Source organism: Rhodococcus gordoniae (assembly GCF_001646655.1).
Classification (GTDB): Bacteria; Actinomycetota; Actinomycetes; order Mycobacteriales; family Mycobacteriaceae; genus Rhodococcus; species Rhodococcus gordoniae.
On the sequence record NZ_LPZN01000017.1, the window covers coordinates 115,343 to 171,809 of the forward strand.

Below are 56,467 nucleotides of genomic sequence, written 5' to 3' on the forward strand. Positions count from 1 at the left end.
TGTGACTGCAGTTCTATATGAAAGAAACCCTCAAACATTTGATGTCACTGTGACGAAATGGGGGAGGGGGAGGGAGTGCATTTCGTCTCCTGCGGAAAGTGTCGCTTCATCCCGCGACGTCCCGGGGCATTCACGACACGCTGAAGCGGTCACAGATTCTCTGGCGTCGAACCCAGCCGGACGTAGGTCGGGGGAGTGCCCGCGTGTGTTCGTCGGCCTCGACCCGGCCGGGTTTCCATCCATGCGTCGACAGTCTCAGGGAGCCAACCGAATCGGGGACCGATAGACGCATCGGCTTGCGGCAGAACACCTTTCCGTAGATAACCTTTGGCGGTGTTGTAGGTGATACCGACACGGTCGGCAACCTCGTGCAAAGTCAGGTAGCGGAGCACATCTGAGATGATACGGCGAAAGGTTGTTCCGTAGACCTGTAAGGGTCTATTGTACGAGTTGCGCGCCTCATCGAACTGCATCAGCACCGATGCGGCGATGCGGGCGCAACCGTCATCTCCGCCAGAAGATGGCGAAGCGTAGTCCGAAGTAGCCCCACCGTGGGGTGAAGCATACGGAGGTAACCTATGGCTGTTCATGTCATGCTCAACCAAAAGGGTGGCGTCGGAAAATCCACCCTTACAATGAATCTCGCCGCAGTCAAAGCGGACGTTCTCACCGCCGGCGACGATGACGACGTCCAGTCCCCGGTAGCAGCGATCTCGGTGGACCCCCAGGGATCCGCCGTCTGGTGGGCCTCCCGCGTCCAGGAATTGCCGTTCCTGATCGACCAGGTTCACGACAATCTCGACGTGCTCCGCAATCTCGACAAACTTCCCGGTATCAAGCACGTCTATGTCGATACCCCGGGCTGGATCGATCTGTCCGGCGCCGACGACGGCACCGATGTGCTCGGGACCGGCAGCTCCGCCGACGCCCTACGCGCCGTCCTCGAAGTCGCCGATCTGGTCATCGTTCCCATCGAGCCCGAACCGCTCTGCTTCGACCCCACGGCTCGGACCATCAAGCAGGTCATCGAACCCCTCGGTAAGAAATTCATTGTCGTTGTGAACAACTGGGACCCCCGGGACGGCAAGGTCGACCTCGAACAGACACGAGAATTCGTCCAGGCCAACGGGTGGCCACTTGCGCGAACCGTCGTGCGGCACTACAAGGTTCACACTCGAGCCGCCGCGGAGGGCAGGGTCGTCACCGAGTACGAAGCCAACCGCGTCTCTCTGCAGGCCCGGGAGGATTTCTACAAGCTCAGTCTCGAGCTCGCGGACGGTGGTCGCTGATGGCGCCCAAGGGTGGGCGCGCAAACTTCGCCTCTTTGGTCGGAGCAGTAGGCGACAACTCTCCGGTAGACCGTAAGCGCACTCCCACACCGTACAAGGTTGTTGCCCGGCCCGTCGAAGGTCAACTGCTCGCTGATGTTCCCGTCGGCCGGCTCGTTGCCAACCCCAGAAACCCACGCGACGAACTCGGGGACCTGTCCGACCTGGCTACGATCGTCGACCGGCAACTGCAACCGGGAACCGTCGTCAGCCGCGCAGCCTGGCTGAAACTGTGGCCCGAAGACGAAGACGATATCGGCACTGCCGAGTACATCGTCGTCAACGGCAACCGTCGTCTCGCTGCCGCCCAGAAGTACGGGCGCCCCGGACTCGATGTCGTCCTGCGCGACAGCATCGCCACCGATAGAGGAGAGATTCTCTGGGCTGCAACAAGTGAGAACATCGACCGCCGTGACTTCGACGTCCTCGAAGAAGCCAAGGCCGTCGAGCTGATGGTCTCCGAGTTCGGCAGCGCCGACGCAGCAGCGAAGAAACTCGGCCGCTCCAAAGGCTGGGTGTCCCAGCGCCGCGCCCTGCTCAAACTCGCACCCGAACTTCAAGCAGCCCTGCGCGCAGGCGATCTCGCCGTTCGTCAAGCCCGGTCTCTGGCCCGAGTTCCGCTCGAGGAACAGGTCGCGGCATGGCAAGCGGCACAAAATTCTGAGCCGGAACCCGAAGTCGAGCCTGAGGCTTCGGATTCGGAGGAGCCACAGCCGAAAGAGCCTGCGAGCAAGCTCGAGCCGGTGGACAAGGTGGCTCAGGCACTCAAACGACTCGGCGCAGATCCGGATGTGCTTGCCGCGGCAGTGCGTAAGCACTTCACCGATGACGAGCGCCGCAAGCTCATCGATGCGCTCGAGCTCCGGTAGGCACGACTCGGAGACGGCGCCGGTGGATCGCAGAAGGACTGCAGTGGTGAGCCGATGAGCGGAATCGACGACCAGATCGCCCTTTTCGATCTCGATCCCGAATCCGAAGAGCCGACGGTCGAGGCACCTGTCTCCGAAGAACCGACGTCCGACACGCCCGATACGCCGCCGGAAGATCTGTCGGCCACCGACGCTGACACCGCCGCATCCGACGAGGATGTTGCCGCCGGCACCGACCAGGTGCCGGATCTTCCGGCCGAGTCTCGACCATGGGAGTCGCTACCTGTCACCGAGGATGCGGACGGTCACGCCATCATCGTCACCGCCGAAGCCACCTACACACCGTCGGGTGCCCGTCTGACCGGACCGGTCGACTCGATCGAGAAGCTGGACAAGCTGCTGCACTGGGCAGCATTGACTCCGCACGGACTCACTGCACAGGTGTGGTTCGTCGGGATCGACTCGTGCGCCCAGCTCGGTTGGACGATCGACCCCGGCAGTGAAGACGACGTCGACGACCTCGAACAACTCCGCCAACGCGCTGCGACCGAGCTGACCCACGCTATCGCTGCCACTCTGCCGCCTCTGATCGCTGCAGGTTGGGAACTGCGCGGCGATCCCGGCTACGTCATCCATCTCCTCCGCAAGGTCGGTAAAGCCACTCAGATGGTCGATCTCGTCCTCGAGCCCTACGTGTGGACCTACTGGAACAAGGACTTCGGCTGGGGTAACCGCGTCGGAGACATGGGCATCCTAGGCAACCCCGCTGCCGGTACCTACCTGCCCGACGACGACCGTCCCGCCGCCCGCGAACTCGGCCGCCGCCTGGCCTGGTCCGTCAAGCACCTCGACACCCTGCCGGGCCCGACCCCCGCCCGCACCGGTGCCGCCGTACTGGACAAGATCCGTCGCGAACGCCTCCGCACCGGCAAAGGCATCGTCGTCACGGCCGGCGGGCCCCTCCCACCGATCGCCGACGCCCCACGCGGGGACCTCGAACCGGCCGCCGGCTGGTCCCGTATCCCCGACGCCGACGACCTCGATGGTGCCTCCGCGCTGGTCACCATCGACCAGCGCGCCGCGTATCTGGCTTCGGCGGGCATGCTGTCGTTCGGCTACGGCCGGATCCGCAATCTCGTCGGTGACGATGCCGCAGCCGCCGCAGCAGTCGACAAGCCGGCTTTCGGCCTCTGGCGCGTGACTCTGCCCGCCGCAGCGCAATTCGGTCTACCGGAGAAGCTGCCGCTACCGCATCCGGCGATGCTCGACGACCGGCCGGTACAGACATGGATCACTACCGTCAGTCTCGACGGACTGTGCGCGCCCATCGCCGACGGGGGAATGGGGCTCGATGCCGACGACCTCGACGTCACCGAGGCCTGGGTCTACGAGGAACAAGGTCGCGCCCTGGACAAGTGGGCGAAAGTGTTGCGCGAGGCCCGCACGGTCGCCGTCGGCACCGGCGACGTTGCCATGAAACGTTTTCTCGGCGCCTGCTACAAGGGCTATGTCGGTCGGATGGTCAATCCGGACATGTGGACCGCGACTCGCATGCACCACCACCACCAGCCGTTGTGGCGAGCGGCGATCATGGCGCACTGCCGCTGGCGTGGCCGTCGCGTCGCGATGCGCATCGCCCGTGAGACCGGGCGCTGGCCGATCCGCACCATGACCGACTCCTGGGTGTATCTGGTGGGGGAGGGGCAGACCCTTGCCGACGACAGCGACGCGCTGGGCAAGATGACCCTGGAAAAGCACATCGATCTCACCGATGAGATGCTGCTGGCCTTCGCAGGAGCCGAGACCACCCACGAGGTTCGTCTGGCGATCGCCGCTGCCTACGGCACCGACACCGACAAGGGGGAGTAGATGGCGCTGCACCTCCCGAAACCCCGGTCGAAAGCGGTGCCGCAGAAAACTGTCGGTCTCGACGGCATGAAGGTCACCGTCGCCGCCGCGGCAGCCGCCGGTGTCGCCAAGGCACAGGAAACCAGCACAGGCCTGGCCGGCTTGACCTCGCGAGTCTCGGTCAGACAGATCCGCACCGAGATCGGCAACGAGGGACTGCGGCAGGCATCCATCGACGCCGGTCGCACTCCACCATCGGACCGAACGCTGCGCCGTTGGGTTCAGCAAGGCCGCATCCCCCATGCCGAGGTGGCCGAGTTGGCCCAGCGTCGCGCTGCCATCGCACGGCTCGGTGGAGTGAACAAGGTAGCGAGGAAGATCGGCCGCAGCCCCTCCTCGGTGCGTAAGTACATCTCCGGCAAGACCAACGAACTGCGCAACGACGCACGGTCGAAACTTAAGGACGTCAAGGCCAAGGACGTCATGGGTAAGGCCGGGGTCTTCAACCCCGACGGCACACCGAAGATTGCCACCATTCGCGTCACCGGCCGTGTCCATGTACGCAACGGTGATGAGGCCGGATACGACTACCGCACCCGCACACTGGACTTCGGCAACTCGGACGTCCCGTTCAGCGCCGTCGAATCGGAAGCGTTGGCGGCGGCGCTTGCCAACGACGACCAAGCCCGAGTCGTCGCCATCCTCGAACGCCACGCGACGATCGACTATCCCGAGAACAAAGGGTTCGACGTCTACAGTGACCAGTTCGGTTTCCACTTCGACGCAATCGACAGCATCGACGTCACCTGGCACTGACCGACGCTCTCGTTCCTGTTGCGGAATGAATGCAGGCGCGCAACCCGCTGACTCAGCGCTGGGGCTGTCCATATCGTCCAGCGGGTGTGATCCTGCTCGGCAGGCCGAATGTCAGCTCAGACGTTCGAGCACCATCACCATGCCCTGATCGCCACCGACGCACATCGTCTCGACACCGAACTGCTTGTCGTGGGTGCGCAGGTTGTTGATGGGCGTCGCCCTTGCGTGCTCGTCCGATCGGCGACCGTATGGCGGACACGATGACAGCTTCGGGCATGGTGTACTCCTGACAATAGCGGGGTCACAGGCCGAGGTCGCGGCCGATGAGTTCTTTCATGATCTCGTTGGATCCGGCCCAGATCTTGGTGACCCGGGCGTCTTTCCAGGCTCGGGCGACACGGTATTCGTTCATGAACCCGTAGCCGCCGTGCAACTGGACGCAGTGATCGAGCACGTCGTTCTGTATCTCGGCGGACCACCATTTGGTCTTGGCGGCGTCGACGGCAGTGAGGGTGCCGTCGACGTGCGCCACAATGGCCTGGTCGACGAAGGCCTGGGCGGCTTCGACCTTGGTGACCAGTTCGGCGAGCAGGAACTTGTTGTGCTGGAACGAGCCGATCGGCCGGCCGAAGGCGTTGCGGTCCTTGGTATAAGCGATCGTTTCACGCAGGATCTGGTCGACGTGGGCGATGTTGGAGACCGCGCAGCCCAGGCGTTCCTGGGGGAGGCGATCCATCATGTGTGTGAAACCGCGGTCCACCTCGCCGATCACAGCGCTCTCGTCGAGGCGCACGTTGTCGAAGAACAGTTCGGCAGTGTCGGATTCGGGTTGGCCCACCTTGTCGAGCTTGCGGCCGCGGGTGAAACCGGGGGTGCCGGTTTCGACTCCGAACAGAGTGATGCCGCGGGCGCCGGCGCCAGGGGTGGTGCGGGCGGCGACGACAACCAGATCGGCGGAACAACCATTGGTGATGAAAGCTTTCGATCCGTTGAGCACCCAGCCGTTACCATCTCGGACCGCGGTGGTCTTCAGATTCGCCAGGTCGGTGCCGCCGGAAGGTTCGGTCATGGCGATGGCCGTGAGGATTTCGCCGCTGCAGAAACCCGGCAGCCAACGGCGGCGTTGGTTCTCGGTGGTCAGTTCGGTCAGATACGGGGCGACGACGTCGATGTGGATACCCAGACACGACGACAGGGAGGCCGAGATCCGGGCGAACTCCTCGGTGATCACTGCGGTATATCGGTAGTCGGAAGCCTCCGATCCACCATATGTTTCGGGGATCCGCAGACCGAGGAAGCCGTGCTTGCCGGCTTCGATCCACACATCCCGAGGCACCGCCCGATCCTCGACGAAGTGTTCGGTGCGGGGCGAGACCTGGCGGTGCAGGAACTCACGGACCGACGACCGAAAAAGTTCGTGGTCGTGGTCGTAGAGGGTCCGATCCATGAGAAATCCTCCTTGCGGGAACCCCGTCGTGAAGTGAACAGAAGCGATGTGATGGCTGGGTCGACATGGGGCCGAGGGAGAGCCCGACGATCTCTCGCCGTACGACGCGCCATGCACCCGAGATTCGGTAGGACTGCTCAGGCCACGATCGCCACACCGAGAAGCGCAACAAGCAGCACCCACCCGGTGGCGGCGGCGGCGAGGATGAACGGCCGCGGACCGACCGAGCGCAGCAGACTCAGCCGGACTCCGATTCCGAGCCCGAACATCGCCGTGGTCAACAAGGCCGATTGAACGAGCGCGGCCTGGTCGACGACGACGTCGGGGAGCAGCCCCGACGACCGGACTGCCACCAATGCGAGGAACCCGAGGACGAAGACCGGGACCAGCGGCGGTCGCGTGCCGACCGTCGCGCCGTTCGTTCCCTTCTCGCGGCAACGGCGTCGCTGCACGAGCCCGAAATAAGCCATGGCCGGGGCCAGCATCAGCACACGCGCAAGCTTGACCACAGTGGCCACGGCAAGTGCACTGCCGCCGATCACACCGCCGGCGGCGACCACCTGCGCGACCTCATGGATCGAACCGCCGGCGAGGATTCCGGCCTGTAGATCGTTCATCCCCATGATGTGTGCCAGCAGCGGGATACCGGGGATCATCGCAGTGCCGAAGACGACGACGAGCGCGATGGACGTGAGGGTCTCCTCGTCCTTCGCGTCGACCACACCGTCGGCGGCGGCCACAGCAGCCGCACCGCAGATCGAGAATCCGCACGCGATGAGGACTCGTTGAGTCCACGACAAGCCGAGGAGCCTGCCCAGGTACATCGTTCCCGTGATGCCGAGCGTGACGATCGCGATGACGACACCGATGACACCCCACCCCAGTTCGATGATGTCGCTGAACATCAATTGGAGTCCGAGGACAGCGATGCCGAGACGGAGCAATCGTTTGGTCGAGAATTCCACCCCGGGCCGGATCCACGCGGGCAACGAGACCAGATTGGCTGCCAGCGCCCCGAGGACGATGGCGATCAGCATCGGGTTCACGGCCGGTATCAGACCACCGAGCAACAGCGCGGTCCCGGCGCCGGCGACGCACAGCGCGATCCCAGCGGTCAGAGCGATAGCTCGGGAATGCGCGCGCGGCGTAGTCTCGGGCGTCGTGTCGGACTGTGCGGCGACGGGCAATTCCGGTGTCACGTGCAGATCGCCGATCATCCCCGAACACCTTGCAGTTGGGGTTCTGCTGCGGCGAGTTCGCGCTTGAGGATCTTGCCTGTGGCGGTCGTCGGCAGGATAGTGGTGAATTCGATTGCTCGCGGATATTTGTAGGCCGCCATCTGGTCTCGGCACCAGACGATCAATTCTTCTTCGGTGATCTGCGCACCGGGTTCGAGGATGACGAAGGCCTTGACCTCTTCACCGTGGGTGGGGTGGGGGACCCCGACCACCGCAGCGAGCGAGACCGCATCGTGGGTGATCAGTACTTCTTCGATCTCGCGGGGGTAGACGTTGAAGCCGCCACGGATGATCAGGTCCTTCGCTCGGTCGACGATGTAGTAGAAGCCGTCGGCGTCCCGCCGCGCGAGGTCGCCGGTGCGCAGCCAACCGTCCCGCATCACCTCGTCGGTGGCCTCGGGTCGCCCGAGATATCCGGACATGACGTTGTGGCCGCGCACCGCGAGTTCTCCAATGACGCCGGGATCGGTAAGGGTGTTCCAGCTCGCGTCGACGAGCCGAGCTTCCACACCCCACACCGGTACCCCGATCGATCCCGGTCGTGGATCCCGTTCCGGGTCACTGAACAGCGCCAACGGTGAGGTCTCGGACAACCCGTAACCTTCGAGGATCTGTACGCCGAATCGTTCGGAGAATCGGGTCAGAATCTCCACCGGAAGCGCTGCGCCGCCGGAGATCGCCCGGCGCATCGTCGCGGCGATCCGTTCGACGTCGACGTTCTCGTCCACCGCATTGAGCAGGCCCCAGTACATCGTCGGGACGCCGGCGAAGACGGTGACACCCTCAGCGGTCATCACGTCCAGCACAGCACGGGCGTCGAAGCGAGGCAGGAGCACCAAGGTGGCGCCGACCGACAATCCCGCATTCATCATCACGGTCTGTCCGAACGAATGGAACAGCGGAAGCGTGACCAGATAGGTGTCGTGGCGTACCGGGTTGCTGTCGAACAGTCGGTTGGCGGTGATCGCGTTCATCACCATGTTCGAGTGAGAGAGCTCGGCCCCCTTGGCTTTTCCAGTGGTTCCGCTGGTGTAGAGGATCACTGCGGTGTCCTGCGGCTCACGCACCGCCGACACGAACTCTGCCGGCAGGCCCGCCAGAGCTGCGTCGAGTCGTTGCACGCCGCCGGTTCCGGCATCACCGCCCTCGCCGACCACGAACAGCTCCCGGCACATCGGCGCCGATGCGAACGCGGTTCGCCCGCCCTCGCCGATCTGCAGGTCCGGTCCGCCTTCGAAGCAGAAGTAGGCCAGAGCGCCGGAATCGTCGAGATGGTAGGCGATCTCACGGCTCTTGAGCATGATGTTCAGCGGCACTACGACGGCCCCGGCTTTGAGGATGCCGTAGTAGACGATCGCGAATTCCGGCACGTTGGGAAACGACATGGCCACGGTGTCACCGGGCGTGATACCTCGCTCGACCAGCAGGTTCGCTACCTGGTTCGCGCGGGCGTCGAGTTCGCCGTAACTGATCCGGGTGTTTCCGATCACCACGGCATCGCGGTGCGGGTACCGGCGGGCGGAATCCTCCAGAAGAACGGACAGGTTGAGCATGATGGGGTCGCTTTCAGGATTCGGACAAGGCAGTGGATTCGGCGATCGAGGACAGCGGTGCTCCGGTGGCGGCGCGCACCTGATCCTCGGTGACGCCCGGGGCGCACTCGGTCAGGACGAGGCCGTCGGCGGTCACGTCGATCACCGCGAGGTTGGTGACGATGCGCTGGACCACGCCCTCACCGGTGAGCGGCAGCGAGCACTGCGAGACGATCTTCGGGTTGCCCTGCTTGTCGGTGTGCTCCATGAGCACGATGACCGTGCGGGCCCCGTGGACGAGATCCATCGCCCCACCCATGCCCTTGACCATCTTGCCGGGCACCATCCAGTTCGCCAGATCACCGGTGGCCGAGACCTCCATGCCGCCGAGCACCGCGGTGTCGATGTGGCCGCCGCGGATCATGCCGAAGCTCAGCGCCGAGTCGAAGAAGGCCGCGCCGGGATCGACCGTCACGGTCTCCTTGCCGGCGTTGATCAGATCCGGGTCGACGGCGTCCTCGGTCGGATACGGCCCGGTGCCCAGGATGCCGTTCTCGCTGTGCAAGGTCACGTGCACACCCTCGGGCAGGTAGTTGGGGATCAGTGTCGGCAACCCGATGCCGAGGTTGACGTACTCCCCCGGAGCGAGTTCGCGTGCGGCTCGCTCGGCCATCTGCGTGCGCGTCCAGCCCAGTGTCTCGACAGCTGTGGTCATGTCTCTACGCTCCCTTCCCGGCGCTGACGGTGCGCTTTTCGATCTGCTTGTCCTGGACGCCGGTGTGCACGACCCGGTTCACGAAGATGCCCGGCAGGTGCACCTCGCCGGGATCGATCTCGCCCGGCTCGACGAGTTCTTCGACCTGGGCGATGCACACACGGCCGGCCATGGCGGCGAGCGGGTTGAAGTTCATCGCGGCCTTGTTGAACACGAGGTTGCCCTCGGTGTCGCCCTTGAGGGCGTGGACGAGCGAGAAGTCGGCGGTGATGGACTCCTCGAGCACGTACCGCTTGCCGCGGAACTCGCGGATCTCCTTCGCCGGCGACGCCACGGCGACCGATCCGTCGGCGTGGTACTTCCAGGGCAGTCCGCCCTGCGAGATGGGGGTGCCGACCCCGGCGGGGGTGAAGAAGGCGGGGATGCCGGCGCCACCGGCGCGGAGCTTCTCGGCGAGGGTGCCCTGCGGGGTCAGCTCGACCTCGAGCTCACCCGAGAGGTACTGCCGGGCGAATTCCTTGTTCTCCCCGACGTACGACGCGGTGACCCGGCGGATACGCTTGTCTGCCAGCAGGATTCCGAGACCGTGCCCGTCGACGCCACAGTTGTTGGAGAACACCTCGAGGTCGGTGGTGCCGGTGTCGGCGATGGCCTGGATCAGGACGTCGGGGATGCCGCACAATCCGAATCCGCCCACCGCGAGAGTCGCACCGTCACGGATATCGGCGACGGCCTCCGCGGCAGTGGCGTAGAGGCCGGTCATGTCGTGACCCCTGACGGTCGCCGAAGCAGTTCCTGCAGGAGAACGTCGACCTCGGGCCAATCACCGTAACCGGACGCCGGATTGAGGTGTCCGACCTCGCCGAGGTCGACGAATCGACTGCCCCATACTTCCGCCATCCCTGCGACCCGACGCTTCTCTGCGAGCGGATCGTTGCTACTGGCTGCGACAATGCTGGGGAACGGAAGGCGGCGACGCGGTATCGGAAGCCAGCCACCCTGATCCAGATCATCCAGGCCGGGATACCCCTCGGGCAGGGGGTTTTCCAGATCGGCCGGGGTCGCGAGCAGCGCGCCTCGGACCGGCCGGGTGGTCTGCAGAGCCCAGTGCACGCTGATGAGAACGCCGGCGCTGTGCGCCACCAGCACCACCGGTCCGCCGATATCGGCCACGACCGCGTCGAGGGCGGCGACCCGTGCGGCCAGGCTCAGGCGGTCACGCTCCAATGGAGGTACGGTGCGCACCCGGTCGAGCCGATCGGCGAGCAGGGTCTGCCAGTGCTCGGCGACGTGATCGCGCAAGCCGGGCACGATGACCACGGTCGGTTCGATGTCGTCGTTCATCATTCTCCGAAATCATTTCTTTCGCAACGGATTACCGTTCACTCCGACCACCCGGGCGGTCAGCTCGCCCGGGAGGGTGGGAGACGGGGTTCGATCGGTCCCCGTCGCCGGCGACGGGGACCGATCGAGGCAGTGTCAGGCGTGCTGGGTGAAGCCGACCTGGCCGGGACGGCGATTGGGGGCGTAGCCGAGCTTGGCGAGGGTTTCGTCGGCGTCGCGGTAGGTTTCGCCGATCCGGTAGATCTCGCGGGCCTCCTTGCCGGTGGCGACCTCACGACCGAGTTCGCCCGCGATGCGGACCAGCTGCCGGATCTGCTGCACCGAGGTCATCTTCTCACCCTTGCGGCCCCAGATCGTGTCCTCGTTGCCGCACCGGGTGTGCAGCCCCATCGCGATGGCCATGGCATTGACCGGCAGCACCGAACGCATGAGGGTTTCCAGGGTCAGGCATGCCCCGTCGGGCACACGCTGGATGAAGTTCATGATGTTGTACGGGTTCGGGCCGTCGAAGCCGCCGCCGATACCGACCCAGGTCAGGTTCAGCGGGCCGGTGTAGATGCCGCGCCGGATCAGCCGTTCGACGGTCTCGAGCTGCGGGATGGACGAGAGCTGGAAGTGTGGCTGGATGCCGGCGGCCTGCAGTCGACGCAAATGCTCCTCGACCCATTCCGGCCCGGCGGGCACCGTCATCTCCCGGTAGGTCGTCGCGAGCTCCGGGCGTTCCATCGAAGTGCCGGCGATGTCGTCCGCGGTCATCAGTTCCATGATGTTCATCTGGCTGGTGTTGATGGCGATGGTCACCTGATCCGGCTTCGGATCCAGTTCGGCGAGCATGTGCCGAACATCGTCCGAAAGCCACTTCGCTTCGGCGCCTTCACCTTCCGGTGCGAACGAGATCGAACCGCCGACCTGCAGAATCATGTCCGGGACTGCTTCGCGCAGACGGGAGAGCAGTTCGTTGAACTTCGACAGTCGCTTGCTGCCCTTGCCGTCGAGCTCGCGAACGTGGATGTGCAGCACCGTGGCACCGGCCTCGTAACAGTCCACCGCCTGCTGGACATGCTCGTCCATCGTCAGCGGCAGGTCCTCCGGGAAATCGTCCGGTTCCCATTCCGGTCCGTACGGGGCCGCGGTGATGACCAGCTTCTCCTGGCATTCGGGGAACAAGGCATCGTCGTGGAAATGCATGACAGTCTCCTGTGATCGGTTCGTGAAGTACTGGGGGAAAGAGATTTCGGTGGTCAGAAGGGGCGGTCGCCGATGATGCCGGCGCGCTCCATCTTTCGGACGGCCGGCCAGTAGTCCTGGACCGCGTAGTGCTGAGTGGAGCGGTTGTCCCAGATCGCCACGCTGTTCGGGGTCCACCGCCAACGGACCTGGTATTCGGGGATCGTTGCCTGGCTCTGCAGGTAACGGAGCAGCTCACCTGCTCCGGGGGCGTAGTCGATCCCGCAGCGGACGTTGTCCGCATTGTGGAAGTTCGTGAAATGTGTGGTGAAACTGTTGACGAACAGGACCTTTTCACCCGTGTCGGGATGAGTGCGGACGACGGGATGCTCCGCGTCCGGGAATCGGTCCTTCAACTCGAGGCGCTTGTCGATCGGCAGGCGCGCACCGAAGGACGCTTCGATGCTGTGGCGTGCGCGCAGCTCGGAGATCTGTTCCTTCACGTGTTCGGGGAGCCGCTCGTAGGCGAGGGCCATGTTCACCCAGATCGTGTCGCCGCCGACGGCCGGGCCTTCGACGCAGCGAAGGACCGAGCCCATGGGCGGGTTCTGCCGCCAGGTGGCGTCGCAGTGGTAGGAATTCTCGAACGCCTCGGGTGGGCTGTCGAGCCCCTTGTAGATGCGGACCAGGCCGGGATGGTCCGGATCGCTGCCGAGGACCGGATGGTCCTCGAGCGGGCCGAACCGCTCGGCGAGGGCGACATGGTCGGCCCGGCTCATCTCTTGATCCCGGAAGAACAGCACCTTGTGTTCGAGCAGCAGCGCTTTCAGTTCGGCGAACCGTTCGTCGTCGTGGGTCACGTCGGCGAGGTCCACGCCGTGCAGTTCCGCACCGATGCTGGCGGTCAGCGGTTGTGCATTCATGGTGATGTGCGACTGTGTCTCGTCCCGAGTGCGGTCGGCGGTGGTGGTCATGACGGTCCTCCTGGGCATGACGGGAATGAATGGGCGTCCGGGGAAGGTCAGAGTGCGAACACCGACGAGCCGACGCTGATGCCGGCTTCGAGGTCGCGGTGTGCTTGTTCGGCCTCGGCGAGCGTGTACCTCTGGTTGATGCCGATCTTGATGCGTCCGGTCGCGACATGGCCGAACAGTTCGTTCGCCAGGTCGGCCCGCTCGGCCGGATCGGCGATGTAGTCCGCCAATGCAGGCCGGGTGACGAACAATGAACCCTTGACCGCGAGCTGCATGGCGTCGATCGGGGGGATCGGACCCGACGCGGTGCCGAAGCAGACCAGCAGGCCCCGGCGGGCCAGGGAGTTCAGCGACGTCTCGTAGGTGGTGGCGCCGATGCTGTCGAACACCACCGGCACGCCGACACCGTCGGTCAGTTCGCGGACGCGGGTGGCGACATCCTCCCGGGTGTAGACGATGACTTCGCTGCAGCCGTGGGCCCGTGCCACTTCCGCTTTCGCGTCGCTGGACGTGGTGCCGATGACGTTGATGCCCAGGATCTTCGCCCACTGACAGAAGATCAGACCGACGCCGCCGGCTGCGGCGTGGAGCAGGACGGTGTCACCTGCCTTCAGCGTGGGGGCGATCCGGCGCAGCAGGTACGAGGTGGTGAGTCCGCGCATGGTCATCGCGGCTGCGGTATCGAACTCGATGCCGTCGGGGAGCGCGATCAGGTGGTCGGCCGGCATGATCCGTTCGGTGCTGTATGCGCCGAGGGGGCTGCCGGTGTAGGTGACACGGTCGCCCTCGCGGAAGTCGGTGACATCCGGACCGACGGCCTCGATCACGCCTGCCGCCTCGACGCCCATTCCTGCCGGGAGCGGAGCCGGGTACATCCCGGTGCGGAAGTAGGTGTCCGCGAAGTTCAGGCCGACGGCTTCGTGCCGGATCCGCACCTCGCCGGGGCCGGGCTCGCCGACCTCCACGGTCTCCCATTTCAAGACCTCGGGGCCGCCCGTCTCGTAGAAGCGGATCGCATGCGCCATTTGTATTCTCCTCGAATGTGGGGGAGCTCTACTTCCCTCGCACGATGTGATGTCGATAACACGACAGTAGGCGTATACTCGAGGAAATGCTTATCCCTGCGGGACATATTTATTATCATTTGGGGACCAGGCGTTATCCGGGCAAAGCTGAATTCGAAGAAGGAGAACCAGCCATGGTCTCGCCGAAACCACTGGCGCGATACGCCTCCCTCACCGGCTTCGTCGACCTGGGGCGGTCCCTGTCGATCGATCCGGTTTCCCTGATGCGCAGCGTGGATCTCGACCCGAGCGGGCTCGAATTACAGGATCGATGGGTGCCCGCTGCCTCCATCGCCCGATTGCTGGAGCTCTCCGCCACGGCCACCAACCGGCAGGACGTCGGACTCAGGCTCGCCGAACGGCGGCGCCTGTCCAGTCTCGGCCCCTTGAGTGTGGCAATCCGCGAGGAACCGAACGCCCGCAGTGCGGTGCACATGCTGATCCGCTACCAGCACACCTACAACGAAGCCCTGTTCATCGACGTCACCGAACGCGACGGATTGTCGAGGATCGCTCTGCGCGTCGAACCGGGGGAACCTATGCCCGTCCGCCAATCCACCGAGCTCGCCGTCGCCGTGATCCACCAATTGCTGCAGCATCTGCTCGGTGATCGTTGGCGGCCGGTGTCGGTGTCTTTCGAACACAGCCGACCCGAGGACGACAGCTCCCACCGTCGCATCTTCGATGCGCCACTGACGTTCGGCGGTGACTACTCGGGGATTGTCCTGTACACAAGTGATCTGGATCAGCCCAACCGCTTGTCCGACCCTCTGCTCCGCAACTACGCGCTGCAGTTCCTCGACGAACATGCTGCACCCGAGACTCCGACGCTCGATCGACGCGTGAAAGAACTCGTCGAACTTCTGCTCCCGACCGGGCGTTGCTCGATCGATCAGGTGGCCTCGAGCATCGGCGTCGATCGGCGCACCATTCACCGCCACCTGGCCCGCTCGGGGCAAACCTTCACCGGCGTCGTCGACGCCACCCGCGCCGAGCTGGCCCAACGGTTGGTCGCGGGTCGACGACATACTTTCGCCGAGATATCTCAGATGCTGGCGTTCTCGGCACCGAGTGGGTTCTCACGATGGTTCACCCGCCGCTTCGGCATGACCCCCCGGGAATGGCGCGCACGCTCGGAAGAGTAACTGTCCCGAAATGTATGGATTGACGTCCCCACGGGATAATTCATTCGGCCTCACGGCGGATAAAGTGATATGCACCACCATCCGCCACGGAAGACGTGTGCGACACACCCACGTCCCTCTGCGTGAAACGAGTGCCGCGTGACAAGACCCGAGCCCATCCCCACTCCGACACTGGATGCCATGCACCAAGACGGAAAATGGAACCCGTTGTGGGACAAACTGTCCGAATGGGATCCGGAGTGGACCGAGCAGTTCATGGCGATGAACGCCATCCCCATCCAACGCAAAGTTTTCACCCCGCAGTTCGTCGAACTGCTCAGCATCGCCATCGACGCCGCCGCAACCCATTTGTATGCGCCCGGCGTACGTCGCCACATCCGGGCCGCCCTCGACCTCGGTGTCTCCCGTGACGAGATCCTCGCCGTCCTGCAGATGGTCAGTGTTCTCGGCATCCACGCCTGCAATCTCGGCGTCCCCATCCTCGCCGAAGAACTCGACGCCCACCAGGCACGCCGCGCCGCATCCTGACCACTCATCTGCCTCACCCGAGGAGCATCCATGGCCAATCGACTCCCCTCGATCGACATTTCCGTCGACATCGTTCCCGACTCACCACAGGGCGACGTCGACACTCACCACACCGATGTAGACGGTCGGGTACGCCGTCGTTCCGTCTATCCCTGGCTGGTCTTCGCGCTGACGTTCGCGCTGCTGCTGTCGGACTACATGTCCCGCCAGGTACTCAGCGCCGTCTTCCCGTTCCTGAAAGCGGACTGGGCCCTGTCGGACTCTCAACTCGCCTCGCTCACCAGCATCGTCGCCCTCATGGTCGGTCTGCTGACCTTCCCACTCTCGCTCCTCGCCGACCGCTGGGGTCGGGTACGCAGCCTGATCCTGATGGCAGTGCTCTGGAGCATCGCGACCCTGTTCTGCGCCATCGCAGCCAACTACGAACAGCTGCTGGCTGCACGCTTTCTGGTCGGAGTGGGCGAAGCCGCCTACGGCAGCGTCGGAATCGCCGTGGTCCTGAGCGTCTTCGCGCCCCGGGTGCACTCCGCCCTCAGCGGCGCATTCATGGCCGGCGGCTCGTTCGGCTCGGTCATCGGTGTCTCACTCGGTGGCGTCATCGCGGTGCACCTGAGCTGGCGGTGGTCGTTCGCAGCCATGGCAGTGCTCGGTCTGATTCTCGTCGCGCTGTTCCGGGCCGTGGTCACCGAGCGGCGCTTGGCGGCGCACGCCGCAGACCAGGGCCCCGCGATGCCTGCCCGGCCGGATGCACTGCGGATCCGTGTACCCGTCTCGACCCTGTTCACCAGTCCCGCCGTGTGGTGCGCCTATCTCGGGGGCGGCCTCCAGATGTTCACCGCCGCCGTGTTGCTGGCGTGGACTCCCAGCTTCTTCAACCGCGAATACGGCATGGCCCCGGACAAGGCCGGCGTGATCGCATCGGTCTTCGTGCTGCTGGTCGGCACGGGCATGGTGGTGTGCGGGATGATCACCGACCGGGTCGGCCGCGACAATCCGTCCCGGAAATGGTCCAGCGCCATCGTGTTCTGCGCCATCTCCTTGACCTCCCTCGGGACTGCATTCCAACTGGAACCGGGAACGGCGCAACTGATCCTCATCGCGCTCGGGGCCTTCTTCTCCGCCGGCTCCTCCGGTCCGACCGCAGCGATGGTGGCCGGCTTGACCCACCCATCGGTACGGGCTTCGGCACTCGGCAGCCTCACCGTCGCCAACAACCTCCTCGGACTGGCGACCGGGCCCTTCATCGTCGGCATTCTCGCCGATCGCCTGGGTCTGCTCGGGGCGCTGCAAATCACACCACTGGTGTACGTCTTGGCGATCATCGCTCTACTCTTCGGCCGACGGCTCTACCCTGCCGGTTTGAGGAAGCTCTCGGCTCACAGCGACGCCGCGACCGACCGTTGTAGCCGACAGCCGTAACGATCCCCGGTACTACCGTTCTCGTGAAGACCCTCGACCGGCAACCGAACAGCCGGGTAGCCATCGCAATACGCCGAGAACTGCGTGCCTGGTCATCCCGCCGGTTGTCGCTCGGGGGCACATTCTTCTCGGGCATTCATGCGTTATCTGCAAATTCCGGGAGAACGCACGATGACCGACTTTGCGCAGCCCGTCGTCGTTCTGCTCGTCGAGGACGACCCCGCGGACGAACTGTTGACCGCCGAAGCCCTGGGCGAGTACAAGATCACCAACCGGGTGCATGTCGTGCGGGATGGGTACCAGGCTCTGCGTTTTCTGCACCGGCACGGCCCGTACAGTGAGGCGCCCCGCCCGGATCTGATCCTCCTCGATGTGCACCTGCCCCGATGTAGCGGAGTCGAGGTCCTGGATCGGATCCGGGTCGATCCGGATCTGCGGGCCATTCCCGTGGTGATGCTCACCGCCTCGGTCGCCGAGGAAGATCTCCTGCGCAGCCGCCGGCTGCCGGCCGATGCCTACATCGTCAAACCGGTCGATCTTGCGCAGCTCGCTGTGGTGGTCCGCCGCATCGACGACTTCTTCTTCCAGGTCGTCCACGCCCCCACCCCCGCTGATCCCCGCTGAGACAGCGGAATCGAGCAGAGCGGCGCTTCGGGTCGTCACTCACAGCCGACGTACCCGGCGGGCGTGGCGCCCTTTCGGGCCCACACCCACGTCGAATTCCACCTCTTGGTCGTCCTGGAAGACGGGGACGTTGCTGCAGTCGATGTCGGTGTGCTCGACGAACAGGTCGCCGCCGGCGTCGTCGGGAGCGATGAAGCCGAATCCTTTGTCACCGTTGAACCACCTGATCACCCCGCGTGCCACCGCCACCTGCCCTTCCTCGATACCGCCGAGGTCGATGCCTGATTGTGTCATCGCTTGGTTCGATGAGCGGTGGCATTCGACGAGGACGCGAGGACCTTCAGCACGGCAGGGCCGCCGCGAGGGCGGGGCAGGACCGATTCTCCGGGTCAGTCGCAGGGTGGTCCCTGGATGTAACGCTAGAGGCGAAAGTCCATATGTGTTTGTCGGCAGTCCCCGCTTTTTCTCCCTCCTCGGAGTGACGGGGCCGCTCGGTCCGCGCATTCCTCCCCCGGTGTGCGTGGATCGGCGGGAAGCCCGGTGGGTGCACACCCGGGTTTTCCGCGCCGCTGTCGGCGGTACTGCGGACCGCCGGGCGGTCGCTTTCGTCGGAACGATCAGGGATTGTGGGCGCGGCCGTGCCGCTCGAGCATGGCGCGGGCCAGGTCGGCGACTTTGAGGTTCATCTGCTGGGAGGTGCGGCGCAGTGCGTCGAAGGCCTCGTCGGCGGTCATCTTCTCCAGTCCCATCAGCAGGCCGACGGCGGTGCCGATCTCGCGGTTGCTGAGCAGCCCGGCCCGCAAAGACGCGATGTCCTGATCGCGGCTGACCGCGGTCGCGGTCACCGACGCGAAGGCAGCAAGCACACCGGCCTGGGCGGCGGCCTGGGTGGTGAACGCGCCCGGAGTGGTGGAGAACAGGTTCAGGGCACCGATCTTGTGCTGGTCGATGGTCAACCGGAAGCCCATCACTGCGCGCACCGGGGTGGTCTCGACCACCGCGCGGGCGAGTTCGGGCCACTGGGAGGCGGTGCGCAGATCGGCGTCGATCTGCGGGATGTTCTCGGTGATCGCATCGACGCACGGGCCTTGTCCGAGGCGTCGCTCCAATGCGTCGATGCGGGCAGCGATGTCATCGGTGGCGGCGACGGTGACGTGCTGTCCGCGCTGCTGCAACATCACGCTGGCGTGGTCGCAACCCGGTACCAGCAGGGTGGCGGCGACGCAGATCGCCGCGTACACCTCGCTCGCGTCGGAGCCGCTGTACAAGATCTCGGCCAGCGCGGAGAACACCGTGGCCGGATCCGCCCGGGTCGGCTCGGGGATCAGCGGGGACTCGGCCACCGCGTCCTTGTCGGTCATCACATAAGGATTTCACGCCCCCGATGGCAGCCGGCACCGGGGATGACCCGCACGGTAACCACCACCAGGTGGCCACCCGCGGTGAAGGCGAGCCCACCGACCGTGCCCATCCGCAGTGCGGACGGTGCCATCACTGTCCTACCGCAGAGGCGGCACGGACCCGGGATCTGTCGCAGGGGCACGCTCCTTCGGCATCGCGCCCCTGCTCGCGATCGTCGTCGAGCGGTGGCGGGACCTCACGTAGGTCGCGGTCGGATGATGCGACCGAGGTGGAGAACCGAGCACCGATCTACGCGATGACCAGCCAGGGAACCCAGTTCACGGGGGCAATGAGCCGAACCGAAGCAGGCTTACCGGATGGTACGTAAATCCGGTAGTTTCACTCGGGTCGAGAGCACACCCGAGGATAGTGGCACCGTCAGCTGCGCTACTGAACCGACGGCACCTCTACCGTGCCGACCCGAAAGCCGACGACCGCTCCCACGCTACGCCTCTGCCCGGGTGTTCTATTCTCAGCGTCGCCGAGTCGCAATGCGATCAGTGCCCCCGACGGGTACGGACGGCCCCACGTCCCCTGCGGGAATCGGCCCCCGCACGATGCTCGCGCATCACTTCAGGGCGGAGCCGGTGCGAACCCGAAGTTTGTTTACTCAGGCAAATCCGAACGTATACTCGAATAACCCCTTCCCCCAGGGTGGTCGGCACCGTCGAATCCTACAAAAAGTCCACTTCTGCGGGGTTCGCCCGGCTCGACTCCCGGACGCGGCCCCGTCTGGCTGTGCCCACTTCTGAGCTGGGGGAACGCTGGGGGAGGGTCCTACCGGCACGAAGGCCAGGATCCGACACGTCCCCGAGGAAGCGGTGTCCTGCGTCATTCGACCTGAGGCACGAAGAGGCCACTGACCAGCAGTGCCTCAACCATGTGGCAAAGCGGCGCCGTGGCGTTTCTGCCACCTTGGTGAGGCAAGCCCTTGGCCGGCTATCGGGACATACGTTGCTCGACGGGTAGAGGCGCTCGCGTGACGAGCGATCCCTGGCGCTCGTGAGGCGTTGCGCAACGGTTATGACGAAGACGCACTGCTGCATGCCAAGACCAACCCCGGCGACCGGCACGACACATTCTTTGAGGACCAGAACGCGCAACACTGCATCGACAATTGCACACGTACGCAGCATCGCGGGCACTACGGTGCTCATCACGCCGCGGCGGAACGATGCCGCTGTCCCAGTCGTTCCTATCGATGTACTGCAGATCCGATCTTTTCTTGTCTGCGCGTAGCCCGATAAACTGATCGGCACCACCGGCACCCCCTGCGCGGTGGTCGAGACCCCGCCGACGTGGCTTCCGCCCCGCCGACGGGGTTTCTCGTCGATGTGAACACACAGCTATCGCTGGGGTCGGAATGATGGGACGCTGGGCGAGGCCGGATCGGCTGTGCCCTGCAGGGGGCTGCGCAGCCGTTCCGGCCGCCACCGGCGCATTTCTGCCACCACTGGCACGTTCGCTCGATGACAGAGGAACACGCATGTTTCCGATCCACGGTGAGGGGGCACACGGTCGGTACCCAGGCCGGTCTATCCGGAGAGCTCAGCTCGGGGAGGCATCGCCAGTTCAACCCAGCAGCTGGCGATGCCGTCTTCGCACTCGTGCACCCGCACCAGCCTCCTCGAAACCTGATAAACAAACGTGAACTGCTGCGTCCATTCCGACCAGGACGATGAGCAACAGCAGCATGTGAGCTTTCAGCGAATTCAGGAGTTCATTGCTCACTGCTGCACCTGGTCTCGGCTGATCGGCGAGGCTTCCACGACAGATGATTCGCTCGTACCACTCCCCTTGGTGGTGGGCACCGATGCAGTTCGGAGTCGGAGCCCCGTTCCACGGAAGTCCCGCTTGATCCGGAGATGTTCCACCGACGAGGAGAGACCATGAGTTTGGTGTACTACATCCTTCCCGATGGTCGTGAAGCCGGCTACGGAGTCGCCGCCGAATGCGACGATCCTCAGTGCCATCAGCTGATCGACCGGGGACGCGGGTATCTGTGCGGGGACAATCCCCTCGGGCGTAAGGAGGACGACGAAGCGGGGTGCGGCAACTACTTCTGCCTCGTGCATCTGCCCGACCACCGGTGCCCGGTGCCGGGATGCGATGTGCCCTGCGATGACGCGTTGCCGTGTTCGCTGGTGCGTGGTCACGATCGGCCGCACCGGAACACCACCGCCCGGCCACGCACGCGTACGCGTCGACGCTCACCCCCGAGACACCCGTGACCACCTCACACACCCGCGCTTGTCCCACCTCGATACCTGAGGGCGGTGCCCACACACCGGATCGGAGAATTCGCCGGGCCGCATCCAGCGCCGAGACGGCCGTCGCAGGCGTGGGCCGTCGCTACGGCGCGGGCCGTCGCTACGGTCCTTCCGCCGGTGGTGTCGTCCCGGGGACAGACAGGTCCCACCGAGGGATGCGACCTGACCGGCTCTCCCGCAGGCCAACGCTGCGCCTTGGCGGTCTGTGCGCTGGCCGCCACGTGGGCTCTCTCGCGGTGTACCGGGCCACGGTGTGCCGATTGCCGACCACGTGACCGTGGTGACGGTAGGCTGAAGGTGCCGGGGCCTGAAGTGCGAGACCATGCCCGGTCTCGTCGGCGCCGTCGATATGAGCAGGCCGCTCTGCGGCCCAGTCAGGAGCGTCGCGATGACGCTGCACCACGCCCGGATCCGCTCGGATCGCTCTTTCTCTCGTTACCCCGCCGGACCTCGGCGACTGCGCGGTGATTGTCGCGAGTACCGGGTCCGGTGGACAGCCGCCACGGACCTCGGATGCCGGCACCGGCCTCCATCCGGACCCGACACGGGAGTATGACATGAGCAGACTTCCGCGGCGCCTGTTCACCAATCGTGACCTGGGGCGTTTCCGCGCTGCCGCCGACGGTGGACAGCCCTTCGACGCCCCGACCCGCACGGTGCGGCTGCTTCTGCGCGACCCCGACGAGCACTCCGCCGGCGTCGACGGCGCCTGGTGGCCGCGGGGCGACAATGTCACCGCCGAACTCCACAACCTGGTCTCCGCACTGACCTCCCGCCTGGGACGAACCGAACGGATCGCCTTCGACTGGAATGCCCTGAGCATCTCCCAGCGAGGTATCGATCCTCCGGACGGTCTCGACTTCGTCGGACCGGCACCGGATCAGCCACGCAACCAGATGTACGTTTTCGGCCGGAACGGAACCTGCCTCCGGTTGTTGATCATCGAGCCCATGCTCGATGCCGACCGAGCGTACGAAGACATGCAGAAGACCGTGGCACCGAATACCGAACAAGCCTGAGCAACCTAGGTGTTCGGTCATCGACAGACCCTCGCGGTGCTGCCGTGTCACCACGACAGGCCTGAATGTGCGTAGCGTTCATCCGGTCCTACCAGCTCCCAGCCGAGGATCACACCCGCACACCGAAGACCACCGGGGATTCGGACCCGCGACGAACCCATCCGCCTCCAGGTGAGGATCTGCACAGCTGAACGAAAGGCGCCGGACGATGCCCATGCTCCCCATGATCGAGGCAGTGCTGCGGACCCATTACCGCCTCCTCCGAGTCCCGCTGGCGGTATTCGAGCAACACCTATCTCGTCCTGCCGGGCAGGGCTCTGCCGTGCATTCGGCCTGCCGACAAGTACTGATCACGTGTGACCGCACGGCCGCGCACGTTCTGCGTGACGGGACGGCCGGCCATGCCGCCGACCGGACCGAGCAGCGCCACACCGCCGACCGCCACGCTCACGCCCGGAAACAACACGACCGAGACCTGCGGGACGCAGCAGTACTCGACGAGCACCGCCGTCGATTCCTCGACAGCCACTACCGGGCTGGACACACCTCGCCACCGGCCCATTCATCGGAGACACCACCGAAAGCCGCCAACGGTAGCGTTGAACAACGATGATCCCCGATATTCGGATGTGCGCTCCGGGGGCCTCCCGCACCGAGAACCGCCAAACGATCTGAAGGAATGCGCAGACGAGGGGATCTCCCGTCACGAGATACGGGCAGTGCACCTCATCCTAAAATCCACAAATAGGCTGTAGGTTCTCGCCCAACTTGTCAGTCGGGCAGCGCGTGGACCTGCGGCGTTCCAATTTCGTGTCCGTCAGTGATTCTCGCGAACTTGTCGGAGGCCTCAGAAATTCCGACCCCGTCTCGCTGCGCGCCTGCCCTGAACTGGGGAAACGCGGAGATGAGGGCGCCCTACCGACACGAAATCTGGAAAATGACACGTTCCAGCGGAACCTACACCGCTGATGTAGGTTCCCGCCGGAGGTGTCAGTAGTGCGGCGCACGGGCCTGCGGCTTTCCAATTTCGTGTCAGTCAGGGATTCTCACGATCTTGTCGGAATCCTCAGGCATCCCGGACGATGTTTCGGTCCTGTGCCCAAGCCGCGAGAACCGAATCGAAGAGTCTGCTGCCTCGAAGCCTGAGTTCTGACTCAATGCGGACGATCGAGAGTGAGCTGTCGTTCGTGGAAATCGAAATGTCTGACGGGATATCGGTACAGCTCACCAATGGTCATGTAATCGGTGAAGAACGGGTCCCAGCGCACCGGGAAGAACATTCCCCGTCCCAACGCCTGCTCCGATTCGCGTTGCAGTCGGCGGCTCAGCGCACCGATGACCCGGTCGGCTTTCGTGCCCATCCGGTTCCGGTCAAACACCAGGGCTGCAGCGCATGAACCGTAGTAATTCACCACGTCAAAAGGCCGCGTACCGGCATCGAGGACCTGGGCGAATCGACGCTCCACTCCGGCGGGCAGCCGGCTGACCATCCGCACCAAGGGCAGCAGCGCCGCCACCACCATGTACCCGAAGACCATGTGGAACAACAGTTGCTCGTTGGTCCACCGCGTCCCCGCCGATCGACTCCGCAACGAGGTGTCGGAAGCGTCGGCGAGGAGCCGGTGCAGATGCACACGGGTGCGTTCGAGCTCGCCGGCGATAGCGGCCCTGTCCACCCGCTCGGAATGGCCCATGATCCACCACCTGTCCAGGGAGCCGACGGCACTCGATGGCCGTCGATACCAGACTTCCCCCTCCCGGGCGGCCTCCACAACTGCCGGCCGAATTCAGTCTCATGTCGCGAATCGATATAGCGCCCCCGTCGACCCTCGGATGCCACGTCGGACGTACCTGCCGCAGTGGCGCGGCGCGGATCGCCGTGTCGTGACCGCCGGACGGCTGGCGTAACAGCAGCAGCGCGGGATGACGTGCGCCGCTCAGAGATCGAACAGCGAGAATTGGTCCTTCTGTGCTCGAGTCTCGGAGTCGGCGAGGTATCGGTCGGCCATGGCCCGGGCGACGGTTTCGTCGCAGCCGAGCTCGGCGGCGACTTCACTCCAGTCGTGTCCGTTGTGCTGGAGTTGCCACGCCAGCTGGTGCAACTGTTCGTCCATGTCCATCAGCGCCGCTCCCGCGGTCGTGTCGGCCGGAACCCGTTCGACGACGCGGGTTCTCATTGAGACAGATGGTAAACGCGGATGCGGGCATGCGGCGGCAGACATGCCGCCCACCGTCTCGAATCGGCGACGGATCGCACGAGAGATAGGTAAACCCGCCCCCGAGGGGACGGGCGGTGTGCCGTCCATGGTGTCACCGTTTCCGTGAACATCTATGGACGCAGCGCCGGTCAGGGACCGGTGGGCAATGCGCGTCGGGACCGGGCGGCGACCACCCGATCGGCGACCCGGCCCGCGTCGCGACCGACACCGCGCAACGACGCCGACGACAGACTGCGCTGCCATTCGAGACCGACATACCCCAGCCCCGGGGGAGTGGTGGAGAGGCCCTGCCGGCGCCGGGGCCGGCCCGTCTCGTCGAGGGCGCCGAGACCCGTCAAATAGGGCAGGTGCGGGCGATAACCGGTGCCCAACAGCACCGTGTCGGCGGTGGTGCTCGTGCCGTCGGGCCAGAACACCCGGCGATCGTCGAGCCCGGTGAACAGCGGCCGCGGCCGCGGGTTGCCGCTGGCCAGGGCGCGGCGGTAGCGGCCGGTGTCGAGGACCTGCTGGGTCGGCGGCGCAGGCAGCCACGGCCCGACCGGGGCGCGGTCGACTCCGGTGATCGTGAGCCAGAAATGCACATCACGGCCGAACGGTCGCTGCGGCAAGAACTTCGGAGGTCGGCGGCTGGCGAGGGTGACGGAGGCGACCTCGGTGAGCTCGGTGGCGATCTGCACCGCGGAGTTACCGGCACCGACCACGATGATGTTCTGACCGGCCAGCGCAGCAGGCTCGCGGTAGTCGCTGGTGTGCAGCACCGTGCCGCCGAACGTCTCCAGGCCCGGCAGCGGCGGGATATTCGGGGACCCGAAGTAGCCGGTGGCCGCGATCAGGACCGGCGCGGTGGCACTGGCACCGGCGGCGGTCTGGGCGGTGTAGACGCCCGTGTCGTAGGTAACGGTCTCGACGCGGGAGCCGGTCACGATGTCGACGTCGAGTCCGGCGGCGTAGCGACGCAGATAGTCGACCACCTCGTCGCGCCGCGGATAGCGCTGCGGGTCGCCTGGAAACGCCAGGCCCGGTAGTGCGCTGTATTTCGCCGGGGAAAACAGGGTGAGGCTGTCGTAGTAGTGCGGCCAGGCCCCGACGGGCTCGTCGCCGGCTTCGAGCAGTCCGGTGCGCAGGCCTCGGGTGGATAGGGCGTGGGCGGCGGCGAGGCCGGACTGGCCACCACCGATGACGAGGGCGTCGTAGTCGGTCATGAGGTTCCTTCAGTGGACGGAGGGGCGGTCAGGCGCGGCACGGACGCGACCGCGAGGAGCGCGGCGATCACGGCGACGACTGCGAGGACGAGGTAAGCGGTGGCGTAGCTGCCGGTCGCCGACGCCAGGGCGGTTCCCGCCCACGGCGCCAACGCCATCACCACCACGATCGGGGCGGACATCAGCCCCCCGAGCCGGCCGTAGTGGGTCGAGCCCCACCGGTCGGTGATGGCGGTGGCCTGGATCAAGGTGAACAATCCGCGTACCAGTCCCGCGCCGATCGCCGCGCCGATCAACGCCGCGGCCGTGGTCACCGCCCCGAGCAGCGCGGTGGTTGCCGCGGTGCCGGCCAGGATCACCACGATGCGGCTGCGGACGCTGGTACGGGCGACCAGGGTCAGATAGCCGAGGCGGCCGAGGACCTGTCCGGCGCCGCCGAGCCCGAGCGTCACCGCCGCCACCGACGGGGAGAAGCCCTGTTCGAGCAGCAACGGCACCAGATTGAAGACCCCGGCGAAGGCGGTGAACGCACCGAGAGCCAACGCGGCCACCAGTGCGAGGAACGCGGGGCTGCGGGCGATCTCCCGGTGCCCCAGGGCCGCGCCGTTCGCCGGTGGGGCCGCGGTGGGCCAGGATCCGCGTAGTCCCCACCAGTGTCCGGGGATGGTGATCGCGGCGAGGATCGCCGCGAGGATCAGGTAGGTGGTGCGCCAGTCCGACTGCTGATCCACTGCGGAGGTCAAGGGGGCGAAGATGGTGCTGGCCAGGCCCGCGGCGAGGGTCAGGATCATCAGGGCGTGCACGGAGCGGTCGCCGTACCAGCGGGTCAGCGCGGCGAACGCCGGTGGGTAGAGCACCGCGCCCATCGCGGTGCCGGCCAGCAGCCATCCGGCGTAGAACACCGGCAGCGTGGGGGCGAGCGCGATCAGGACCAGCGCGGGGACGGCGAGGACCGAGCCGGCGGTCATGATCGTGCGCGGTCCGACCCGGTCGAGGATGCGCCCGACCGGGATACCCGCGAGCGCGGTGGCGAGCTGACCGAGCGAGAACGCCGCGGTGATCGACGTGGGCGACCAGCCGGTATCGGCGGAGATCGAGACCGACAGGACCGGGAACGCGTAGTACAGGATGCCCCAGCTGGTGATCTCGGTCAGGCACAGCACCGCCAGCACCCGCCGCAGCCCGGCGCCGGTGAGAGCGCCGGGCTGCGGGCGGGTCGACGTGTCGGTCACCGGCGTTATCCGCCGGTGCGGGAGAGGGTGACCAACTGCGGCTCGGGCGCACCGCAGCACCCACCGGCCGCGGCCTCGGTGGCGGTGTCGGCGGCGGGGTCGTCGAACACTCCGGCGCCGCCGCACACCCCGGTCTCGGGCAGGGTCAGCTCGACGCGGGCGGCGGCATCGTGGTCGCCGGCCAGGGCGGCGGCGATGCTGCGGACCTGCTCGTAGCCGGTCATCGCCAGGAACGTCGGGGCCCGCCCGTAGCTCTTCATCCCGACCACATAGAAGCCGGGTTCGGGGTGGGTGAGCTCGGCGACGCCGTGCGGGTAGACGGTCCCGCACGAGTGCACGTTCGGGTCGATCAGCGGGGCGAGCGCGGTCGGGGCCTGCAGCACCGGGTCGAGGTCGAGACGGATTTCCGAGAGCCACGACAGGTCCGGCCGGAAGCCGGTCGAGGCGATGACCTCGTCCACCGCCTCGAGGCGGGCGCCGGTATCGGACACCATGACGACCTGACCGTCGGTGGCGGGTTCGACGGCGGCGGTGCGGAACCCGGTGACCACGGTGAGCAGCCCGTCGTCGACGGCCTTTTTCGCGCGCAGTCCCAGGGCGCCGCGGGCAGGCAGTTGGTCGTCCTGGCCGCCGCCGAACGCGGCGCCGACCTCGCCGCGGCGCACCGCCCAGGTCAGCCGGGTGCCGGGGTCGGTGCGGGCGAGCTCGGCCAGCGCCACGATCGCGTTGAGTGCCGAGTGGCCGCTACCGGCGATGACGGTGTGCCGGCCGGCGTAGCGGTCGCGCACCGCATCGTCGCCCAGGTCGGGGACGCGGTAAGTGATCTTCTCGGCTGCGGCGCGTTCCCCGAGGGCGGGCAGGCCTTCGCCGCCGAGCGGGTTGGGAGTGCCCCAGGTGCCGGAGGCATCGAGGACGGCGCGGGCGAGCAGGCGGGTTTCCGTGCCGTCGCGGTGGCGCACGTGCACCGACAGGGGTTCGGTGTCGCGGCCGGCGTCGACGATGCGGTCGCGGCCGCGGCGAGCGATGCCGACGACCTCGTGATCGAGGCGGACCGCGTCACCGAGAGCATCCGCCAGTGGGGTCAGGTACTGCCCGGCCCAGTCCTGGCCGGTGGGGTAGGCGTCGTCCTCGGGCGCGGTCCAGCCGGTGGTGTCGAGGAGGCGGCGGGCGGCGGGGTCGATCAGTTCGGCCCAGCGGGAGAAGGTGCGGACGCTGTGCCATTGCGTGATGGCGGCTCCGGCGGCGTCGCCGCGTTCGAGCACCAGCGGTTCGAGGCCGCGTTCGCGCAGGTGGGCGGCGGCGGCCAGGCCGATCGGTCCCGCTCCGACGACGACAATGGGCAACTCGCTCATGACAGATCCTTTCATCGATGGGTATCGATCTAATCTGCTGTCAGAGTATCGATGGTCGTCGATGTATGCAACCATCGATGCCGATCGATATAGTGGGGGTATGACAGCACTCGGTCTACCGATCACGGCGACCCCCGGCGCGGAGGTGGACCTCGACGCCCTGAGCCCGCAGGACGCGGCCACCTACGCCGGATGGTTCGCCTGCCTGGCCGAACCCACGCGGGTGCGGCTGCTGCACCACGTTGCCGCGCATCCGTCCGGCATCACCGTCGGCGAGCTCGCCGACAGGCTTGGGATCGGCCAGCCCACCATCTCCCATCACGTCCGCAAACTCGCCGACGTCGGCTTCGTCACCACCGGCAAACAGGGCACCAGCACCGTGGTGCGGATCAACCCGAGCTGCTGCAGCGACCTGCCCAGTGCCGCCGATGCGGTCATGGGGGTGCTCACCGCCCGCCCGTGCTGCCCCGAGGACGTCCCCGCCGACGTGGCCGTGCGCCCACTCGCAGGCGGTGACTGGGAGGCGGTGCGCCGCATCTACGCCGACGGCATCGCCACCGGCGCCGCGACGTTCACCACCGAAGTCCCCAGCCGCGACCACCTCGAGCACCAGTGGTTGCCCGAGCATCGCTGGGTCGCCGAGATCGACGGACAGGTCGTCGGCTGGGCAGCCTTGAGCCCGGTATCGAACCGCGAGTGCTATCGGGGGGTGGCCGAAAATTCGGTGTATGTCGGCGACGGCATGCGCGGGCGCGGCGTCGGCAAGGCCCTGCTGCGCACCCAGGTCATCGCCGCCGATCAGGGCGGATTGTGGACGCTGCAGACCTCGATTTTCCCGGAGAACCGGGCCAGCCTGGCGCTGCACCATTCGGCGGGTTTCCGCACCGTGGGGGTGCGCGAACGCATCGGCCGGCTCGACGGCATCTGGCGCGACACCGTGCTGCTCGAACGCCGCTCCGAGGCCGTTCCCGCCACCGAGAACCAGTGAGAGCGAATCGGGTGGAGATGGACATCGAACTGCCGTACTTCGACGGCTGCCCGAACTGGGAGCTGATGCGCGACCGCCTCGCCGAGGCCCTGGCAGCGACCGGCAACGCCGGTACCCCGATCCGGCTGCGCCGTATCGAGACCCCGGAGGCCGCCGAGCGCGTCGCCTTCCCCGGATCCCCGACCATCCGCATCGACGGGACCGATCCGTTCGGCCCCACCGAGGGCGTCGGATTGACGTGCCGCGTCTACCGCACCGCCGACGGGCACGGGGGTGTCCCGAGCACCGCCGATCTGATCACCGTGCTGCGGCAGGCCGAACACCGGTAGAGACCGGGTATCGGCTTGACCTTCGAGTCGACTCGAGGGTTCACCGTCGCGGAGTGAGCATGCTCCTCCGGGGTCAGTTCAGCGGATAGAGCATCTGGGCGGTCGCGGCGTAGGCGGTGTCGAAGTCGACGGCCAGCACTGCCTCGACCGGCCCGAGCACCGCGCGTGGCTCCCAAGCCTGGCCGGTGCGGCTACGCCACGCGGTGCCGGCGGTGTCGATACCCCACAACGAGCCATCCGGCGCCGCGGACAGCAACGCCAGCGGTGGGGCGTCCGGCACCACGGCGAAGGTGAGCCCGCCGTCGATGCTGTGCTGCAACCCGGCGGTAGTGGTCGCCCACACCCCGGCGTCGGTGACGGCGAGGGCGGCCGCGGCCACCGGGGCGCCCGCGGTCCAGCTGCTGCCGCCGTCGGTGGAGGTCAGCAATCCGGTGACGCCGTCGAAGCCGACCAGCAGCTCACCGTCGGTGGCCAAGGCGTGAAAATCCACCTCGCCGCTCAAGGATTTGGGTATCCAGGTGTGGCCGCCATCAGTGCTGTCGATCAGCCCCAGCGGATTCGGCGCCGAACTCGACGCCCCCGGATGCCCGGAGGCGAACAGACGGTCGGTGCCCGGCGCCCCGGTCAGTCCCATGAAGTCGTCGTCGGAGACGCCGACGCGGGTGGTGCGCCCGTTGTCGGCGATCTCGACGAGGCCGGTGTGGGTACCGGCCAGCACCACACCGCCGGAATCGAGGTGCAGACCGTGCAGATGATCGAGGGCCGGTTCCAACGCGACGCCGGGCACCTCCGAGACCGCCGCCGGCTCGGTGGTCGTGGTGGATTGTTCACCGGTCGCACAGCCGGCGAGCACAGCCACCGCAGCAACAGGCACCAGGACACGCGCCCACCGGCGCAGGGAAAAACTCGACATGAGAAGAAGGAACTCGTTTCGGATCGATCGGACGGCGGTTCAGGTACGAGCCAGACGGGTGGGGTCGAGGTCGAGGCGGCGCAACAGTTGGGCGTTGAGCGCCACGACGATGGTCGAGACGGACATGAGGATCGCGGCGACCGCGGGGGAGATCGCAACCCCGGCGAAGGCCAGCACCCCGGCGGCCAGTGGCACGGCGATGACGTTGTAGCCGGTGGCCCACACCAGGTTCTGCCACATCTTGCGGTAGCTGGCATGCGAGAGTGCGATGATCGACAGCACCGCCCGCGGATCGTTCGCCGCCAGCACGACCCCGGCGGATTCGATGGCCACATCGGTGCCGGCACCGATCGCGACACCGACATCGGCGCGGGCCAATGCGGGGGCGTCGTTGACCCCGTCCCCGACCATCGCAACCTTGTGCCCGCGATTCTGTAGTTCGGTGACCTTGGCGTCCTTGTGCTCGGGCAGCACCTCGGCGAACACCTCGTCGATCCCGAGGTCGGCGGCCACCGCGTCGGCGACCTGCCGGGCGTCGCCGGTGATCATGGCGACCTTGACCCCACGGGCGTGCAGGGCATCGATGGCCTGACGGGATTCTTCGCGCACGGCATCTTCGAGCGCGACGGCACCGAGCACCCGGTCCCCGTGGGCCAGATGCAGTACCGAGGCCCCGCGCCGGACCCATCCGGCAGTGACCGCGGTGATGTCCTCGGGCACCGACAGGTGCCGGTCGGCCAGCATGGCCGGTCCGCCGACCGTCACCTCGGTGTCGTCGACGAGCGCGCGGACCCCGCGGCCGGGCAAGGACCGAAAGTCGGTGGCGGTGACCTGCGCGGCGGCCGGGACCCGAGTTTCCGCAGCGGCGACGATGGCTCGGGCAACGGGGTGCTCGCTGTCGGCCTCGACCGCCGCAGCGAGCGCCAACAGGTCTTCTTCGGAGGTGCCGGCCGTGGCGACCACACCGGTGACCTGATGCCGACCCTGGGTCAAGGTGCCGGTCTTGTCGAACAGCACCACATCGACGGTGCGCATGCGTTCGAGCGAGAGCCGGTCCTTGACCAGCACCCCCGATTTGGCGGCGCGTTCGGTGGAAATCGCGATCACCAAAGGGATCGCCAATCCGAGAGCGTGGGGGCAGGCGATGACGAGCACGGTGACGGTGCGCACCACCGCTTCGTCGACGTTACCGACGAGCAGCGTCCAGACCGCGAAGGTGAGGACGCCGGCGATGGTGGCGAAGTAGAACAGGAACGCCGCGGCCTTGTCCGCCAGCGCCTGGGCACGGGACGAGGAGGCCTGCGCGTCGGCGACCATCCGCTGGATGCCGGCCAGGGCGGTGTTCTCGCCGACCGCGGTGATGCGCACCCGCAGGGCGCTGTCGGTCGCGACGGTGCCGGCGACCACCGTGTCACCCACTTCGCGGGTGACCGCCTTGGATTCGCCGGTGATCATCGATTCGTCGACCTCGGCGCGGCCGTCAGTGACGGTGCCGTCGGCGGGCACCCGGGCTCCGGCGCGCACGAGCACCAGATCCCCGAGCGCCAGTTCCGACAAGGGCACGTCGGTGGTGCCGGTCTCGGTGATTTTCTCGGCGGTGTCCGGCAGCATCGCGGCGAGCGCGTCGAGGGCGCCGGAGGCCGAGCCGAGGGCACGCATCTCGAGCCAATGCCCGAGCAGCATGATCACGATCAGCAGGGCCAGTTCCCACCAGAAGTCCAGGTTGAACCCGCCGAGACCCAAAGTGGTGACCCACGAGGCGAGGAACGCGACGCTGATCGCCATGGCGATCAGCAGCATCATCCCGGGCCGGCGTGAGCGGAGTTCGGCCCAGCCGCCGGTGAGGAACGGCATGCCGCCGTAAACGAAGATCACCGTGCCCAGCACCGGGGGAATCCATATGGCCCCAGGGAAATTCGGCATGGTGTAGCCGAGCAGGTCGGCGACCATGTGACTGAAGAACACCACCGGTATCGACAGCACCAGCGACACCCAGAACCGGCGGCGGAACATTTCTCCGTGTGCCCCGTGCCCGGCATGCCGATCGTGACCATCGTGCCCGGTGTGCTCACCCGGCCCGGCGTGAGCATCATGCTCGTCGGGGGGCGGGCTCTGGACCTCGGCGCCGTGAACGTGTCCGGCGGGCGCCGGGTCCGGGTGGGGGTGTCCGTGCTGCGGGTGCGACATCGCAAAGCCTCCTGGGGTGGCGGGCCGAGTGGAAACCGGGTGGTACCGGTTACAGGGTGGTCAGCAACTGGCGCATGGTCTCGATCTCCCGCTGCTGGGTCTCGACGATGGTGCGGGCCATCTCGACGGCGTCGGGGTACTGCCCGTCTCGGATCACGGCTTCGGCCATGTCGATCGCCCCTTCGTGGTGGGTGATCATGTGGGTCAGGAACAGACGGGTGGCCTCGGTGCCCTGCGCGTCGGACAGAGCCTGCATATCCTGCGCGCTCATCATGCCGCCCATGCCGCCCATGCCACCCATACCGGGCATGTCGTCCGAATCGGGCATGCCGCGGCCCATACCGGGCATAGAGGTCATGGGCATGGAGGTCATTCCGGGCATGTTGTGCCCCGGCCCGGGCATGCCACCCGGCATCTGCGGTTCGCCCCACTGTTCGAGCCAGGAGTTCATCTCATCGATCTCCGGGCCTTGGGCGGCCTTGATCTGTTCGGCCAGGGCGGTCACCTCCTCGGGGATACCTTCTTTGGCGAGGAGCATGTCGCTCATCTCGATCGCCTGGGCATGGTGCGGGATCATCATGCGCGCGAACATCACATCGGATTGATTGTGCGGTGCCGTGTCGTCGGCGGCGGAGGTGGTGGCCGAGGTGGTGGCGCTCGATGTGGCGGCGGTGGTGCCGGTGTCGGAGTCGCTGCACGCGGCTGCGGTGAACACCACCGCGAGCGCCATGGCGCCGACGGCGAGAGTCTTCTTGTTCATGAGTGGATCCTTTCCTCGAACGGTCAGAGCCCAGGTGAACCAACGACGGGGTATCCCCGCATCCGGCGCACCCCGGACTAGGCCAGGTAGGACACGGTGGTCATCATTCCGGCTTCCTGGTGATACGCGTTGTGGCAGTGCAGCGCCCACTGGCCCGGGTTGTCGGTGTCGAATTCGATCTCCACGGTGCGCATCGGCCCGATCGTGACGGTGTCCTTGCGCAGGCCGGTGTCGGTGAGCGCGAAGGTGTGGCCGTGCAGGTGCATCGGGTGGAACATGTCCGACATGTTCCGCATCCGCATGCGCACCCGCTGCCCTTCGGCCACGTTCAGCGGCGGGATGTCGGGGTGGGCGCGGCCGTTGAGGGTCCACCGGTACGGCGACATGGTCCCTCCCATGTCCACGCTGTGATACACATCGTGTTCCTTCTCAGCCAGGCGCACATAGTCCCGGGGCGCGAGGTCGGTGCCGAGCAGCACCTGCCGGTCCAGCTCGCCCGGGCGGGTCTGTGCGGGCAGCGCGCCGGTGGCGGTGCGCACCAGCGCCTGCCCGTGCCCGGTCTTGCCTTCGGCCTGCGCGAACAGGGGGAAGACGCCGTCGCCGAGGGTGACGAGCACATCGACACGCTCACCCATGCCGAGCAGCAGCGCATCGGTGTCGTGCGGCACGACGGGGAAGCCGTCGGTGTGGGTCACGGTCATCCGGTGCCCACCGAGCGCGACGCGGAACGCGGTGTCCGCGCCGGCGTTGATGAACCGGATCCGTGCCCGCTGCCCGGGTGTCGCGGTCAAGACCATCGGATCCTCCGGGACCCGTCCGCCGACCAGGAAAAGCGGATAGCTCACGTCCCCGGCGCCGCCGAGCAGCGGGGAGAGCATCGTCTCCGCCCCCATATCCATCCCGCCCATACCGCCCATGGCGCCGTGGTCCATCCCGCCCATCGAGGCGTCGCCACTCTCGCCGGTGGCGCCGATGCCGAGGTCGCGGGCCACATCGTCGGGGGTGCGGCCGGTGCCGTCGAGCCAGTCGTCGAGCACCACGATCCACTCGTGGTCATAGTCGCCGGGCTCATTCGGATCGTCGATGATCAGGGCGCCGTAGAGGCCGCGATCGAGCTGCAATCCCGAATGCGAGTGGTAGAAGTACGTGCCCGGATCCGGGACGGTGAACTCGTAGGCGAACCGCGCCCCGGCGGCGATCGGGTCCTGGGTCAGCCCGGGCACTCCGTCCATGTCGTTGCTCAACGCCAGCCCATGCCAATGCACACTCGTCTGCGCCGGCAGCTGGTTGTCCACGTCCACCCGCAGCAGATCCCCGGCGCGGGCACGCACCAGCGGACCAGGAAGAGTGTCGTCGTATCCCCAGGTCGAGACGATGCGCCCGCCGAGGTCCACCTCGACCGGACGCGGCGTCAACCGCGCCGAGACCATCTGCTGACCCGGGCGACGGCGTTGTTGCTCGAGACGGCGCACCGCAGTCGACGAGGGCTGCACGGGGGCGCCGGTCGGTGAGCCCGACCCGGAACAGGCCATCAGGACTCCGGCTCCGGCAAGTATTGATCCGAGAAGGAAGGATCGACGGCCGAGTTCAGTCATGAACCTGCCCCCGCCGGTGCTCGACCGACGTGGTGTCGCCGGGGTGCATCAGCAGCCGGCGACGGGCCACGAATTCCTCGGAGTCGATGTCACCGCGGGCGAACCGCGCCTCGAGCAGCCGCAGCGGATCGGACTCCGGGCTGGTGCGGCCAGGCCCGTTTGCGCGGTCGGTGCGGAACATCATGGCCACCAGATAGATCACCACCGCCCAGAATGCGAACATGCACACGGCCATGACGATCCATCCGGTCCAGGTCAGCTCACCTGCCCAGCCCATCATGGTCGCCTCCTTTCTCCGGTTCGTGCCTTCAGCCTGGTGTGCCTACCCCTGGATTCCTGTGGAGGTCGTATGAAGATTTGCTCAAGAAGCCCCACGGCATCGTCGACAGTGGTGCCCGCTGGTGAAGATGGACACCATGGACTCCTCCGCTCGCACTCCCACCGCGACCAGCGATCCTGCGGCGCCGCCGCGCCCGTCGACCGGGTTGCGGGCGATGGTCGTCGAGGACGAGGCACCGTTGGCGAACCTGATCGGCTCGTATCTCGAACGCGACGGGTTCGAGACCGCGATTACCGGTGACGGCGCCGACGCCGTCACCCTCGCCCGGCAGGTCGACCCCGATGTCGTGGTCCTCGATCTGGGGCTGCCTCATCTGGACGGGGTTGAGGTGTGCCGGCAACTGCGGACCTTCTCCGACGCTTATGTCGTGATGCTCACCGCCCGCACCGAAGAAATCGATACCCTCATCGGGTTGTCCGTGGGCGCGGATGACTACATGAGCAAACCGTTCAGCCCCCGCGAATTGATGGCCCGCATCCAGGCCATGCTGCGCCGTCCCCGCACCGGTATCGCCGCACCGGCCGAGGCCGCCCCCGGCCTGATCCGCAGCGTCGGGGACCTGGTCATCGATGTGGACGGACGGGAAGTCACCGTCGCCGGGCTGCCGGTGTCCTTGACCCGCACCGAATTCGACGTCCTGGCCGCCCTGGCCCGCGATCCCGGTGTTGTGCTGACCCGTGCCCAGTTGATCGAGGCGGTGTGGGGGCCGAGCTGGACCGGCGACGACCACCTGGTCGACGTGCACATCGGTCATCTGCGCCGCAAACTCGGCGACGATGTCGTCCGCGGCCGCTACGTGCGCACCGTCCGCGGTGTGGGCTACCGGATGGGCACCGGAGCATGAATCCCCAGAGCCCCGCTCCACGAGGGTCGGTACGGCGGGCACTGGCCGGGTCGAGTTTCGGCACCCGGCTGTTCCTCGCCTTGACCGTGGTGGTGGTCGGCTGCGCCGTCAGCGCCTGGCTCGTCGCTTCCGCCCTCGCGCCCGGCATCTTCCATGATCACCTCGGTCAGGCCGGCATCGACCACAACTCGAGTCAGGCCGCCCATGTTGAAGAGGCGTTCGCCTGGGCGATCGTCCTGGCGTGGGGTCTGGCGGTCGCGGTCGCGGTGCTGCTGGCGTTGGCGGTGAGCTGGTATATCACCCGCCGTGTTCAACGCTCGTTGACCGCGGTGACCACCTCGACCGCCCGGATCGCCGGCGGCCGGTACGACACTCGCGTGTCCAGCCCCGGTCTCGGCCGCGAATTCGACGACCTTGCCCTGACCGTCAACGAACTCGCCCGCCGCCTCGAGGCCACCGAGGCCACCCGCCGCCGGATGCTCGCCGATCTCGGCCACGAGATGCGCACCCCGATCGCTACCCTCGACTCCTACCTCGAAGCCCTCGACGACGGCGTCCGCACCCTCGACGACGACACCCGACAGATCCTCCGCGCCGCCACCCACCGGCTGGGTCGTCTCGCCCAGGACATCACCGCGGTCTCGCGCGCCGAAGAACACCTCACCCGCATCCGGCCGGTGCCCACCACCACCGGCGCCCTGGTCACCGCCGCGGTCGATGCGGTGCGCGAACGGTACGAGAGCAAAGGCGTCGCACTGCACAGCCGGATCACCGACTCGATGGTCGTGTCGGTCGATCCCGACCGGCTCGGGCAGGTCCTGGGCAACCTGCTCGACAATGCCCTGCGCCACACCGCTTGTGGCGGCACGGTCACGGTCACCAGCAGACGAGCGAACCGCGATCGGGTGGAGATCACGGTGGCCGACACCGGTGAGGGCATTGCTCCTGAGCACCTCGACCACCTCTTCGATCGCTTCTACCGCGCCGATACTGCCCGTGATCGCCGACACGGCGGCAGCGGTATCGGCCTGACCATCACCCGTGCCCTCGTCGAAGCCCACCACGGGCGCATCCGAGCACACAGTGACGGGCCGGGCCGTGGGGCACGCTTTACGATCGAACTGCCCGTCATTGCAGTCTGACCTCGGAGCCTGCTTCGGTGTTGCCGTATCCGGCACATCTCAATCCGTGGACTCACGACCTCCGAGTGCGGGCCCTCGACTGGGGGACTGAACGCCTCCGCCATGTTTGTTGTCGTCGGCGCCGACGGACCACCTCTGTCAGGCGTGGGCGCCGTCGGGAACGAGCTCGGCGATCAGCGCCTCGACCTTGGCTTTGATCTCGTCGCGGATCGGACGCACCGCCTCGACCCCTTGCCCGGCCGGATCCTCGAGCACCCAATCCCGATAGGACTTGCCCGGAAACACCGGGCACGTGTCGCCGCACCCCATGGTGATCACCACATCGGAGGCCTGCACCGCGTCGACGGTGAGGATCTTCGGGTTCTGCGCGGAAATGTCGATACCCACCTCGGCCATCGCCTCGACGGCGGCCGGGTTGACCTGCTCGGCCGGTGCGGAGCCTGCGGAACGGACCTCGACCCGGTCGCCGGCCAGCGCGGTGAGGAATCCCGCGGCCATCTGGGAACGGCCGGCGTTGTGCACACACACGAACAACACCGAGGGTGTGCGTGCGGTCGAGGAATCGGTGGTCATGAAAACAGACGTCCTTTCGAAGAGAATTCAGGCAGAAACGGTGTCGAGTTCGGCCAGCAAAGCCTGCACGCGAGTGTCGATATCGTCGCGGACGGCGCGTACCGTCTCGAGCGACTCGTCGTTCGGATCGAGCAACGACCAGTCGAGGTAGCGCTTACCCGGATACACCGCGCACGCGTCGCCGCACCCCATGGTGATCACCACATCGGCGGCTGCCACCACATCGTCGGTCAGGGGTTTGGGATATTCGGCACCGAGATCGAGCCCGATCTCGGCCATCGCCTCGACCACGACAGGATGAATCGCCGCCGCAGGAGCCGATCCGGCGGAGCGCACGTGCACCCGCCCGGCGCCGTGATGGGCCAGCAGTGCCGCGGCCATCTGCGAGCGTCCGCTGTTGCGCACGCACACGAACAGCACCTCCGGCACATCCTTCGGCACGGCGCCCTCGGCCTGCGCCAGAGCCGTGAGGCGTTCGCCCGCGAAGCGGGTGGCCAGCGAGGGCAGGTGAGTGTGGATCTTGGCGGTGCGCCGCAGCGCCGCATACGACTCGAACACCATCCGCTCGACGGTCTGCGCCGAGAACACCCCGGCATACTTCTCGGCGAGATGTTCGGCGCTGCGGTGCAGCACCGCCTGCGGCATCAGTAGTTCCGGCTGAGCAGCGTGCTGGGACATCGACATCTCCTGACGTGGGCGGTCCTTACGACACAGCGGGGGCAGACGAACGGGTGAAACGCTTCCGCAGAGCAAGCGAGACGTAGATCAGAGCAACAAGAACGGGCACCTCGATGAGCGGGCCCACCACCCCGGCCAACGCCTGACCGGAGGTGACCCCGAAGGTGCCGATCGCGACGGCGATGGCGAGCTCGAAGTTGTTTCCGGCGGCGGTGAACGCGAGCGTGGTGGTGCGCTCGTAACCGAGCCCGACCGCCGCACCGAACAGGAACCCGCCGCCCCACATGAGGATGAAGTACGCGAGCAGCGGCAACGCAATCCGCACCACGTCCCACGGCTGCGAGGTGATCTGCTCGCCCTGCAGCGCGAACAGGATCACGATCGTGAACAGCAGCCCGTAGAGCGCCCACGGACCGATCTTCGGCAGGAACGTCTCCTCGTACCACTCGCGGCCCTTGGCCTTCTCGCCGAAATGGCGGGTCAAGAAACCGGCGACGAGCGGGATACCGAGGAAGATCAGCACCGACTTGGCGATCTGCCACGGCGAGACATCGAGGGTGGTCTGTTCGAGACCGAGCCAGCCGGGCAGGACCGACAGGTAGAACCAGCCGAGCACCGCGAACATGATCACCTGGAACATCGAGTTGATCGCAACCAGTACGGCGGCGGCTTCGCGGTCGCCGCAGGCGAGGTCGTTCCAGATGATGACCATCGCGATGCAGCGAGCCAGGCCGACGATGATCAGGCCGGTGCGATACTCGGGCAGGTCGGGCAGCAGCAGCCAGGCGAGGGCGAACATCAATGCCGGGCCGAGCACCCAGTTGAGGATCAGCGAGGAGATCAGCAGCTTGCGATCGCCCGTGACGGTGTCGAGGCGGTCGTAGCGCACCTTCGCGAGCACCGGGTACATCATGATCAACAGACCGAGGGCGATCGGCAGGGAGATGTTGTCGATCTCGATGACGCTCAGTGCGTCGCCGAGCCCAGGTATGAGGCGGCCGAGCAGCAGACCGGCGACCATGGCGATGCCGATCCACACGGCCAGGAACCGGTCGAGGACCGACATCTTGCCGGCGACGGACCGGTGTTCGGTGGTGGTCACGAGACGATCTCCTGAAGGGCTTCGGTCGGGGCGCAGGTGCAGGTGCAGGCCGACCCTGGCAACACCCCGGATTCGGTGGCGAGCACCGCGGAGAGTTGCTCGAGGGCGGCGGGGATCACCCGGTAGTACACCCAGGTGCCGCGGCGCTCACAGTCGAGCAGTCCGGCTTCGCGCAGCACCTTGAGGTGATGTGAGATGGTCGGTTGCGACAGGTCGAAGGCGGGGCTGATGTCGCACACACAGCTCTCCCCGCCCTGGTGGCTGGCGATCATGCTGAGCATGCGCAGCCGCACCGGATCACCGAGCGCTTTGAACATGCGGGCCAGATCGCCGGCCCAATCGGAGGTGAGAGGCTCCCGTGCGAGCGGTGGGCAGCACGGCTCGGTCTCACTCGACAGCTGATTCGACATGCGTCTATATTGACTGTCATCAATTCAGTAGTCAATCCGAGAACCTCGGGAAGGACCACTCTCGTGCCCACTGCTTCGGTGCTGTTCGTGTGTGTCAAGAACGGCGGCAAATCCCAGATGGCTGCCGCCCTCATGCGTAAGACCACAGGCGACCGGATCGCTGTCCATTCCGCCGGCACCACGCCCGGATCGTCGCTGAACGCACTGTCGATGCAGGTCCTCGGCGAGGTCGGCGCCCCCATCGCAGGTGAGTATCCCAAGCCGATCGACCCGCAGCTCCTCACCGAAGTCGACCTGGTGGTCACCCTCGGCGGCGAAGCCCGCGTCGATGCGCCCACCGGGGTACGCGTGGAGAACTGGGACACCGATGAGCCGTCCGAGCGCGGCATCGACGGCATCGAGCGGATGCGCCTGGTGCGCGATGACATCGCCGTCCGCGTCGAGGAGCTCGCTACCCGGCTGCTTTCCGACGCCGACGCCCGATAACCGAGTTCGTCCCGGAAACTCTGTTCGCCCTCGAGCACTGAAGGAATACCTGATACCTATGAGCACCATCGCAGTCTTCGAACCGGCCCTGTGCTGCAACACCGGCGTGTGCGGCGAGGACCTCGACCAGAACCTGGTCACCTTCACCGCCGACATGGCCGCGCTGACCGAGCAGGGCGCCGCCATCACCCGCCACAACCTGGCCAACGACCCGCTCGCGTTCGCCCACAACGAGACCGTCAAGAAATTCCTCGAACTCGCCGGATCGGACGGGCTGCCGCTCGTGCTCGTCGACGACGTCACCGTCGCTACCGGGCGCTACCCGACCCGCACCGAGCTCGCCACCTGGGCCGGCCTCGAGGTACCCGCGCCGCCGTCCGGGGTGACGATGCTCGGGCTCGCCGACGACAGCGACTCCTGCTGCACCCCGGGCGAGTCCACCTGCTGCTGACCATGTAGATCCGTATCCCGCCCGCCGATACCCGTCCGACGAGGAGTACCTGTTTTCATGGCTGCCGCCGACCTCACGTTCCTGACCGACCCGCCCCGGTTCGTGTTCTTCACCGGTAAAGGTGGGGTCGGTAAGACCTCCATCGCGTGCGCGTCGGCGGTGCGCCTGGCCCGGGCCGGAAAGAAGGTGCTGCTCGTCTCGACCGACCCCGCCTCCAATGTCGGGCAGGTCTTCGGTCTGAGCATCGGCAACACGATCACCGAGGTCCCCGCGGTGCCGGGGCTCTGCGCGCTCGAGATCGACCCCGAGGAGGCCGCCGCCGCCTACCGCGAACGGATCGTCGGCCCTGTCCGCGGACTGCTCCCGGAGGCGGAGATCGCCTCGATCACCGAACAGCTGTCCGGCTCGTGCACCACCGAAGTCGCCTCGTTCGACGAATTCACCTCGCTGCTTACCGATCCCGACGGCCGGGTCGCCGGGTTCGATCACGTGCTGTTCGACACCGCCCCCACCGGCCATACCATCCGGCTGCTGCAACTGCCCGGTAACTGGACCGAATTCCTCGACCACGGCAAAGGCGACGCGTCCTGCCTCGGACCGCTGGCCGGGCTCGACAAGCAGAAAGCCATGTACGCCGGCGCGGTCGAGGCGTTGTCAGACCCCGGCCGCACCCGCCTGGTGCTCGTGGCACGCGCGAACCGCGCCGCTCTGGCCGAGATCGCCCGCACCCACAGCGAACTCGCCGCGATCGGCATGACGAGACAGCATGTGGTCGTCAACGGCGTGCTGCCCGACCCGGCCGACGACACCGACCCGCTGGCTACCGCCGTGTACCAGCGTGAACAGGCCGCACTGGCGGGTCGCGGCGCCGCGATCGCCGCGCTGCCCACCGATCTGGTGGAACTCAAGCCGGTCAACATGGTCGGCCTCGACGCTTTGAGCACCCTGTTCGACACCACCACCACCACGGCAATGACCACCGGGACCGATCCGGGGCTTGCCGCGGTCGCCGAGGCCCCGTTAGCGGATCTGGTCGATGCGATCGAGGCCGACGGGCCCGGACTGGTGATGTGCATGGGCAAAGGCGGGGTCGGCAAAACCACTGTTGCCGCCGCGATCGCGGTGGCCCTGGCCTGCCGTGGCCACGATGTGCATCTGACCACCACCGACCCCGCCGCGCATCTGACCGAGACTCTCGCCGGGGAGCTCGATCACCTCGAGGTGTCCCGCATCGACCCTCATGAGGCGAGCGAGACCTACCGAGACCAGGTGCTGGCTACCAAGGGCGCCGGGCTCGATGAGGCCGGCCGCGCCACTCTCGCCGAGGACCTGCTCTCCCCGTGCACCGAGGAGGTCGCGGTGTTCCAGGCCTTTTCGAAGGTGATTCACGAATCACGCCGCAAGTTCGTCGTCGTCGATACCGCCCCCACCGGGCATACCCTGCTGTTGCTCGATGCGACCGGGTCGTATCACCGGGAGATCGCCCGGCAGATGGGCGATGGCGGGCGCTTCACCACCCCGCTGATGCGGCTGCAGGACCCCGCGCAGACCAAGATCGTGCTGGTCACTCTTGCCGAGACCACCCCGGTGCTCGAGGCGGCCGGTTTGCAGGATGATTTGCGGCGCGCCGGTATCGCACCGTGGGCGTGGGTGGTCAACAATTCCCTGGCCGCGGCGGCGCCCACCGCGCCGCTGCTGCGGCAGCGAGCGGTTGCCGAATTCGAGCAGATCGACACGGTCCGGGACGAACTCGCCAATCGGTGCGCGGTGATTCCGCTGGCCGTCAGCGAACCGGTCGGAATCACCGCGTTGGGACAGCTGGCCGAACGGCATCCGGCACCGGTGCGTTGATCCGCCAGCACCGGGCCGGGTCGTCCACTCATGTCGTTCGTGTGAGACATGCCTGAAGCCACGATTCGGATCACGCTGTGCCAGTGAGGACGTCGGTCAGATCGGCGGGAATCGGCATGGGGGTCATCAACCCTGCAGCGACGCGGCCGGTGTTGCCTTCGGGGTAACCCCCGAGCGCGGAACCGGGGGCAGCAACCATGATCCGGATGATCTGCCCAAGGGCTTCGCGACGGTCGCGTTGACGCACCGCGAGACCGAGCATGGCGAGGTGATTGCGAGTGTGCGGCCACGGGTAGGGCTGCGACAGGATGTGCGCGCGTTCGAGATGGGTCCACCGCTCGGCTGCAGTGTGAGTGTGTCGAGCGGCGGTCATCTCCGCGGCATACCAGGCTCGGACAGTTGCAGGCATTGGACTCATGGAAGGCCCTTCAGGAAGAAAAGGATTCTCGTACCCCAGGATTCGACGCAGGTGCCGCCGATCCGGAGATTGTCAGGGGGCGAGCGCGTCCGGCGCGGACCCCGTTGGCGATCACGATGATCTCGGCGACCTCGTGAACCAGGACAACCGCCGCCAGGCCGAGTACCCCGAACAGGGCCAGGGGCATCAGGACGGTGATGATCGCGAGCGAGAGGCCGACGTTCTGCAACATGATCGTTCGTGATCGGCGGGCATGCTGCAGGGCTTGAGGTAGATGCCGTAGGTCCTCACCCATCAGGGCGACGTCGGCGGTTTCGATGGCCACGTCGGTGCCCATCGCGCCCATCGCGATCCCCAGATCGGCGGTGGCCAGGGCCGGGGCGTCGTTGACACCGTCGCCGACCATCGCCGTCGGCCGTGTACCGCGGAGGGTGTCGATGATGTGGGCCTTGTCCTCCGGACGCAGATCGGCGTGCACCTCGTCGATACCGACATCGGTGGCCAACGCTCGTGCGGTGCGCTCGTTGTCGCCGGTGAGCATCGCCACGGTGTAACCGTCGCGGCGCAGCCCCGCGACGACGTCGCGGGCTTCGGGACGCAGTTCGTCGCGCACCGCGATCGCCCCGATCAGGGTGCCGTCGCGTTCGATGAGCACCGCAGTGGCTCCGGCGTGCTGCATCCGCTCGATATCGGCAGCCAGAGAGCCCGGGTCGATCCACCCGGGCCGGCCCAGACGGGCAGGAATGCCGCCGACGTGACCGGTCAGTCCGGCACCGGGGACCGCGTCGACGTCCTCGGCGGGGGTGTAGTCGTCGACGGCGGCGAGGATCGCTGCAGCGAGGGGGTGCTCACTGCGTGCCTCGAGCGCAGCGGCGACATTCAGAACGTCGGCGCGGGTGGCGCCGCCGGTGGTGGCAACGTCGATGACCTCGGGGCGGTTCCGGGTCAGGGTGCCCGTCTTGTCCAACGCGACGGTGCGGATCCGGCCCAACGCTTCGAGGGCGGCACCGCCCTTGACCAGGACGCCGAGCTTGGAGGCGGCGCCGATCGCGGCGACCACGGTCACCGGGATCGCGATGGCCAGCGCACACGGGGACGCGGCGACCAGCACGACGAGGGCGCGTTCGATCCACACCAGCGGATCACCGAATACGCTGCCGATCGCGGCGATCAACGCCGCGGCAACCATCACTCCCGGCACCAGGGGCTTGGCGATCTTGTCGGCCAGACGCTGGGCCTCGCCCTTGCGGGATTGCTCGGCCTCCACGATTTTCACGATCTTGGCCAGCGAGTTGTCCTGCGCGCCGGCGGTGACCTCGACCTCGAGCACGCCGGTGCCGTTGATCGACCCGGCGAACACCTCGGAGCCCGGTCCGGCCTCGACCGGCACCGATTCCCCGGTGATCGCGGAGGTGTCCAGGGCGGTGCGCCCGGTGCGGATGGTGCCGTCGGTGGCGAGCCGCTCCCCGGGTTTGACGATCATGATCTCCCCGAGCCCCAACTCCGCGGGGGCGACGGTCTGTTCACGGCCGCCGCGCAGGACGGTGGCAGTGTCCGGCACCAGATTCAGCAGGGCGCGCAGGCCCCGTCGGGTGCGAGTGACCGCGTACTCTTCGAGACCCTCACTGATGGCGAACAGGAACGCGAGCATCGCGGCTTCGCCGACCTCGCCGAGCAGCACGGCGCCGACGGCAGCGATCGTCATCAGGGTCCCGACCCCGATCTTGCCGCGGGCCAGCCGCTTGAGGGTCGAGGGGACGAAGGTGTAGCCGGCGACGACCAGCGCCACCGCCTCGAAGCCCGTCCCGAGAGCGTCGGGCCCACCGGTGACGCGGACGATCAGGGCCGCAATCAGCAGGACACCCGCGGCGGCGGCCGCCCGGATCTCGGTGACCTGCCACCACTTGTCGGGCTCCTGGTCGTCTTCGCCCTCGACGCGGGGTTCGTCGGGGCCGCATCCGCAGGCGTCGCTCATGCCGTCACTCCCGTGTCGGTGTCGGTGCCGTAGTTCGGGCACAGCGCGACGGCGTTGCCCGTGGCGGCCAGGAGGGTTTCGGCCGAGGCCAGCAGGTCGAGCAGTTCCAGTCGGGCCAGCGAGTAGAACACCTGCCGGCCCTGCGGGCGGCCTTGCACCAGGCCGCAGTCCCGCAGGCATGCCACGTGCGCCGACACTGTCGATTGCGCCAATCCCAGCTCGCCGACCAGGTCCGCTACTCGGGATTCCCCGGCGGCGAGGCGGCGCACGATGGCCAGGCGGGTGCCGTCGGAGAGACTGTGGAACAACGCTGCTGCAGAGTCGAGACTTTCACCGAAGCAGGTCGTCGCTCGCTCATTCATCGTCATAAAACGATGATATTGAGGAAACATGATTAATCAAGCGGAGGGAGCGGGACAACGCGCGTTCTACTCCGCCAGTGCGGACTCCGACAACGGTCGCGAATGATGACGGCTGGCGGATTCTCGGACCGGCTCGTCACGACTCAAGGGACGTTCACAGACTGGCCGGCTGGCTCCCAGCCTGGAACGGCCAACGGGTCGCATGCCAGTTCTGCCTCGCGGGAGGATCGCCTTGCTCAGACTGTCCAGGCCGGTCGCCAGGTCCTCGCACGGGAGAGCCGATCGTGTCGACGAATCGACGGCACAGCTCGTCGAGCACCTCGGTGATGGGCATGTCGGTGGTGCCGTAGCGCAACTGTCGGCTCGGCTGAAGGTCGGCGAGGGCAGCGAACTCGATCAGATTCTGCTGGGCATGACACAGCTTCGCCGGTGCAGCGAGGACAGCAGCGTCACGCAGGTCGTATCGGCAGAACGGTCTCACACGCCCCGGGCGTTGCGGTTCGCGAGCATGGCGCTGCGGGCACTGCCACGGCGGGGCCAGAGCGCTCATCCACGCCGTTCCTGTCCACGGCACCTGACCGCAGCCTTCGCATGTCGACTGCAGATACACCTGGTGGCGTACACAGAGCGGCAGCAGCGGATTGGCCCAGCCTGCATGCCACCACGGATCGGGTTCGGCCAGGCATCGGGCACAGAAACGCGATCCTCCCCGGTCGGGCCGAATGTGGCGGTGGTGCACCAGGTACCGTGCCGCGGCGGCATCGATCGGCCGGCCCCACAGGGCGGCGCGCAGGTCACCGGCAGGGACACCGAGGTAAGCGGCGATCCACCGAGCGTGCAGGCTCAGGTGCTCGAGAACGAGGTGATATCCGGTCGGGCTCCGCGGCACACGGAGCTCGCGCAAAATCTGGATCGGGGTCAGTTGGTAGCGACAGCCGACGCGCATCAGCCAGCCCGGCAGATACTCGGCGGGATGTAGTTGCACGGTGATCGGCCACCGGTCGACTCTTATCGTGGCCATAGTGGTTCCCCAACCACTGAGCCGGCCAGGGCGGGACCAGCCGGTATCAGCCGGTGCGGGCGGCGGATTCGCTGGCATTGTCGACGGTCGCGGTCGTAATCAACTCAGCAGTGACGGCTTCGACGCCGGTGACGATCGCGAGATACGAGATCCGGTCGAGCAGATTCGTCAACGACGCGATCCGCCCCTGGGTGCGGCGGTGCAGCAGCCGAGCATGCTCGCACAGCATCCCGTCATGGCTGCCGGCGAGGGTGAGGTGTTCTTCGGCGGTGCGCAGCAGCGCGAGCCAGCCGCGCATCCCGGTGTCGGTGTCGATGCTGAACGGGGCAACCGGGCAGCGGGTGGCGCGGCGGCTGGTCTGGGCGTAGACGGTGTGCTCGCCGAGCAGGCCTTCGTCGAAGAAGCGTTTGGCGGTCAGATTCACCCCGACGTAAATGAAGGTAGCGGCCATGTCGTTGGCCAAACCCTTGAGATGGTTCGATACCTCCAGGCCGTTGCGGTGCCGGAAGTCGACGAAGTGCAGATCGTCGAGCACGATCAACCGGGTACCGCAGGAGGTGACACAGTCCACCGCCAAGGCCCCGAGTTTCGAGGTGGAGGCACGGTCCACGGCCGGATGGCCGTAGAACCGCAGGATCTGCTGATTGAGGCCTTTGAGGGTGACCCCGGCGCTGAGCGGGATGAACGCCACCGGCCACCGTTGATGCCCCTCCACGGTGAGGGGTCCGTCGCGGCGCAGAACTCGCCGGTGGACGTCGCGGGCATAGCGGGTGGCGATGGTGGTCTTGCCGAGGCCGGGTTCGGCGTCGATGACCACCGAGCCGCGCAGCTTGTCGCCGTCCCGATACGCCGAGGCCATCACCTGATCGCAGATCCCGTAGGCGGCGGCGAGTTGGCTGGTCTTGATCGTCGGCAGGTTCGCGTTCCACACCATCCGGGCTTCGTTGTAGTCCTCGAGCTCCTCCTGCGACAGTCGGGACATCGCGGTGCGGGAGAGGACCTCGAACGGTTCACGCGGTGGGGCGGTGACGAAGGCGTGCCAGCCCTGTTTGCGGGAGAGCTGGTAGCGGACAGTGCCATACGTTGCCAGCCAGGTGGCCCAGGGGTTCATTCGTCGAACACCTCGAACACGTCTTCGTCGGGATGCTCCGCGTAGTACCGGTCGAATACGTCGACGTCGTCGACCACCTCCAACCGTTGAGTTCGACTGGTGGCGAGTTCGTCGAGCAGCTCGGCGACGCCCGGCACGGACGCAGTGTCGCGTTCGTCGTCGATACCGGACTGCTGTCCTTCGGTTTCCGGATGCGGGCGGTGGGCACTGAGTCGGCGGGCCAGGGCGCGGTCGCGGCGTGTCGCGACGTCGTCTCGGCTCCACGCGAGCAGCAGATCCCGTACCGCGGCGGCGGGATCGAAGTGGCGATGCTCGCGCACGGCGATGCGTTTGGCGTAGTCGGCGGCGTCCCTGCTGAACGGCTGGTTCAGGCAAGCGCCGTGCTCCCACACCAACTGATGCCAACGGTGGCTGTCCGGGTCCTGGAACCAGGCGTGCCGGATGTCGTGATTGTCGACGAAGATCGGCCACTTGCCGGCGTGCACACCGCCATACGGCGAACGGGTGGTGCGATACAAGGTGAGCCCGGATCCGTCGTAACGCAGTCCGTCGACCTCGACGCCGTAGTGCTGGATCGTACGCCAACGCACATCGAGGAACTCATACGCCAGATCCGGATTCGCCGGCAACAGCAGACCACCCGATTTGGCGACCCCGATCTCGAACATCTCGCTCGGCGAAAACCCCACCCGCGGCAGTTCCGGCACGCACAGCCCGTCATGTCGGGTGTGGTGATAGACCCGGCCCACCCATTCCCGGATGATCTGCTCGAGTTCGCTGGCGTAGTAGAACGCGGCGTCTTCGACGTCTTTGCCCCGTGAGTACACGTCCGGGCCCTTGTAGGCGGGCAGGTGCTGTAGCAGTGATTCGCGCAGGGTGCGGAAGAAGCGTTCGACGGTGGGTTTGTCGGTGGGCTTGTGCGGGATCGCCGGCTGAACGGTGATACCCAGTCGGGCGCAGACTCCGATCACATGAGAGGACAGGTACTGCTTGCCGTGATCGACGACGATCGCCTCGGGCAGACATGCCGGTAGATCCCCGACGCGTCGCTGGGAGATCCCGTCCGGGGACTCGGTGCCGACGAGCAGGTTTCGCGGCACCCCGTGATACGGCCAGAGTTGATCCGCAGTCGGGTCGGTGTCGCGGGCGGGAGTGATGCACTGGTACAGCACATTCGCCACGTCCTGGGACCGCGTCGATAGCGGTGTCAGGCGCAGTCCGAGGATGCAGCGGGTGAACAGGTCCATCGCCACGGTCAACTCCACCCCAACCCAGCGCATGGTGACCGGTTCCATCGCGAACACATCCAGCGCGGTGGTATCGAGCACCACGTACTCCCCCGGACGGGTCGCGCGCAGTCGGCCGAGGACACCGCGGGGCCGGTCCGCCACCGACCGCCGGCCTTTCGCGCTACCGAACGCGTGCCGCCCCTTCGACAATGTCTTCACCCGCCGGTATGCCGTGCTCAGGGAGGGCAACGGCACCATGCCCGGCCCGAATTCTGCTTCCAGGTCCTTGGCAACGGCATCGATGACCGCGCCGATCGTCGGGGTCGAGACGGTGACGTACCTATCGAGCACCCGCACACATGCTGCGTCCCACCGGTGATCGACACTGGTGGCGTAGCGGCTACGGATCCGACTGTCCGTGAGTCCGGCAACTCCTGCCGCGCGGTATCCGGCGATCCAGCGGTACAGGGTGCGCACAGAGACGTGAAGTTCCGCCGCTCTGGTGGCCAACACCGATTCGAGTTCGGCGCCGGAGGTCGCAACCTCGGTCAGGATGCCGCGGACGTGTTCGGCTCGTGTTTCCAGTTCCTGAATCTGGGTTGCGGTCAGCGAGGAGAGCACTACGGCAGCAGGGTCAGCGGAGGCGGTGTCGTCCGGCGGTGAGATCGCTGTTCCCCGTGCCGCGATCTCGGTGACCGCGACACGCTGCATCCGCTCTCCGGACCGGAGGGTGACATCGTGTCCCTGCAGCGCCACGACTTCCCATGAGCAGCCGTCGAGCCAGACCTTGATTCCTGCACGTAGTTCGACGATGTTGGTCACGGCGTGCTCCTTACACCGGACACCTGCGACTGTCCGGACAGCGGCACCGTCAGGTCCACCGACCACAGACCGGACCACAGCTTCGCCAGCACCGCGATTCGCGAGCCGGGCCTGTTCACCGATGCGGCGAGGTCGTCGAGGGTCATCCCGGGCACTGCGACGCTGTCGAGTGCCCTCATCACCGCGGGGTCGATCCACTCGCTACGACGAGCGCCCCCGAGGATTCGGAGGTTCGCCAGCACTACTGGGTTTGCACCGGTCCACACTTCATACGACCAGCCCCGACTCGAACACAGTCGTTCGGTCCAGGCGAACACCTGCGCAACTGCGTCGCGACGGGCGAACTCGGCGGGTTTGACGTCGACGACCGTGAATCCGCCGTCTGTGCGTTGGAGCAGCAGATCGGGCGCATGCCGACGCATGGTCTTCCCGTCCGGGCCGCACAGCCACATCGGCTGTGCGGCGATCCGCACCACTTCCGGTGCGTAGTCCGCCAGCCACAACCGGTCCAGTTCGAGTCGGCTCTCGTAGAGGACGTGGCCACGGTTGGTGGCCGACCAGAACATCCCGGAATAGTGGCGCTGATGGGGGTGACTGCGGACTTTCCGTACCGGCAGGCCCAGGATCATCCGATAGGGATCTGCCGCAGCGAGGGTCGTCGCGACAGGATCACCTGATTCCTGCACGTACCTGACCTCAACCTCGCTGGTCCGGGGCACTTTTTCAGGGTCCCGCTACTGACACGAATTTGAGAAACCGACACGCCGCTGACAGGCGACTGACATGAAATTGAGAAACTGACACCGAATCCGAGAACCTACAGCTGAGCGAAACCGCACGATAAGGCGACCCGATCCCTTGTCACTCACGGTTTGTGCGGAGTCGGTGCTGCTAATTGCCATTAGCGCACCATCAACGTCGAAACCCCAGCTGAGCGCGTTTTCCTACCGGAAGCATCGGTGCGGACCGGTAGGCTCTCGTTCCGTGCCCGACGACCTGCTGATGCGCCATCCGGATCCCTCCGACGCCCCTGCGCCGGCCTCGTCGGACTCCGCCGCGCCGTCCGTGCCGGCGTTGCCGGCCGAGACCATTGCTCGGGTAGCCGGGACGGCGGCGCGGTCGCGCTCCGAGTTGACGCGCCGCAACTATGCCGCCGACTGGGCCCGGTTCACCGCCTGGTGCCAGCGCGAAGGGCATGCCGTGTTGCCGGCGCATCCGCTCACCGTCGCCGCCTACCTCCACGACGCGGCCGCCACCGTCACGGAGACAGGGGAGCGGGCCTACTCACCCTCAACGTTGGCACGGTGGGTCGCCGGCATCGGCTACCACCACCGCCGCGCCGGCCATCCGGCCCCCGGAGCCGACGAGCTGGTCACCGCGACCCTGTCCGGGATCCGCCGGGACTACGCCGCGGCGGGGGAGCGGCCCCGGAGTCCCCGGGCGCCGTTGCTCACCGCCGACGTCGTCACCATCGTCGAGAAGATGCGGGCCGACAGCGGCAGTTGGGCCGCGGAGGTCCTCGAACGCCGTGACAGTGCGATCCTGCTGCTCGGCTTCGCCGGGGCGTTCCGCCGCAGCGAACTCGTCGCTCTCACCTGTAATGACGTCTCACTGCACCGGCTCGACGGGTTGCACATCCGCCTCCGCAAATCGAAGACGGATCAGGAAGGGCGGGGGAGTGTCCGGGCGCTGCCGTTCACTCACAGTCATGCGAGTTGTCCGCCGTGTGCGTGGATGCGGTGGGCGCAGGTCGTCGCCGCCTTCGACGCCGGCGGCCGGCCCGCCGTCATCCGACTGCTGCGCACCGCCGAACCGTTCGAGACGCACGTGTGCCGCGGGACCCGGCCCCGCATGGTCCCGTCGGGCCTTGACCCTGGTTCTTGGACACGCTGAATCCAGCACCTGCTGGGGAAGCGAGATGATCTTCAGTCATGTCACGAAAGAACTACTCGGAGGAGTTCCGGCGCCAGGCCGTCGAGTTGTACGAGTCCACACCCGGAGCGACGATCCGAGGTATCGCCGCTGATCTCGGGGTCGTGCGCGGCACCCTGACAGACTGGATCGAGCACTACGGGACCGGAACCAAAACCCACGTCGACGGCACCCGGATGAACACCCCGTCACGACCCCACCGTCAACAGTCCGCTTCGCCCGACATGCCGGAGACCGTCGAGCAGAAGCTCGCCCGCCTCGAAGCCGAGAACGCTGCCCTGCGAGCAGAGACCACGAAGCTCACCACCGAACGCGAGATCCTTCGTAAGGCGGCCGAGTATTTCGCCGGGGAGACGAGCTGGTGACCCGCTTCCAGTTCGTTGCCGACCACTCCGACACCTATCAGGTGAAGCGGTTGTGCGAGCTCGTCGAGCTCGAGCGTTCGTCCTACTACGCCTGGAAGTCCGCCGAGCCAGCACGAGCAGCGCGCGTCGAGGCCGAGGTGCAGCTGGCCGAACGGATCCGGGCGATCCACGCCGAGGACAACACCTACGGCGCTCCGAGGATCACCGCCGAGCTCAACGATGGAGCCTCCGCAGGCGGCAAGGTCAACCACAAGCGGGTGGCCCGGGTGATGCGCGAGAACAACATTGTCGGCTACCGCCGTCGACGACGGATCACGACCACGATTCCCGAACCCGCGGACCAGAAGGTGCCCGACCTGCTCGAACGGGACTTCACCGCCGACGCACCGAACCGCATTTACGTCGGTGACATTACGTACTTGCCGATCGGAGGCGGAGCCAACCTGTATCTGGCGACGGTGATCGATTGCTACTCCCGCAAACTCGTCGGCTGGGCGATCGCTGATCAATGCGCACCGAGCTCGTCGCCGACGCCCTTCATGCCGCCGCCCAGGCTCGTAACGGGCTGGCCGGGGCAGTCTTTCACAGCGACCACGGAAGTCAATACACGTCAAAGGAATTCGCTGCCCTCTGCGCCCGCTTCGGCGTCATCCAGTCGATGGGCAAGGTCGGCACGAGTGCCGACAACAGCCTCGCCGAATCTTTCAACGCCGCGCTCAAACGAGAAGTTCTTCAGGACGCGAACGCTTGGCCCGACGAGGCGACATGCCGGCGTCAAGTGTTCCGCTGGGTCACCCGCTACAACACCAGAAGAAGGCACTCCTGGTGCGGACACCGGTCCCCGGACACCTACGAGAGCTCGCACGCCGTTACGCTGGCGTCCGCCGCGTAATCCACCACCTGTGTCCACGGACTGGGGTCAAGGCCCCATCTCGGGAGGGCTGCCCATCAGATCGGGGCACGTTCTCGTGCTCGAGGGTGTGGACCGGGTTGGCAGGCGAAGCGTTTTTCCGTGCGATCGGTGGCGGCATCGAGTTCGGTGAGATGGCCGAGGCGGCGTTGCGGCGGGAGTTCACCGAGGAGTTGGGTGTCACGCTCGGAGCTGTCGAACTACTCGGCGTGGTCGAGAACATCTTCGAGTACGAAGCCAATCGGGGGCACGAGATCGCCCATGTTTTCGCGGTGGAATCGGCCGAGATCGATGCGATCCCTTTGATGCGCGGTTGCGGGTGCTCGACGAAGGCAGCCCGATTCGATGGGGTCTCGATCGACGAGACGAACCGCCCTTTCTTCCCGGCCGGTGTCACCGCCGAACGGCGAACGCCGGCCCGGGGGCGTCACCTTGAGATTGGTGAGTGCTCATCGAGTGCGGCGTGATCGAGCATCGCGCCGATCAGTGCCCCGAATCCTGCTGCCAGTACGTGGGCCTGTGTTATTGGGAGCCACCAGCAGTCCCACGTCACGGTCGGTCCTCCGACGGCAGGGTCGGATTCTTCTGCCGGCCAGCGTTCGGTGACATCGGCACCGGGCATGTTCATCCGGTAGTAGTGCCGCACGGCGACTTCGTCTCTCATGGGACGCACGTCGTATCTCTGTACCCCTACGCGCCGCACCACGTGCCCGTGTCTGCCGGTCTCTTCGAACAGTTCGCGTACAGCGGCCTGGTCGGGGGACTCGCCGGATTTGATGGTGCCGGCGGGCACCTGTACGCCGGTGACCGTCATCGGCTGGTCACGGCGGGTGAAACACCAGCAGGTGACCGTCGTGCAGGACGTAACACACGGCCTTGTGGACTTCGCGCGGCATCCTGCCACTGTACGAACAGTGTGTCGCAGCGGTGATGTTCGGTTGTCGCACAGGCGCGGAGTATTCGCAGGACTGCCCTGGGTCGATACATCGCCATGCCTTCGGCCGCCGGACTCTCCGCTGCGGGAACGGATCTGTGACCGGAGTGAGTGCGTCGGTGCTCAGAACAGGGTCACGGCGTCGGTGAGCATGCGGTGGCCTTCGTTTTCGAAGGGTTCGTCGCCGACCTGATAGGCCCAGACCGCGGTGCCGATCGCCTCTCGGAGGGTGAAGATCGCCCACAGTTCCGGATCTCGGGGGTCGGTGCCGTAGCCGTCGAGGAAGGCGTGCTCCAGGTCCGGGTGCGTGCGCCAGTGTCGTGCTGCAAGCCGGCAGAAGTCGCTGAGTGCCGGACGGAAATCGAAGCGCCCGAAGTCGATGATCTTGACAATCCTGTGGTCGACGAGCCAGTTCCGCGGGGACCAGTCACCATGGGTGGGCACGACCGTCACGGGTCGAGGACGGTAGGTCGTCAGTATCCGGCGCACGGCGGCGACGGTGGACGGATCGATTCGATGTGATTGATCGAGCCAGGCAAGGGCCTTCGTCGTAGCGCGGGCTTCCGCGTCGTCGTCGCAACGTTCTGCTTGGTCGTGGAAGGTGCGGAGAAGGGCGCCGGCCTGGTGATGGATGTCGGCGTCAAACTCTGAGCCGCTGCCCATGACCAGAGTGCCCTCGAGGTAGTCGGTGACGAGGATGTTCGCGGCGCGATCGTGCTGGATCATGCGGGCGGCGCGGCCGCTGTCGATCAGGCACGCGGTGGCGCCCTGGTGAGCGGTGATCTCACGGCCGATGTGGGTGTTGGCCGGGCCTGCGGCTTTGACAATGAAACGGCCGAGGATACTGGTGACGTCGAGTACGACGGTGTCGGTGAGGTTCCAACTCAGCTCGGCTCGGAGTCGGGCATCGGGGAGCCAGCGCAGCAGCTGGGCGTTTTGGTCGAGACTGAGTCGAGGGAAAAGGTCGGCCCGCTTCTGGTCGTCGTCCACTCGGGTGAACGTATCAGGGCGGGACCGCATTGAAGGTGATGGTCGACCATGGCGCTGACCTGTCGTGGTGCTTCGGATGCGGCGCTTCGGGGCGGGGCGTTGTGTGTCGTGATCGCCCGCTACCGTGGGCGAGTGACCGATCGCTTTCGGTTGGTGCCGGCTATCTATGTGCTGCTGCGTCGCACACGTGGTGGACGTGAGCAGGTCCTGCTCCAGCTGCGGGAGGGAACCGGCTATCTGGATGGGCATTGGCCCATGCTGCGGCCGGACATGTCGAGCGGGGCGAGTCGGTCTTCGACGCGGCGGTGCGGGAGTGCGCCGAGGACTCGGAATCGCGGTCAATCCCGAGGATTTCGGGGCGTTGACGACGTTTGCATCGTCAGCAGCTGCCCGGCCTGTCCTACAAGGATCACCGAGTGGACTTCTTCGTCGAGTGCCGCAGGTGGTCATCCGAGCCGCGGCTGATGGAGCCGGAACAGGCCGCGGCGCTGCAATGGTGGTCGGTAGCGGACCTTCCGACTCCGATGGTTGCACACGACAAATTCGTACCCGACGCTCTGCTCGCTGGTCAGCTGTCTTCTATGTACTGCGTGGGGTTCTGAACTGCCCGTTCAGAGCACAGGCTCTCGATTCACGAACCGATCGTTCTCCAGGACCGGTACCGACCGGCTCGTGTCGACCTCGGCGGCGATGCCCACATCGGTGGGATAGCCAGCAGCGATGAGTTCCTGTCCGGATGCGCAATGTTCCAGGGCGCCGCCGACCCGGTCGCGTATCGAATACCAGGACGCCGCCGCCACTTCGGCTTCGGGAGACACTGCCGGATAAGGCCTGCGCTCGAGTAACTCCGCAAGGACGGCACCGGCGCCCCACAGATCCTCGACCGAGGGCCGCAAGGATCCATCAGGCCAGCGCTCACCCGCTGCGATCACCGACGCGACGGCTCCCTCGCGGTAGTTGGTGTGTATCCACTCGGCGACCGCAGGTGCGTTACGC

The 56,467-nt window shown here is 66.6% G+C and carries 55 protein-coding genes and 2 pseudogenes (1 of these 57 only partly in view); 20 read left to right on the forward strand and 37 right to left on the reverse strand.

Annotated features, from left to right (window positions below; all coding sequences use genetic code 11):
- The first annotated feature begins 578 nt into the window (after positions 1-578).
- Genes A8G18_RS09775 through A8G18_RS09790 form a run of 4 tightly spaced genes read left to right on the forward strand, consistent with a single transcriptional unit; the run spans position 579 to position 4,861 of the window.
- A complete protein-coding gene (locus A8G18_RS09775) occupies positions 579-1,289 on the forward strand; it encodes a ParA family protein (protein ID WP_026003342.1) in 711 nt (236 codons plus the stop codon).
- Positions 1,289-2,197 carry a ParB/RepB/Spo0J family partition protein gene (locus tag A8G18_RS09780; protein WP_064063717.1) on the forward strand — a complete coding sequence of 303 codons (909 nt, stop codon included), beginning with the start codon at positions 1,289-1,291 and terminating at the stop codon, positions 2,195-2,197. The genes A8G18_RS09775 and A8G18_RS09780 overlap by 1 nt, the downstream gene beginning before the upstream one ends.
- Positions 2,198-2,251: 54 nt before the next feature.
- Positions 2,252-4,066: a hypothetical protein gene (locus tag A8G18_RS09785; protein ID WP_064063718.1), complete on the forward strand. Its 1,815-nt coding sequence runs from the start codon at positions 2,252-2,254 to the stop codon at positions 4,064-4,066.
- Positions 4,067-4,861: a hypothetical protein gene (locus A8G18_RS09790; RefSeq protein ID WP_064063719.1), complete on the forward strand. Its 795-nt coding sequence runs from the start codon at positions 4,067-4,069 to the stop codon at positions 4,859-4,861.
- A gap of 301 nt (positions 4,862-5,162) precedes the next feature.
- Here A8G18_RS09790 and A8G18_RS09795 read toward each other — a convergent pair whose 3' ends face one another.
- The 9 genes from A8G18_RS09795 to A8G18_RS09835 all read right to left on the reverse strand — a co-directional run bounded on the left by A8G18_RS09795 (position 5,163) and on the right by A8G18_RS09835 (position 14,303).
- Positions 5,163-6,308, reverse strand: coding sequence for an acyl-CoA dehydrogenase family protein (locus A8G18_RS09795; RefSeq protein ID WP_064063720.1), 1,146 nt, complete (start codon positions 6,306-6,308; stop codon positions 5,163-5,165).
- Between the two features lie 137 nt (positions 6,309-6,445).
- Entirely contained in the window at positions 6,446-7,525 is a 1,080-nt protein-coding gene (locus A8G18_RS09800) for a YeiH family protein (protein ID WP_064063721.1), read from the reverse strand.
- Complete coding sequence (locus tag A8G18_RS09805) at positions 7,522-9,099, reverse strand: long-chain-fatty-acid--CoA ligase (protein WP_064063722.1); 1,578 nt, start codon at positions 9,097-9,099, stop codon at positions 7,522-7,524. The genes A8G18_RS09800 and A8G18_RS09805 overlap by 4 nt, the downstream gene beginning before the upstream one ends.
- 13 nt (positions 9,100-9,112) lie before the next feature.
- Positions 9,113-9,793, reverse strand: coding sequence for a CoA transferase subunit B (locus A8G18_RS09810; RefSeq protein ID WP_064063723.1), 681 nt, complete (start codon positions 9,791-9,793; stop codon positions 9,113-9,115).
- A 4-nt stretch (positions 9,794-9,797) separates the two neighbouring features.
- On the reverse strand, positions 9,798-10,556 hold the full coding sequence (locus tag A8G18_RS09815) for a CoA transferase subunit A (RefSeq protein ID WP_064063724.1): 759 nt from the start codon (positions 10,554-10,556) through the stop codon (positions 9,798-9,800).
- Positions 10,553-11,137, reverse strand: coding sequence for an RBBP9/YdeN family alpha/beta hydrolase (locus A8G18_RS09820; protein WP_064063794.1), 585 nt, complete (start codon positions 11,135-11,137; stop codon positions 10,553-10,555). Before A8G18_RS09820 ends, A8G18_RS09815 begins: the two co-directional genes overlap by 4 nt.
- A gap of 135 nt (positions 11,138-11,272) precedes the next feature.
- Positions 11,273-12,325, reverse strand: a complete 1,053-nt coding sequence (locus A8G18_RS09825; RefSeq protein ID WP_064063725.1) for a beta-keto acid cleavage family enzyme — start codon at positions 12,323-12,325, stop codon at positions 11,273-11,275.
- A gap of 53 nt (positions 12,326-12,378) precedes the next feature.
- Positions 12,379-13,278: a TauD/TfdA dioxygenase family protein gene (locus A8G18_RS09830; protein ID WP_064063726.1), complete on the reverse strand. Its 900-nt coding sequence runs from the start codon at positions 13,276-13,278 to the stop codon at positions 12,379-12,381.
- Between the two features lie 47 nt (positions 13,279-13,325).
- Positions 13,326-14,303, reverse strand: a complete 978-nt coding sequence (locus A8G18_RS09835) for a quinone oxidoreductase family protein (RefSeq protein WP_064063727.1) — start codon at positions 14,301-14,303, stop codon at positions 13,326-13,328.
- A gap of 173 nt (positions 14,304-14,476) precedes the next feature.
- Here A8G18_RS09835 and A8G18_RS09840 point away from each other — a divergent pair, with 173 nt between their 5' ends.
- The 4 genes from A8G18_RS09840 (at position 14,477) to A8G18_RS09855 (ending at position 18,058) form a co-directional block, all read left to right on the forward strand.
- The gene (locus A8G18_RS09840; RefSeq protein ID WP_064063728.1) at positions 14,477-15,487 is read left to right on the forward strand and encodes an AraC family transcriptional regulator; all 1,011 of its coding nucleotides are present in this window, start codon (positions 14,477-14,479) and stop codon (positions 15,485-15,487) included.
- A 180-nt stretch (positions 15,488-15,667) separates the two neighbouring features.
- Positions 15,668-16,015 (forward strand): carboxymuconolactone decarboxylase family protein, encoded by a 348-nt coding sequence (locus A8G18_RS09845; protein WP_064063729.1) that lies wholly within the window; start codon positions 15,668-15,670, stop codon positions 16,013-16,015.
- 30 nt (positions 16,016-16,045) lie between these two features.
- The gene (locus A8G18_RS09850) at positions 16,046-17,434 is read left to right on the forward strand and encodes an MFS transporter (protein WP_084421667.1); all 1,389 of its coding nucleotides are present in this window, start codon (positions 16,046-16,048) and stop codon (positions 17,432-17,434) included.
- Between the two features lie 171 nt (positions 17,435-17,605).
- Complete coding sequence (locus tag A8G18_RS09855) at positions 17,606-18,058, forward strand: response regulator (RefSeq protein WP_064063796.1); 453 nt, start codon at positions 17,606-17,608, stop codon at positions 18,056-18,058.
- Positions 18,059-18,097: 39 nt separating this feature from the next.
- Here A8G18_RS09855 and A8G18_RS09860 read toward each other — a convergent pair whose 3' ends face one another.
- From A8G18_RS09860 to A8G18_RS22775, 3 genes are all read right to left on the reverse strand, one after another.
- Entirely contained in the window at positions 18,098-18,301 is a 204-nt protein-coding gene (locus tag A8G18_RS09860) for a cold-shock protein (RefSeq protein ID WP_064063797.1), read from the reverse strand.
- A 374-nt stretch (positions 18,302-18,675) separates the two neighbouring features.
- The gene (locus A8G18_RS09865) at positions 18,676-19,419 is read right to left on the reverse strand and encodes a GAF and ANTAR domain-containing protein (RefSeq protein ID WP_064063730.1); all 744 of its coding nucleotides are present in this window, start codon (positions 19,417-19,419) and stop codon (positions 18,676-18,678) included.
- 1,612 nt (positions 19,420-21,031) lie between these two features.
- On the reverse strand, positions 21,032-21,190 hold the full coding sequence (locus tag A8G18_RS22775) for a hypothetical protein (RefSeq protein ID WP_157100847.1): 159 nt from the start codon (positions 21,188-21,190) through the stop codon (positions 21,032-21,034).
- Positions 21,191-21,348: 158 nt separating this feature from the next.
- On the opposite strand from A8G18_RS22775, the gene A8G18_RS22780 reads away from it, so the two are divergent.
- Entirely contained in the window at positions 21,349-21,690 is a 342-nt protein-coding gene (locus A8G18_RS22780) for a hypothetical protein (protein WP_019289557.1), read from the forward strand.
- 596 nt (positions 21,691-22,286) lie between these two features.
- Entirely contained in the window at positions 22,287-22,748 is a 462-nt protein-coding gene (locus A8G18_RS09875) for a DUF5994 family protein (RefSeq protein WP_019289558.1), read from the forward strand.
- Between the two features lie 292 nt (positions 22,749-23,040).
- Here A8G18_RS09875 and A8G18_RS09880 read toward each other — a convergent pair whose 3' ends face one another.
- From A8G18_RS09880 to A8G18_RS09905, 6 genes are all read right to left on the reverse strand, one after another.
- Positions 23,041-23,277, reverse strand: coding sequence for a hypothetical protein (locus A8G18_RS09880; RefSeq protein ID WP_064062091.1), 237 nt, complete (start codon positions 23,275-23,277; stop codon positions 23,041-23,043).
- A gap of 625 nt (positions 23,278-23,902) precedes the next feature.
- Positions 23,903-24,442 (reverse strand): DinB family protein, encoded by a 540-nt coding sequence (locus A8G18_RS09885; RefSeq protein WP_059384781.1) that lies wholly within the window; start codon positions 24,440-24,442, stop codon positions 23,903-23,905.
- Between the two features lie 243 nt (positions 24,443-24,685).
- Positions 24,686-24,925 (reverse strand): hypothetical protein, encoded by a 240-nt coding sequence (locus tag A8G18_RS09890; protein ID WP_226435577.1) that lies wholly within the window; start codon positions 24,923-24,925, stop codon positions 24,686-24,688.
- A gap of 170 nt (positions 24,926-25,095) precedes the next feature.
- Positions 25,096-26,169 (reverse strand): flavin-containing monooxygenase, encoded by a 1,074-nt coding sequence (locus tag A8G18_RS09895; protein ID WP_064063732.1) that lies wholly within the window; start codon positions 26,167-26,169, stop codon positions 25,096-25,098.
- Positions 26,166-27,401, reverse strand: a complete 1,236-nt coding sequence (locus tag A8G18_RS09900; RefSeq protein ID WP_064063733.1) for an MFS transporter — start codon at positions 27,399-27,401, stop codon at positions 26,166-26,168. The genes A8G18_RS09895 and A8G18_RS09900 overlap by 4 nt, the downstream gene beginning before the upstream one ends.
- A gap of 5 nt (positions 27,402-27,406) precedes the next feature.
- Positions 27,407-28,753, reverse strand: a complete 1,347-nt coding sequence (locus A8G18_RS09905) for an FAD-dependent oxidoreductase (protein ID WP_064063734.1) — start codon at positions 28,751-28,753, stop codon at positions 27,407-27,409.
- A gap of 100 nt (positions 28,754-28,853) precedes the next feature.
- On the opposite strand from A8G18_RS09905, the gene A8G18_RS09910 reads away from it, so the two are divergent.
- Positions 28,854-29,741: a helix-turn-helix domain-containing GNAT family N-acetyltransferase gene (locus A8G18_RS09910; protein WP_064063735.1), complete on the forward strand. Its 888-nt coding sequence runs from the start codon at positions 28,854-28,856 to the stop codon at positions 29,739-29,741.
- Positions 29,738-30,070: a thioredoxin family protein gene (locus tag A8G18_RS09915; RefSeq protein WP_245207826.1), complete on the forward strand. Its 333-nt coding sequence runs from the start codon at positions 29,738-29,740 to the stop codon at positions 30,068-30,070. Before A8G18_RS09910 ends, A8G18_RS09915 begins: the two co-directional genes overlap by 4 nt.
- A gap of 73 nt (positions 30,071-30,143) precedes the next feature.
- On the opposite strand, the gene A8G18_RS09920 is transcribed toward A8G18_RS09915, so the two are convergent.
- The 5 genes from A8G18_RS09920 to A8G18_RS09940 all read right to left on the reverse strand — a co-directional run bounded on the left by A8G18_RS09920 (position 30,144) and on the right by A8G18_RS09940 (position 35,805).
- Entirely contained in the window at positions 30,144-30,983 is an 840-nt protein-coding gene (locus tag A8G18_RS09920; RefSeq protein ID WP_064063736.1) for a F510_1955 family glycosylhydrolase, read from the reverse strand.
- Between the two features lie 39 nt (positions 30,984-31,022).
- Entirely contained in the window at positions 31,023-33,170 is a 2,148-nt protein-coding gene (locus A8G18_RS09925) for a copper-translocating P-type ATPase (RefSeq protein WP_084421671.1), read from the reverse strand.
- A gap of 49 nt (positions 33,171-33,219) precedes the next feature.
- Positions 33,220-33,930, reverse strand: a complete 711-nt coding sequence (locus tag A8G18_RS09930) for a DUF305 domain-containing protein (RefSeq protein ID WP_064063738.1) — start codon at positions 33,928-33,930, stop codon at positions 33,220-33,222.
- 77 nt (positions 33,931-34,007) lie between these two features.
- Positions 34,008-35,525, reverse strand: a complete 1,518-nt coding sequence (locus tag A8G18_RS09935) for a multicopper oxidase family protein (RefSeq protein WP_064063739.1) — start codon at positions 35,523-35,525, stop codon at positions 34,008-34,010.
- The gene (locus tag A8G18_RS09940) at positions 35,518-35,805 is read right to left on the reverse strand and encodes an SHOCT domain-containing protein (protein WP_064063740.1); all 288 of its coding nucleotides are present in this window, start codon (positions 35,803-35,805) and stop codon (positions 35,518-35,520) included. The genes A8G18_RS09935 and A8G18_RS09940 overlap by 8 nt, the downstream gene beginning before the upstream one ends.
- 127 nt (positions 35,806-35,932) lie before the next feature.
- Here A8G18_RS09940 and A8G18_RS09945 point away from each other — a divergent pair, with 127 nt between their 5' ends.
- Positions 35,933-36,709, forward strand: coding sequence for a response regulator transcription factor (locus tag A8G18_RS09945; protein ID WP_084421683.1), 777 nt, complete (start codon positions 35,933-35,935; stop codon positions 36,707-36,709).
- Positions 36,706-37,851 (forward strand): sensor histidine kinase, encoded by a 1,146-nt coding sequence (locus A8G18_RS09950; RefSeq protein ID WP_064063741.1) that lies wholly within the window; start codon positions 36,706-36,708, stop codon positions 37,849-37,851. The genes A8G18_RS09945 and A8G18_RS09950 overlap by 4 nt, the downstream gene beginning before the upstream one ends.
- 138 nt (positions 37,852-37,989) lie before the next feature.
- On the opposite strand, the gene A8G18_RS09955 is transcribed toward A8G18_RS09950, so the two are convergent.
- The 4 genes from A8G18_RS09955 to A8G18_RS09970 are packed head-to-tail and all read right to left on the reverse strand — an operon-like array spanning position 37,990 to position 40,614.
- A complete protein-coding gene (locus A8G18_RS09955) occupies positions 37,990-38,424 on the reverse strand; it encodes an arsenate reductase ArsC (protein ID WP_064063742.1) in 435 nt (144 codons plus the stop codon).
- Between the two features lie 27 nt (positions 38,425-38,451).
- The gene (locus A8G18_RS09960; RefSeq protein WP_064063800.1) at positions 38,452-39,102 is read right to left on the reverse strand and encodes an arsenate reductase/protein-tyrosine-phosphatase family protein; all 651 of its coding nucleotides are present in this window, start codon (positions 39,100-39,102) and stop codon (positions 38,452-38,454) included.
- A gap of 25 nt (positions 39,103-39,127) precedes the next feature.
- On the reverse strand, positions 39,128-40,168 hold the full coding sequence (gene arsB / locus A8G18_RS09965; RefSeq protein ID WP_064063801.1) for an ACR3 family arsenite efflux transporter: 1,041 nt from the start codon (positions 40,166-40,168) through the stop codon (positions 39,128-39,130).
- A gap of 32 nt (positions 40,169-40,200) precedes the next feature.
- The gene (locus tag A8G18_RS09970) at positions 40,201-40,614 is read right to left on the reverse strand and encodes an ArsR/SmtB family transcription factor (RefSeq protein WP_064063743.1); all 414 of its coding nucleotides are present in this window, start codon (positions 40,612-40,614) and stop codon (positions 40,201-40,203) included.
- A 63-nt stretch (positions 40,615-40,677) separates the two neighbouring features.
- Between A8G18_RS09970 and A8G18_RS09975 the strand changes: the two genes are divergently transcribed.
- From A8G18_RS09975 to arsA, 3 genes are read left to right on the forward strand one after another with little or no spacing between them, the layout of a single operon-like run.
- On the forward strand, positions 40,678-41,100 hold the full coding sequence (locus tag A8G18_RS09975; protein WP_064063744.1) for an arsenate-mycothiol transferase ArsC: 423 nt from the start codon (positions 40,678-40,680) through the stop codon (positions 41,098-41,100).
- Between the two features lie 58 nt (positions 41,101-41,158).
- A complete protein-coding gene (gene arsD, locus A8G18_RS09980) occupies positions 41,159-41,551 on the forward strand; it encodes an arsenite efflux transporter metallochaperone ArsD (RefSeq protein ID WP_064063745.1) in 393 nt (130 codons plus the stop codon).
- 57 nt (positions 41,552-41,608) lie between these two features.
- Positions 41,609-43,402: an arsenical pump-driving ATPase gene (gene arsA / locus A8G18_RS09985; protein WP_064063746.1), complete on the forward strand. Its 1,794-nt coding sequence runs from the start codon at positions 41,609-41,611 to the stop codon at positions 43,400-43,402.
- 70 nt (positions 43,403-43,472) lie between these two features.
- On the opposite strand, the gene A8G18_RS09990 is transcribed toward arsA, so the two are convergent.
- The 7 genes from A8G18_RS09990 to A8G18_RS10020 form a co-directional block, all read right to left on the reverse strand.
- Entirely contained in the window at positions 43,473-43,820 is a 348-nt protein-coding gene (locus A8G18_RS09990) for a DUF3703 domain-containing protein (protein ID WP_054720545.1), read from the reverse strand.
- Positions 43,821-43,830: 10 nt separating this feature from the next.
- Complete coding sequence (locus A8G18_RS09995; protein WP_059384189.1) at positions 43,831-45,795, reverse strand: heavy metal translocating P-type ATPase; 1,965 nt, start codon at positions 45,793-45,795, stop codon at positions 43,831-43,833.
- Positions 45,792-46,163, reverse strand: a complete 372-nt coding sequence (locus tag A8G18_RS10000; protein ID WP_054720048.1) for an ArsR/SmtB family transcription factor — start codon at positions 46,161-46,163, stop codon at positions 45,792-45,794. The genes A8G18_RS09995 and A8G18_RS10000 overlap by 4 nt, the downstream gene beginning before the upstream one ends.
- 148 nt (positions 46,164-46,311) lie before the next feature.
- Positions 46,312-47,178 (reverse strand): TniQ family protein, encoded by an 867-nt coding sequence (locus tag A8G18_RS10005; RefSeq protein WP_167352084.1) that lies wholly within the window; start codon positions 47,176-47,178, stop codon positions 46,312-46,314.
- A 46-nt stretch (positions 47,179-47,224) separates the two neighbouring features.
- Complete coding sequence (locus A8G18_RS10010) at positions 47,225-48,289, reverse strand: ATP-binding protein (protein WP_059384188.1); 1,065 nt, start codon at positions 48,287-48,289, stop codon at positions 47,225-47,227.
- Positions 48,286-50,340, reverse strand: a complete 2,055-nt coding sequence (locus A8G18_RS10015) for a helix-turn-helix domain-containing protein (RefSeq protein WP_172506154.1) — start codon at positions 50,338-50,340, stop codon at positions 48,286-48,288. Before A8G18_RS10015 ends, A8G18_RS10010 begins: the two co-directional genes overlap by 4 nt.
- Positions 50,337-51,026 carry a TnsA-like heteromeric transposase endonuclease subunit gene (locus tag A8G18_RS10020; RefSeq protein WP_226435562.1) on the reverse strand — a complete coding sequence of 230 codons (690 nt, stop codon included), beginning with the start codon at positions 51,024-51,026 and terminating at the stop codon, positions 50,337-50,339. Before A8G18_RS10020 ends, A8G18_RS10015 begins: the two co-directional genes overlap by 4 nt.
- Positions 51,027-51,342: 316 nt before the next feature.
- Between A8G18_RS10020 and A8G18_RS10025 the strand changes: the two are divergent.
- The 3 genes and pseudogenes from A8G18_RS10025 to A8G18_RS10040 form a co-directional block, all read left to right on the forward strand.
- Positions 51,343-52,200, forward strand: a pseudogene (locus A8G18_RS10025) (integrase); the annotation flags it as partial.
- A 71-nt stretch (positions 52,201-52,271) separates the two neighbouring features.
- Positions 52,272-53,529: pseudogene (locus tag A8G18_RS10035) on the forward strand (IS3 family transposase).
- 98 nt (positions 53,530-53,627) lie between these two features.
- A complete protein-coding gene (locus tag A8G18_RS10040) occupies positions 53,628-54,014 on the forward strand; it encodes an NUDIX domain-containing protein (RefSeq protein WP_209447014.1) in 387 nt (128 codons plus the stop codon).
- On the opposite strand, the gene A8G18_RS22395 is transcribed toward A8G18_RS10040, so the two are convergent.
- The 3 genes from A8G18_RS22395 to A8G18_RS23630 all read right to left on the reverse strand — a co-directional run.
- A complete protein-coding gene (locus A8G18_RS22395; RefSeq protein ID WP_245207827.1) occupies positions 53,975-54,361 on the reverse strand; it encodes an NUDIX domain-containing protein in 387 nt (128 codons plus the stop codon). The genes A8G18_RS10040 and A8G18_RS22395 overlap by 40 nt on opposite strands.
- Before the next feature lie 243 nt (positions 54,362-54,604).
- The gene (locus tag A8G18_RS10045) at positions 54,605-55,471 is read right to left on the reverse strand and encodes a phosphotransferase family protein (RefSeq protein ID WP_064063750.1); all 867 of its coding nucleotides are present in this window, start codon (positions 55,469-55,471) and stop codon (positions 54,605-54,607) included.
- 611 nt (positions 55,472-56,082) lie between these two features.
- On the reverse strand, positions 56,083-56,467 hold the 3' portion of the coding sequence (locus A8G18_RS23630) for a 2-phosphosulfolactate phosphatase (protein ID WP_342435197.1). 2 nt of this gene lie beyond the right edge of the window; the window shows 385 of its 387 coding nt (coding positions 3-387); only part of the start codon is in view: it crosses the right edge, with 1 base visible at position 56,467; the stop codon is at positions 56,083-56,085.

Excerpts from the sequence above, each read along its gene's own strand:
- A8G18_RS09775 (WP_026003342.1), top strand. The coding sequence starts at position 579 with ATGGCTGTTCATGTCATGCTCAACCAAAAGGGTGGCGTCGGAAAATCC.
- A8G18_RS09780 (WP_064063717.1), top strand. The coding sequence starts at position 1,289 with ATGGCGCCCAAGGGTGGGCGCGCAAACTTCGCCTCTTTGGTCGGAGCA.
- A8G18_RS09785 (WP_064063718.1), top strand. The coding sequence starts at position 2,252 with ATGAGCGGAATCGACGACCAGATCGCCCTTTTCGATCTCGATCCCGAA.
- A8G18_RS09790 (WP_064063719.1), top strand. The coding sequence starts at position 4,067 with ATGGCGCTGCACCTCCCGAAACCCCGGTCGAAAGCGGTGCCGCAGAAA.
- A8G18_RS09795 (WP_064063720.1), bottom strand. The coding sequence starts at position 6,308 with ATGGATCGGACCCTCTACGACCACGACCACGAACTTTTTCGGTCGTCG.
- A8G18_RS09800 (WP_064063721.1), bottom strand. The coding sequence starts at position 7,525 with ATGATCGGCGATCTGCACGTGACACCGGAATTGCCCGTCGCCGCACAG.
- A8G18_RS09805 (WP_064063722.1), bottom strand. The coding sequence starts at position 9,099 with ATGCTCAACCTGTCCGTTCTTCTGGAGGATTCCGCCCGCCGGTACCCG.
- A8G18_RS09810 (WP_064063723.1), bottom strand. The coding sequence starts at position 9,793 with ATGACCACAGCTGTCGAGACACTGGGCTGGACGCGCACGCAGATGGCC.
- A8G18_RS09815 (WP_064063724.1), bottom strand. The coding sequence starts at position 10,556 with ATGACCGGCCTCTACGCCACTGCCGCGGAGGCCGTCGCCGATATCCGT.
- A8G18_RS09820 (WP_064063794.1), bottom strand. The coding sequence starts at position 11,137 with ATGAACGACGACATCGAACCGACCGTGGTCATCGTGCCCGGCTTGCGC.
- A8G18_RS09825 (WP_064063725.1), bottom strand. The coding sequence starts at position 12,325 with ATGCATTTCCACGACGATGCCTTGTTCCCCGAATGCCAGGAGAAGCTG.
- A8G18_RS09830 (WP_064063726.1), bottom strand. The coding sequence starts at position 13,278 with ATGACCACCACCGCCGACCGCACTCGGGACGAGACACAGTCGCACATC.
- A8G18_RS09835 (WP_064063727.1), bottom strand. The coding sequence starts at position 14,303 with ATGGCGCATGCGATCCGCTTCTACGAGACGGGCGGCCCCGAGGTCTTG.
- A8G18_RS09840 (WP_064063728.1), top strand. The coding sequence starts at position 14,477 with ATGGTCTCGCCGAAACCACTGGCGCGATACGCCTCCCTCACCGGCTTC.
- A8G18_RS09845 (WP_064063729.1), top strand. The coding sequence starts at position 15,668 with ATGCACCAAGACGGAAAATGGAACCCGTTGTGGGACAAACTGTCCGAA.
- A8G18_RS09850 (WP_084421667.1), top strand. The coding sequence starts at position 16,046 with ATGGCCAATCGACTCCCCTCGATCGACATTTCCGTCGACATCGTTCCC.
- A8G18_RS09855 (WP_064063796.1), top strand. The coding sequence starts at position 17,606 with ATGACCGACTTTGCGCAGCCCGTCGTCGTTCTGCTCGTCGAGGACGAC.
- A8G18_RS09865 (WP_064063730.1), bottom strand. The coding sequence starts at position 19,419 with ATGACCGACAAGGACGCGGTGGCCGAGTCCCCGCTGATCCCCGAGCCG.
- A8G18_RS22780 (WP_019289557.1), top strand. The coding sequence starts at position 21,349 with ATGAGTTTGGTGTACTACATCCTTCCCGATGGTCGTGAAGCCGGCTAC.
- A8G18_RS09875 (WP_019289558.1), top strand. The coding sequence starts at position 22,287 with ATGAGCAGACTTCCGCGGCGCCTGTTCACCAATCGTGACCTGGGGCGT.
- A8G18_RS09885 (WP_059384781.1), bottom strand. The coding sequence starts at position 24,442 with ATGGGCCATTCCGAGCGGGTGGACAGGGCCGCTATCGCCGGCGAGCTC.
- A8G18_RS09890 (WP_226435577.1), bottom strand. The coding sequence starts at position 24,925 with ATGAGAACCCGCGTCGTCGAACGGGTTCCGGCCGACACGACCGCGGGA.
- A8G18_RS09895 (WP_064063732.1), bottom strand. The coding sequence starts at position 26,169 with ATGACCGACTACGACGCCCTCGTCATCGGTGGTGGCCAGTCCGGCCTC.
- A8G18_RS09905 (WP_064063734.1), bottom strand. The coding sequence starts at position 28,753 with ATGAGCGAGTTGCCCATTGTCGTCGTCGGAGCGGGACCGATCGGCCTG.
- A8G18_RS09910 (WP_064063735.1), top strand. The coding sequence starts at position 28,854 with ATGACAGCACTCGGTCTACCGATCACGGCGACCCCCGGCGCGGAGGTG.
- A8G18_RS09920 (WP_064063736.1), bottom strand. The coding sequence starts at position 30,983 with ATGTCGAGTTTTTCCCTGCGCCGGTGGGCGCGTGTCCTGGTGCCTGTT.
- A8G18_RS09925 (WP_084421671.1), bottom strand. The coding sequence starts at position 33,170 with ATGTCGCACCCGCAGCACGGACACCCCCACCCGGACCCGGCGCCCGCC.
- A8G18_RS09930 (WP_064063738.1), bottom strand. The coding sequence starts at position 33,930 with ATGAACAAGAAGACTCTCGCCGTCGGCGCCATGGCGCTCGCGGTGGTG.
- A8G18_RS09935 (WP_064063739.1), bottom strand. The coding sequence starts at position 35,525 with ATGACTGAACTCGGCCGTCGATCCTTCCTTCTCGGATCAATACTTGCC.
- A8G18_RS09940 (WP_064063740.1), bottom strand. The coding sequence starts at position 35,805 with ATGATGGGCTGGGCAGGTGAGCTGACCTGGACCGGATGGATCGTCATG.
- A8G18_RS09945 (WP_084421683.1), top strand. The coding sequence starts at position 35,933 with ATGGACACCATGGACTCCTCCGCTCGCACTCCCACCGCGACCAGCGAT.
- A8G18_RS09950 (WP_064063741.1), top strand. The coding sequence starts at position 36,706 with ATGAATCCCCAGAGCCCCGCTCCACGAGGGTCGGTACGGCGGGCACTG.
- A8G18_RS09955 (WP_064063742.1), bottom strand. The coding sequence starts at position 38,424 with ATGACCACCGATTCCTCGACCGCACGCACACCCTCGGTGTTGTTCGTG.
- A8G18_RS09960 (WP_064063800.1), bottom strand. The coding sequence starts at position 39,102 with ATGTCCCAGCACGCTGCTCAGCCGGAACTACTGATGCCGCAGGCGGTG.
- arsB (WP_064063801.1), bottom strand. The coding sequence starts at position 40,168 with ATGTCGGTCCTCGACCGGTTCCTGGCCGTGTGGATCGGCATCGCCATG.
- A8G18_RS09970 (WP_064063743.1), bottom strand. The coding sequence starts at position 40,614 with ATGTCGAATCAGCTGTCGAGTGAGACCGAGCCGTGCTGCCCACCGCTC.
- arsD (WP_064063745.1), top strand. The coding sequence starts at position 41,159 with ATGAGCACCATCGCAGTCTTCGAACCGGCCCTGTGCTGCAACACCGGC.
- arsA (WP_064063746.1), top strand. The coding sequence starts at position 41,609 with ATGGCTGCCGCCGACCTCACGTTCCTGACCGACCCGCCCCGGTTCGTG.
- A8G18_RS09990 (WP_054720545.1), bottom strand. The coding sequence starts at position 43,820 with ATGAGTCCAATGCCTGCAACTGTCCGAGCCTGGTATGCCGCGGAGATG.
- A8G18_RS09995 (WP_059384189.1), bottom strand. The coding sequence starts at position 45,795 with ATGAGCGACGCCTGCGGATGCGGCCCCGACGAACCCCGCGTCGAGGGC.
- A8G18_RS10000 (WP_054720048.1), bottom strand. The coding sequence starts at position 46,163 with ATGACGATGAATGAGCGAGCGACGACCTGCTTCGGTGAAAGTCTCGAC.
- A8G18_RS10005 (WP_167352084.1), bottom strand. The coding sequence starts at position 47,178 with ATGGCCACGATAAGAGTCGACCGGTGGCCGATCACCGTGCAACTACAT.
- A8G18_RS10010 (WP_059384188.1), bottom strand. The coding sequence starts at position 48,289 with ATGAACCCCTGGGCCACCTGGCTGGCAACGTATGGCACTGTCCGCTAC.
- A8G18_RS22395 (WP_245207827.1), bottom strand. The coding sequence starts at position 54,361 with ATGACGGTCACCGGCGTACAGGTGCCCGCCGGCACCATCAAATCCGGC.